The sequence below is a fragment of the Enterobacter sp. 01-M-03-SI-ECC genome, from assembly GCF_047530215.1.
Taxonomy (GTDB): domain Bacteria; phylum Pseudomonadota; class Gammaproteobacteria; order Enterobacterales; family Enterobacteriaceae; genus Enterobacter; species Enterobacter chengduensis.
This window is the reverse complement of sequence record NZ_JBLKDA010000016.1, coordinates 1-53,905: the sequence shown is the minus strand read 5'-3', so window position 1 is coordinate 53,905 and position 53,905 is coordinate 1. Positions and strand designations below refer to the sequence as shown.

Annotated in this window: 63 protein-coding genes and 2 pseudogenes (1 of these 65 cut by a window edge); 17 read left to right on the top strand and 48 right to left on the bottom strand. The window is 56.4% G+C overall.

Annotation, left to right across the window (positions count from 1 at the left end; translation table 11 throughout):
• The 35 genes from ACMWKK_RS15425 to ACMWKK_RS15255 all read right to left on the bottom strand — a co-directional run.
• Positions 1–632, bottom strand: partial view of a DUF1834 family protein gene (locus tag ACMWKK_RS15425; RefSeq protein ID WP_021567601.1) — the 5' portion only. 28 nt of this gene lie to the left of the window's left edge; only the first 632 of its 660 coding nucleotides appear in the window; the start codon lies at positions 630–632; its stop codon lies off the left edge, out of view.
• Complete coding sequence (locus tag ACMWKK_RS15420) at positions 632–1,060, bottom strand: gp436 family protein (protein ID WP_060570688.1); 429 nt, start codon at positions 1,058–1,060, stop codon at positions 632–634. Before ACMWKK_RS15420 ends, ACMWKK_RS15425 begins: the two co-directional genes overlap by 1 nt.
• A gap of 3 nt (positions 1,061–1,063) precedes the next feature.
• Positions 1,064–1,471 carry an HI1506-related protein gene (locus tag ACMWKK_RS15415; RefSeq protein ID WP_021567603.1) on the bottom strand — a complete coding sequence of 136 codons (408 nt, stop codon included), beginning with the start codon at positions 1,469–1,471 and terminating at the stop codon, positions 1,064–1,066.
• On the bottom strand, positions 1,471–2,379 hold the full coding sequence (locus ACMWKK_RS15410; protein WP_021567604.1) for a Mu-like prophage major head subunit gpT family protein: 909 nt from the start codon (positions 2,377–2,379) through the stop codon (positions 1,471–1,473). Before ACMWKK_RS15410 ends, ACMWKK_RS15415 begins: the two co-directional genes overlap by 1 nt.
• A 13-nt stretch (positions 2,380–2,392) precedes the next feature.
• Positions 2,393–2,785, bottom strand: coding sequence for a hypothetical protein (locus ACMWKK_RS15405; protein ID WP_000373840.1), 393 nt, complete (start codon positions 2,783–2,785; stop codon positions 2,393–2,395).
• Between the two features lie 11 nt (positions 2,786–2,796).
• Entirely contained in the window at positions 2,797–3,912 is a 1,116-nt protein-coding gene (locus tag ACMWKK_RS15400) for a phage protease (protein ID WP_096889601.1), read from the bottom strand.
• Positions 3,913–3,967: 55 nt separating this feature from the next.
• Complete coding sequence (locus tag ACMWKK_RS15395) at positions 3,968–4,177, bottom strand: phage holin (RefSeq protein WP_096889599.1); 210 nt, start codon at positions 4,175–4,177, stop codon at positions 3,968–3,970.
• Between the two features lie 116 nt (positions 4,178–4,293).
• The gene (locus ACMWKK_RS15390; protein WP_047063499.1) at positions 4,294–4,836 is read right to left on the bottom strand and encodes a phage virion morphogenesis protein; all 543 of its coding nucleotides are present in this window, start codon (positions 4,834–4,836) and stop codon (positions 4,294–4,296) included.
• Positions 4,833–6,092 (bottom strand): phage minor head protein, encoded by a 1,260-nt coding sequence (locus tag ACMWKK_RS15385; protein WP_065944685.1) that lies wholly within the window; start codon positions 6,090–6,092, stop codon positions 4,833–4,835. Before ACMWKK_RS15385 ends, ACMWKK_RS15390 begins: the two co-directional genes overlap by 4 nt.
• A complete protein-coding gene (locus ACMWKK_RS15380) occupies positions 6,079–7,647 on the bottom strand; it encodes a DUF935 domain-containing protein (protein WP_060570694.1) in 1,569 nt (522 codons plus the stop codon). The genes ACMWKK_RS15385 and ACMWKK_RS15380 overlap by 14 nt, the downstream gene beginning before the upstream one ends.
• A gap of 2 nt (positions 7,648–7,649) precedes the next feature.
• Complete coding sequence (terL, locus tag ACMWKK_RS15375; protein ID WP_065944687.1) at positions 7,650–9,299, bottom strand: phage terminase large subunit; 1,650 nt, start codon at positions 9,297–9,299, stop codon at positions 7,650–7,652.
• A gap of 24 nt (positions 9,300–9,323) precedes the next feature.
• Positions 9,324–9,530, bottom strand: coding sequence for a hypothetical protein (locus ACMWKK_RS15370; RefSeq protein ID WP_063930090.1), 207 nt, complete (start codon positions 9,528–9,530; stop codon positions 9,324–9,326).
• Positions 9,523–10,023: a DUF1804 family protein gene (locus ACMWKK_RS15365; protein WP_000941096.1), complete on the bottom strand. Its 501-nt coding sequence runs from the start codon at positions 10,021–10,023 to the stop codon at positions 9,523–9,525. Before ACMWKK_RS15365 ends, ACMWKK_RS15370 begins: the two co-directional genes overlap by 8 nt.
• A 1-nt stretch (position 10,024) precedes the next feature.
• A complete protein-coding gene (locus ACMWKK_RS15360) occupies positions 10,025–10,309 on the bottom strand; it encodes a hypothetical protein (RefSeq protein ID WP_048977996.1) in 285 nt (94 codons plus the stop codon).
• Positions 10,306–10,548, bottom strand: a complete 243-nt coding sequence (locus ACMWKK_RS15355; protein WP_000171281.1) for a hypothetical protein — start codon at positions 10,546–10,548, stop codon at positions 10,306–10,308. The genes ACMWKK_RS15360 and ACMWKK_RS15355 overlap by 4 nt, the downstream gene beginning before the upstream one ends.
• A gap of 8 nt (positions 10,549–10,556) precedes the next feature.
• Positions 10,557–11,189: a hypothetical protein gene (locus ACMWKK_RS15350; RefSeq protein ID WP_406542855.1), complete on the bottom strand. Its 633-nt coding sequence runs from the start codon at positions 11,187–11,189 to the stop codon at positions 10,557–10,559.
• Positions 11,155–11,418 carry a DUF2644 domain-containing protein gene (locus tag ACMWKK_RS15345; RefSeq protein WP_023063181.1) on the bottom strand — a complete coding sequence of 88 codons (264 nt, stop codon included), beginning with the start codon at positions 11,416–11,418 and terminating at the stop codon, positions 11,155–11,157. The genes ACMWKK_RS15350 and ACMWKK_RS15345 overlap by 35 nt, the downstream gene beginning before the upstream one ends.
• Complete coding sequence (locus tag ACMWKK_RS15340) at positions 11,415–12,059, bottom strand: glycoside hydrolase family 19 protein (protein WP_063924410.1); 645 nt, start codon at positions 12,057–12,059, stop codon at positions 11,415–11,417. Before ACMWKK_RS15340 ends, ACMWKK_RS15345 begins: the two co-directional genes overlap by 4 nt.
• A gap of 78 nt (positions 12,060–12,137) precedes the next feature.
• Positions 12,138–12,644: a hypothetical protein gene (locus tag ACMWKK_RS15335; protein WP_032663808.1), complete on the bottom strand. Its 507-nt coding sequence runs from the start codon at positions 12,642–12,644 to the stop codon at positions 12,138–12,140.
• On the bottom strand, positions 12,644–13,078 hold the full coding sequence (locus ACMWKK_RS15330; RefSeq protein WP_023311913.1) for a Mor transcription activator family protein: 435 nt from the start codon (positions 13,076–13,078) through the stop codon (positions 12,644–12,646). Before ACMWKK_RS15330 ends, ACMWKK_RS15335 begins: the two co-directional genes overlap by 1 nt.
• A complete protein-coding gene (locus tag ACMWKK_RS15325) occupies positions 13,023–13,499 on the bottom strand; it encodes a gp16 family protein (RefSeq protein ID WP_049111791.1) in 477 nt (158 codons plus the stop codon). Before ACMWKK_RS15325 ends, ACMWKK_RS15330 begins: the two co-directional genes overlap by 56 nt.
• 61 nt (positions 13,500–13,560) lie before the next feature.
• A complete protein-coding gene (locus ACMWKK_RS15320) occupies positions 13,561–13,776 on the bottom strand; it encodes a hypothetical protein (RefSeq protein WP_023063184.1) in 216 nt (71 codons plus the stop codon).
• Positions 13,777–13,953: 177 nt separating this feature from the next.
• The gene (locus tag ACMWKK_RS15315) at positions 13,954–14,169 is read right to left on the bottom strand and encodes a hypothetical protein (RefSeq protein ID WP_049111788.1); all 216 of its coding nucleotides are present in this window, start codon (positions 14,167–14,169) and stop codon (positions 13,954–13,956) included.
• Positions 14,162–14,635, bottom strand: coding sequence for a DUF4406 domain-containing protein (locus ACMWKK_RS15310; protein ID WP_406542854.1), 474 nt, complete (start codon positions 14,633–14,635; stop codon positions 14,162–14,164). Before ACMWKK_RS15310 ends, ACMWKK_RS15315 begins: the two co-directional genes overlap by 8 nt.
• A gap of 67 nt (positions 14,636–14,702) precedes the next feature.
• Complete coding sequence (locus ACMWKK_RS15305) at positions 14,703–14,963, bottom strand: DUF4752 family protein (protein ID WP_023311919.1); 261 nt, start codon at positions 14,961–14,963, stop codon at positions 14,703–14,705.
• 4 nt (positions 14,964–14,967) lie between these two features.
• Complete coding sequence (locus ACMWKK_RS15300) at positions 14,968–15,213, bottom strand: hypothetical protein (RefSeq protein WP_000224583.1); 246 nt, start codon at positions 15,211–15,213, stop codon at positions 14,968–14,970.
• A gap of 4 nt (positions 15,214–15,217) precedes the next feature.
• Entirely contained in the window at positions 15,218–15,556 is a 339-nt protein-coding gene (locus ACMWKK_RS15295; protein ID WP_023311920.1) for a hypothetical protein, read from the bottom strand.
• Positions 15,553–16,272, bottom strand: a complete 720-nt coding sequence (locus tag ACMWKK_RS15290) for a DUF2786 domain-containing protein (protein WP_121909005.1) — start codon at positions 16,270–16,272, stop codon at positions 15,553–15,555. Before ACMWKK_RS15290 ends, ACMWKK_RS15295 begins: the two co-directional genes overlap by 4 nt.
• Positions 16,273–16,352: 80 nt before the next feature.
• Positions 16,353–16,544, bottom strand: coding sequence for a hypothetical protein (locus tag ACMWKK_RS15285; protein ID WP_049111784.1), 192 nt, complete (start codon positions 16,542–16,544; stop codon positions 16,353–16,355).
• Between the two features lie 223 nt (positions 16,545–16,767).
• A complete protein-coding gene (locus tag ACMWKK_RS15280; protein ID WP_023311923.1) occupies positions 16,768–17,412 on the bottom strand; it encodes a DUF3164 family protein in 645 nt (214 codons plus the stop codon).
• On the bottom strand, positions 17,402–17,608 hold the full coding sequence (locus tag ACMWKK_RS15275) for a hypothetical protein (RefSeq protein WP_058653834.1): 207 nt from the start codon (positions 17,606–17,608) through the stop codon (positions 17,402–17,404). Before ACMWKK_RS15275 ends, ACMWKK_RS15280 begins: the two co-directional genes overlap by 11 nt.
• A 12-nt stretch (positions 17,609–17,620) precedes the next feature.
• The gene (locus ACMWKK_RS15270) at positions 17,621–17,911 is read right to left on the bottom strand and encodes a hypothetical protein (RefSeq protein ID WP_023311925.1); all 291 of its coding nucleotides are present in this window, start codon (positions 17,909–17,911) and stop codon (positions 17,621–17,623) included.
• 10 nt (positions 17,912–17,921) lie between these two features.
• Positions 17,922–18,815 (bottom strand): AAA family ATPase, encoded by an 894-nt coding sequence (locus tag ACMWKK_RS15265; protein WP_038637759.1) that lies wholly within the window; start codon positions 18,813–18,815, stop codon positions 17,922–17,924.
• An 11-nt stretch (positions 18,816–18,826) separates the two neighbouring features.
• Positions 18,827–20,872: a Mu transposase C-terminal domain-containing protein gene (locus ACMWKK_RS15260; protein WP_063617272.1), complete on the bottom strand. Its 2,046-nt coding sequence runs from the start codon at positions 20,870–20,872 to the stop codon at positions 18,827–18,829.
• Complete coding sequence (locus ACMWKK_RS15255; protein ID WP_023311692.1) at positions 20,872–21,129, bottom strand: helix-turn-helix domain-containing protein; 258 nt, start codon at positions 21,127–21,129, stop codon at positions 20,872–20,874. Before ACMWKK_RS15255 ends, ACMWKK_RS15260 begins: the two co-directional genes overlap by 1 nt.
• Before the next feature lie 134 nt (positions 21,130–21,263).
• On the opposite strand from ACMWKK_RS15255, the gene ACMWKK_RS15250 reads away from it, so the two are divergent.
• Positions 21,264–22,034, top strand: a complete 771-nt coding sequence (locus ACMWKK_RS15250; protein ID WP_080472297.1) for an XRE family transcriptional regulator — start codon at positions 21,264–21,266, stop codon at positions 22,032–22,034.
• A 197-nt stretch (positions 22,035–22,231) separates the two neighbouring features.
• Here ACMWKK_RS15250 and ACMWKK_RS15245 read toward each other — a convergent pair.
• The 5 genes and pseudogenes from ACMWKK_RS15245 to zupT form a co-directional block, all read right to left on the bottom strand.
• Positions 22,232–22,618, bottom strand: a pseudogene (locus tag ACMWKK_RS15245) (type 1 fimbrial protein); the annotation flags it as partial.
• Complete coding sequence (locus ACMWKK_RS15240) at positions 22,602–23,363, bottom strand: molecular chaperone (protein WP_045330067.1); 762 nt, start codon at positions 23,361–23,363, stop codon at positions 22,602–22,604. The pseudogene ACMWKK_RS15245 and the gene ACMWKK_RS15240, both read right to left, overlap by 17 nt.
• 6 nt (positions 23,364–23,369) lie before the next feature.
• Complete coding sequence (locus tag ACMWKK_RS15235; RefSeq protein ID WP_112781529.1) at positions 23,370–25,808, bottom strand: fimbria/pilus outer membrane usher protein; 2,439 nt, start codon at positions 25,806–25,808, stop codon at positions 23,370–23,372.
• Positions 25,809–25,882: 74 nt separating this feature from the next.
• Positions 25,883–26,443: a fimbrial protein gene (locus ACMWKK_RS15230; protein WP_112781493.1), complete on the bottom strand. Its 561-nt coding sequence runs from the start codon at positions 26,441–26,443 to the stop codon at positions 25,883–25,885.
• Between the two features lie 361 nt (positions 26,444–26,804).
• Complete coding sequence (gene zupT, locus ACMWKK_RS15225) at positions 26,805–27,578, bottom strand: zinc transporter ZupT (RefSeq protein ID WP_045330071.1); 774 nt, start codon at positions 27,576–27,578, stop codon at positions 26,805–26,807.
• 196 nt (positions 27,579–27,774) lie between these two features.
• Here zupT and ygiD point away from each other — a divergent pair, with 196 nt between their 5' ends.
• The gene (ygiD, locus tag ACMWKK_RS15220) at positions 27,775–28,563 is read left to right on the top strand and encodes a 4,5-DOPA dioxygenase extradiol (RefSeq protein ID WP_112781494.1); all 789 of its coding nucleotides are present in this window, start codon (positions 27,775–27,777) and stop codon (positions 28,561–28,563) included.
• A gap of 79 nt (positions 28,564–28,642) precedes the next feature.
• Here ygiD and ACMWKK_RS15215 read toward each other — a convergent pair whose 3' ends face one another.
• The 3 genes from ACMWKK_RS15215 to tolC form a co-directional block, all read right to left on the bottom strand.
• Positions 28,643–29,803 (bottom strand): glutathionylspermidine synthase family protein, encoded by a 1,161-nt coding sequence (locus ACMWKK_RS15215; protein ID WP_045330074.1) that lies wholly within the window; start codon positions 29,801–29,803, stop codon positions 28,643–28,645.
• A gap of 2 nt (positions 29,804–29,805) precedes the next feature.
• Positions 29,806–30,474 carry a DUF1190 family protein gene (locus tag ACMWKK_RS15210; RefSeq protein WP_045330076.1) on the bottom strand — a complete coding sequence of 223 codons (669 nt, stop codon included), beginning with the start codon at positions 30,472–30,474 and terminating at the stop codon, positions 29,806–29,808.
• 193 nt (positions 30,475–30,667) lie between these two features.
• Positions 30,668–32,146, bottom strand: a complete 1,479-nt coding sequence (tolC, locus tag ACMWKK_RS15205) for an outer membrane channel protein TolC (RefSeq protein WP_112781495.1) — start codon at positions 32,144–32,146, stop codon at positions 30,668–30,670.
• Between the two features lie 205 nt (positions 32,147–32,351).
• Between tolC and nudF the strand changes: the two genes are divergently transcribed.
• From nudF to parE, 5 genes are read left to right on the top strand one after another with little or no spacing between them, the layout of a single operon-like run.
• Positions 32,352–32,984 (top strand): ADP-ribose diphosphatase, encoded by a 633-nt coding sequence (nudF, locus tag ACMWKK_RS15200; RefSeq protein ID WP_045330080.1) that lies wholly within the window; start codon positions 32,352–32,354, stop codon positions 32,982–32,984.
• Positions 32,981–33,403: a DUF1249 family protein gene (locus tag ACMWKK_RS15195; RefSeq protein ID WP_003862516.1), complete on the top strand. Its 423-nt coding sequence runs from the start codon at positions 32,981–32,983 to the stop codon at positions 33,401–33,403. Before nudF ends, ACMWKK_RS15195 begins: the two co-directional genes overlap by 4 nt.
• Positions 33,404–33,430: 27 nt before the next feature.
• Positions 33,431–34,258 carry a 3',5'-cyclic-AMP phosphodiesterase gene (gene cpdA / locus ACMWKK_RS15190; RefSeq protein ID WP_045330083.1) on the top strand — a complete coding sequence of 276 codons (828 nt, stop codon included), beginning with the start codon at positions 33,431–33,433 and terminating at the stop codon, positions 34,256–34,258.
• Complete coding sequence (gene yqiA, locus ACMWKK_RS15185; protein ID WP_045330084.1) at positions 34,258–34,839, top strand: esterase YqiA; 582 nt, start codon at positions 34,258–34,260, stop codon at positions 34,837–34,839. The genes cpdA and yqiA overlap by 1 nt, the downstream gene beginning before the upstream one ends.
• Positions 34,840–34,867: 28 nt before the next feature.
• On the top strand, positions 34,868–36,760 hold the full coding sequence (parE, locus tag ACMWKK_RS15180) for a DNA topoisomerase IV subunit B (RefSeq protein ID WP_032642071.1): 1,893 nt from the start codon (positions 34,868–34,870) through the stop codon (positions 36,758–36,760).
• 114 nt (positions 36,761–36,874) lie between these two features.
• Here parE and ACMWKK_RS15175 read toward each other — a convergent pair whose 3' ends face one another.
• Positions 36,875–39,016 carry a TonB-dependent siderophore receptor gene (locus ACMWKK_RS15175; protein WP_112781496.1) on the bottom strand — a complete coding sequence of 714 codons (2,142 nt, stop codon included), beginning with the start codon at positions 39,014–39,016 and terminating at the stop codon, positions 36,875–36,877.
• Positions 39,017–39,400: 384 nt separating this feature from the next.
• Between ACMWKK_RS15175 and ACMWKK_RS15170 the strand changes: the two genes are divergently transcribed.
• From ACMWKK_RS15170 to ACMWKK_RS15150, 5 genes are read left to right on the top strand one after another with little or no spacing between them, the layout of a single operon-like run.
• Positions 39,401–40,213: an ABC transporter ATP-binding protein gene (locus ACMWKK_RS15170; protein ID WP_112781497.1), complete on the top strand. Its 813-nt coding sequence runs from the start codon at positions 39,401–39,403 to the stop codon at positions 40,211–40,213.
• Positions 40,210–41,193 carry a FecCD family ABC transporter permease gene (locus ACMWKK_RS15165; protein WP_045330089.1) on the top strand — a complete coding sequence of 328 codons (984 nt, stop codon included), beginning with the start codon at positions 40,210–40,212 and terminating at the stop codon, positions 41,191–41,193. Before ACMWKK_RS15170 ends, ACMWKK_RS15165 begins: the two co-directional genes overlap by 4 nt.
• Positions 41,190–42,230 (top strand): FecCD family ABC transporter permease, encoded by a 1,041-nt coding sequence (locus tag ACMWKK_RS15160; protein WP_112781498.1) that lies wholly within the window; start codon positions 41,190–41,192, stop codon positions 42,228–42,230. The genes ACMWKK_RS15165 and ACMWKK_RS15160 overlap by 4 nt, the downstream gene beginning before the upstream one ends.
• A gap of 9 nt (positions 42,231–42,239) precedes the next feature.
• Entirely contained in the window at positions 42,240–43,190 is a 951-nt protein-coding gene (locus ACMWKK_RS15155) for an iron-siderophore ABC transporter substrate-binding protein (protein WP_112781530.1), read from the top strand.
• Positions 43,187–44,062 (top strand): MurR/RpiR family transcriptional regulator, encoded by an 876-nt coding sequence (locus ACMWKK_RS15150; protein WP_045330092.1) that lies wholly within the window; start codon positions 43,187–43,189, stop codon positions 44,060–44,062. Before ACMWKK_RS15155 ends, ACMWKK_RS15150 begins: the two co-directional genes overlap by 4 nt.
• A gap of 92 nt (positions 44,063–44,154) precedes the next feature.
• Here the strand turns inward: ACMWKK_RS15150 and ACMWKK_RS15145 are convergent, their stop codons facing one another.
• The 4 genes from ACMWKK_RS15145 to qseB form a co-directional block, all read right to left on the bottom strand.
• A complete protein-coding gene (locus tag ACMWKK_RS15145; RefSeq protein WP_032642059.1) occupies positions 44,155–44,469 on the bottom strand; it encodes a putative quinol monooxygenase in 315 nt (104 codons plus the stop codon).
• Between the two features lie 31 nt (positions 44,470–44,500).
• On the bottom strand, positions 44,501–45,082 hold the full coding sequence (locus ACMWKK_RS15140) for an NAD(P)H-dependent oxidoreductase (protein WP_406542853.1): 582 nt from the start codon (positions 45,080–45,082) through the stop codon (positions 44,501–44,503).
• Positions 45,083–45,187: 105 nt separating this feature from the next.
• Positions 45,188–46,525, bottom strand: coding sequence for a quorum sensing histidine kinase QseC (gene qseC, locus ACMWKK_RS15135; RefSeq protein WP_112781499.1), 1,338 nt, complete (start codon positions 46,523–46,525; stop codon positions 45,188–45,190).
• The gene (qseB, locus tag ACMWKK_RS15130) at positions 46,522–47,181 is read right to left on the bottom strand and encodes a quorum sensing response regulator transcription factor QseB (RefSeq protein WP_045330096.1); all 660 of its coding nucleotides are present in this window, start codon (positions 47,179–47,181) and stop codon (positions 46,522–46,524) included. Before qseB ends, qseC begins: the two co-directional genes overlap by 4 nt.
• Positions 47,182–47,319: 138 nt before the next feature.
• Here qseB and ACMWKK_RS15125 point away from each other — a divergent pair, with 138 nt between their 5' ends.
• The 5 genes and pseudogenes from ACMWKK_RS15125 to ACMWKK_RS15105 all read left to right on the top strand — a co-directional run.
• Positions 47,320–47,721 carry a YgiW/YdeI family stress tolerance OB fold protein gene (locus ACMWKK_RS15125; protein ID WP_112781500.1) on the top strand — a complete coding sequence of 134 codons (402 nt, stop codon included), beginning with the start codon at positions 47,320–47,322 and terminating at the stop codon, positions 47,719–47,721.
• Positions 47,722–47,839: 118 nt separating this feature from the next.
• Positions 47,840–50,098: a DNA topoisomerase IV subunit A gene (gene parC, locus ACMWKK_RS15120; RefSeq protein ID WP_112781501.1), complete on the top strand. Its 2,259-nt coding sequence runs from the start codon at positions 47,840–47,842 to the stop codon at positions 50,096–50,098.
• Positions 50,099–50,260: 162 nt separating this feature from the next.
• Positions 50,261–50,998, top strand: a complete 738-nt coding sequence (plsC, locus tag ACMWKK_RS15115) for a 1-acylglycerol-3-phosphate O-acyltransferase (RefSeq protein WP_024906505.1) — start codon at positions 50,261–50,263, stop codon at positions 50,996–50,998.
• Between the two features lie 58 nt (positions 50,999–51,056).
• Complete coding sequence (ftsP, locus tag ACMWKK_RS15110) at positions 51,057–52,469, top strand: cell division protein FtsP (protein ID WP_045330101.1); 1,413 nt, start codon at positions 51,057–51,059, stop codon at positions 52,467–52,469.
• A gap of 151 nt (positions 52,470–52,620) precedes the next feature.
• A pseudogene (locus ACMWKK_RS15105) lies at positions 52,621–53,796 on the top strand (YgiQ family radical SAM protein); the annotation flags it as partial.
• Between the last annotated feature and the right edge of the window lie 109 nt (positions 53,797–53,905).

Genomic DNA, 53,905 nt, shown 5'->3' with positions numbered 1-53,905 from the left:
TCTGCTGCATTGTCTTTATCAGGCTGCTTAAGATCGTAACTGAGTCGGGTTTTCAGCCATGCCGGGTCATCGTCGGTGGTGGCACCGCCATAAATCTGGAACATATGATCAACATGGCCTTCCGGCGCATCCGTAAGCGGGTAACGCCCGTTCTCCAGCGCTGACTCAATCCATTTCGTGTCGAACTCGCAGGCAAAAACGGAAAATGCCTGAGTCTCTATCTGGGTGTTGAAGAGCGTGCGCACGCGACCGGGGCTGAGCGGGTCAATTTTAATACCCGTATCCGCCATATCCTGACCGGACAGCAGACGACGAACGGCAGCAACAAGAATGTACGTACCGACCTCCTGTACGTGCGGCCCACCCATACGGGCCGCTTCTTCACTGCGCAGGCTGCGCTCGCCTACCACCACGACAAAGCGACCGTGCGTGACAAACCGTTGCCGTGCTGTGCTGTATGGCTCGGTTTTTTGGACCCCGCCAAACGTCACCCAGACGGCAGGCAGCTGGCGCAGTACCTCCGCAGGCTCGCCGTCCAGCTCGCCGCCGTAGGAGCGCACGTTCTTAGCCATACGGCCCATACCTTTGCGAAGCCGCTCCACGATGGCTTTTTCAATATCCGTAATCACCATCAGAAACTTCCTCCGCCAGTCTGGTCACGTCCGAAGACGCGACCACCCGACACCATCCGCGCACCGGTTCCGCTTTTCACCACTTCCCCCGTCGTCGTGCGGCCCAGATTGATTCGCCCGGATGCAACTTTTTCCAGGTAACGAACGGTGTCCTCATACCGCTCGCGGATTTCCGCTGTCATCTGGGTCTCAGAGCCGCACAGAAGATAGCGGGCAATGTTGCAGCAGCGACCGACGAGAACACGGGGCTCATCAGCCCAGGGCACCGGATAGCGACCGCAGAGATATCCGTCGATTTCAGCGCTGGCCTGAACGAGTGCGCCGTTCAGCACATCATCGTCAATCTGCCCGGTGTAGCTGCGGTCGGTGAGCGACACGCATTCGCGCTCACCAAACGCCCTGACCATGTCCTCCCGGTTCGCGTACATGGCTTACCCCTTGGCCTTTTTGTCCGTGTTTTCCGAACCGGCCTGCAGCGCATCCAGCTTCTGACTCAGTGCATCACGTACTGTCTCCAGCTCCGTGATGGTGCCGTTTGCACTGGCAAGCTGCTGCTTAAGCGCGTCGCCATCCTGGTTGAGCTGCAGAACCGTCGCCTCCAGCTCGCTGACGCGTGCCCTGAGGCCGTCACGCTCGGTGGTCAGGGCGGAAACAGCATCGCCGTCGCCAGCGTTTTCAGGCACATCCTGCAAACGAACCACAATCAGATTGGGATCGTTTTCCAGAATCTGGAGTTCGCTGTCGCTGAAATGGTCATCCGGCCAGGTGACAGTATTCGCGCTGTGGGCGATGCCGAGACGGCGAAAGCCATCGCGGCGGGCAGTGATTTGAATCGGCATTATGCGTCCTCCCCGGTGGAGCCATACGCCATCTGCCAGAAGCCGTAGCCACCATTTGCACGGGCTTCAGCACCGAAGATGAACTTCTTGCGCATAAAGACGTTGTCAGCGTTGTAGTCGGTCTGCTCGACAAAGACCGGTTTTTTACGCTCCTGATAAATCAGGGGCTTCACGGGTTTTGACGTGTCCAGCAGGAACCAGGCGGTATCTGACGTCAGCTCCGGCACAACCAGAACTTCAGCCGTCCCCTTGTATGGGTTTGGCGTATTGTCAGGGAAGCGGTCAGCCGTCATCAGATAGTTGGCATCGTCTTCAAGAGCCGGAGGCACAACCAGGATGGTCGGGCGAATTTTCAGGGACGCGCCTTCATCATCCTTCAGGCTGCGCATGGCCGTTCGTGCAGCCCCGTAACTTGCTTTTGCGGCGGCAAGCGAGGTAACGGCAAGCTTTTTCGTGCCTTTGTTAGAGACCGACTTGCCCCCCGAAAGGTGGTCGGTATCAAAGAAGGGCTGACCGTCGTAGCAAAGATTGGTGAAACCTTTGCTCAGGAGCGCGAAGACGATATCGGCAGGCAGTTCTGCAGCGGACTGGCCCGCACCTTTCGCCTGCAGGGCATAGCCCATGATCTGATCGTCTTCGATATCGTTACGCTCAACTTCTACCGTCGCTTCCCAGTCTTTGTTGCGGATGGTGTAGTTGAACGCGGCGAGCGCTTTAACCACCTTGTCGCCAATCCACTCACGCATTTTCGGGAAACGGCTCAGCCAGCTGTAGTCGTTTTCTTTCCCGGTCGACGGCACCACCATGGCAATCTTCTGCCAGTCGGACGGAGCCTGATCAAAGGCGTTCTGGAAGGTCGCTTTCAGATTAATGAAAATCTGACGTACATTTTTTACGTTAATTAACACGGTTCTCTCCTTATTAAATCAGAACCCAGACGCCATCATTCTCAAGGCCCAGCACCTTTCCTGCGACCGGGCGGGCGTTGGTATCACTGGTTTTGGCCACGGTCTGGCTGTCCACCACGTAGCAATCCTTACCAATCTGCGTCTGCGTGACCGCATCAGCAGTGCTGTTGGCAAGGAACCAGGCTTTACCGCGACGAACCAGCACGCTCGCATCACCGGCTGCACCGGCAGAGTTATCCACCCAGCCATCACAGATGCCGAGGGTGGTATTGGCCGCCGTGGCGCTGCCTGGTACAGCAAAGCCCGCTGCGTTGGCCGCAATAATATGGCCGCCAAAGAGTTCAGTGGCTGCCGCAACCGGGACGGCAAACAGCTGGCCGTCGCGATAAGGGGTATGACGATCCATTTCGCTCTCCTTTATTTGAGGTATTTCGCGACGCTTTCCGGGTCATTGCCCATCATGGAGCAGATGGCCGGGTCAATCGCATCATCTTCAGCACCCTGTGACGGGCGTGGCGGAAGGCCCGCTGGAGGTTGCCCCTGCGTCTGACTGGTAGTCAGTGCGGCAATCTTTGGCGCTTTTTCGATAAAGGCGGTAAGACTGGCCGGATCGGATTTCGCCAGTGACGCAGCCCATGCCTGCTGCGCCGGAAGCAGACGACCGTCGCTGAGGGCAACCGTAATCAGCGCCTCAGCCTGCTGTGTGGCAAGTGCGGCGGTATTACCCGCACCGGCACGCTCTGTTGCCTGCTGAACGGCTGAATGCATGACCTCCACCGAAACCCACTTAGCCGGGTCAGGCGTGTCGAGTTTCGCTGTCAGGTCGGCGATGCTCTGCGCGTTCTGGTTCAGGATATCCAGCAGACTGACCGAAGCCGCTGCAGTCCCCTGGCCACCGGAAATCATGGTGATGATTTTTTGCAGCTCAGCCAGGATATCTTCTTTCGTTGAAGCGGTTGGCAGATTGAGCATCCAGCGCAGGTTGCTCAGTAGCTCGTTGAGAAATTCTTCATCCATTTCGGTCTGACCCTCTGTGGTTAAATGCGCGGCCATCAGGGAGGCGGCAGCAAGTAACACTTCCTCCATCCCGTCGACCGCTGGTGTATTGGTCAGACCGGCGTTGAGCAACTCCAGCACCTGACCGGTTTTGTCGTAAGAAAATACGGGGGAAATAAAGCGATATGCTTTTGCTGCCACCATGTCTGCAGCGGCAGTGGTCCACTCAACATCGACAGCAAAGAGGCCTTCACCTTCCCGCCACTCCAGCTTTTTGAAAAAGGCCGCAGCGGGAGCTGGCAGACCATTTTTGGCTGAGCGTAATGTCTGATGTTCATAGTCCAGGACATACGGCGTCTCGCGTGCATCGGCTGCGGCAATCAACCGCTCGGCGATTTCACGCGTCATCAGCCAGGCGGCACATTCGTTCGGACGGCCATCTCGGGCGCGGAATTCACCAGCCGGGAAGAGCTGGATGACACCGGGAGTGGCGGTGTTAATTTCCTGGGTGAGTGAAGCGATGAGTGTCTTTTTCATGGTGCCGACGATACGGCACCACTGCGGGGAGGTTCAGATGAAGAGGTTCAGTGGATTATTGCTGAGGATCGTTTTCTTTGGTTGTCGGCTTATCGGGTTTAGCAGACTGACGCTTCTGATGCCGGCGGGCAAAGTATCGGTCAGTGAGCCACTCAGCAACCTTTATAACCAGGCCCCCAAAGATGCCAATGAAAACCCACTGCTGCGGGGTGAAATAATCAAGGAAAGCTTTGAATGTGTCCAGTTGCTCGCTCCAGTAATGCATTTATGAGCCCAGACCTTTTTAAACCGCTTTTAAAAACGTCTGAATACCTTCTGGCCGAATCACTCTAGCACAATCAGACTGAACGCGTCACAGCGCCTTACAGGACGAATTTGCCCTCAGTCTAAAATACGTTTCAGATATTGCTCAGCCGTACTCTCCATCTTCTCCACGTCATCTTCGGTGAGATGCAGGAAAGGACGCGCGGGCATCTTAATTTTATACGCCCCGATAGTGTTCCACTGTTCAAAGTTGGAGCGGGATTTTTTAACGAACCGGTTACCCACTGAACCATCCTTGTTCTGGCGGTAGTAGGCTTTCTGGCTGCGGGCCGGAATGCTGATTTCCCCGCCTTCCTGATGGATGCGGGCGTATTTCACATTGGTCCCGACCGTCGCCTCATCATTCGTGCTGTACTGCGTGATACTCGCCGCCAGTCGACCGCTCTTCTGGAGAATTTTACCGCCCCGGCGCTGACGGGCATATGCCGGACTCCAGCCCATCCACGCGGGCCGCCCCTGTTGCGCGAAGTTTTCTTCAACCGCATCCCCCATGGCAGCGGCCATCTCACGCATCAGGGGGGCGCGGTTTTCCAGCTTTTTAATGAGTTCACCGAGTGAGCGCTCAAAGTCACCAATGTCATACCTGATGGCGTAGCTCATGATTTCAGCTCCAGCAGCTGCGCCGCGCGTTCAGATAACACATCGCCAGGGGTGACGGTGGCACCGGCGTTTACAAGCGACAGACGCCAGCCATCGTCAGACTGCACACCACGCACGGCGCGGGTGCCGTTCTGCCCGGAGAGGAGCCACACCAGAGCGTCATCATCAAGCCAGACACCAGCTGGCTGACGGAGCAGAACGGGAAGCTCTGACCACATCGGGCCCGGAGCCAGCCGGACATCCTCTTCGTGAATGCTTAATGTGATCGCACCGTTAACACCACGCTCTTCGAGGCGATTCAGCAGCTCAGGCTGGATACCGCCGACGCGCCTCAGGTCGCCACGGGTCTTCTGCCGCACGCTGACGGTGTCGACCCAGCGACGCACATCATCGCTGACGGCATCCAGCACAGCAGGTTCAGACAGGGTTTCATGGATGGCCTGAGAAGCAATCCGGGGCGTGGTGGTTACAGATTTATCCATAAGGCGCTGTCCAAGAGAAGAGAGCCAGCCCTGACCCGGATTGTGCCCGAATCCGGCATCAGGCGTGTAAAGCTCGCCGTTGAAGCGTAACGCCTTAACGTCACGGGTTTCTTTTGGTCCCCATGCCTGCTGTACCGTGACAATGTCCTGCTCCCACGATTTGACCTCAATCCCCATGCGGTCTGCATCCGCCTGAGTTCGGGCACGAATGCGGCAGCGGCAGTGGTATCCGTCAGGCGGGTACATAAACTGCCACACTGGATCGTCATAGCGGGCAGTAAAACCATTGAGTCTGGCGTGAAGTGGCCGGGTGTGCATGTCCATGACGGCCACGCGTTCCCATATGGGGCGAAATTCCGCGTTGGCCATCTGCTCCACATAGCGCCCGGCACCATAGGCCGCCTGCATATTGGTTTCAAAGATGGTGCGCAGACGGCGTGGCGTGAGTTGCTTACCCTCCAGAACGCCATCTTCATCAGCGACCAGCCTGGCACGGTCGGCGAGCCAGCCCTTACGGATCAACGTTGGGGTAATCTGCCGTTCGAAGTCACGAAGCGTGCCGCCGTTAACAATATGCTCGCGCAACGATTTATGAATATCCTCAAGCACATCCTGTTTAAGGACGCCCGCCACGGTGAAACTGGTGGCATGGGCGCGGGCCTCAATATCGTGCCAGTTAAAACCGGTGGCGTAGCCCTTCGACTCGAAGTAGGCAATCGCTTCTTCGGGCTTTAACCCGATGGCGTACCCCAGATCAACATCAGCTTTCGGCATTGAGTCGCCCCCAGACCTCGCTGACAAACAGCGCCTGCTTTATCAGCTGTTGCAGCTGCGTGTCATCCAGCTGAGGGTAACTCGCAGCAATGATATCCAGAGCTTCATCAGGGCTTTGCCCCTTGCTCAGGGCCGAGACCAGCGGAGCAATCAGCTTATCCATGGCCACCGCGATGCTCTCCCCAGGCGACGTGGCGCTGTCCAGCGCATCCTGAGCAGGGTCAACAACCTCGCCCGTGGTGCTCAGTGCCGCGAAATGACGGAATACCGGCGTGGTGCTCAGCCCCACCGGAGAGGGAGTTGCGGGCGGCGTCAGCACAGCCTCGTTCTCTTTTGGCACCGGAATCCCGACCTTTTTGTGTATCCATGAGGTCGGGATAGTGTCCATCCCGGCGCGTACCAGTGCGGAAACACCATTGGCGAAGGTTTCAATACTCTCCAGCTCACGGGTATCAAATACCAGGCGCGGCTGACGGCGCGGGCTGACGTTATAACCATTAATGGCCAGTAACATACGAATGAAGCCACGGTAAAACCCTTCCAGCTGGCGGGCATCAGCGGTCAGCAGATCGTGGCGGACTTCGTTATGCACATTACCAAGGGCATTTGTTGAGGACTTGCCGTCTGCCTGTGACGTCAGCGTGCCGCCGAGAATGACCTTTGATTCGGTACGTTCGCACCAGTTAATCATCGCCATGAAAGGATCAGACTGCCCCTCAGCGGCATCCTTAAATTCGATTTTGGTGTTATCAGGGATGATCCCCGAGGCGTTATGACCGATGCTGACCAGCGCTTCCATGAGTTTATCCTGCTCATCCTGGCTGGCCCCGGACATATACGACCCGATACGCGGTGGCAGCCCGTAGATTTCCAGGAACTCAGCGAGATCGCGCACGCTGTAGTTTTTAAACAGATATGGCCAGACCAGTACGCGGTATAACCCTGACTGCGCGATATAGCCTGACTTGGCGTTATGCGTATGCACCAGCCAGCCAAATGGCCAGAGTTCTTCTCCACCCAGCGTGCCGGTGTTAAGACGCACCTCGTCCCCGGCTTCCGGCGTGGTACAGAACCAGCGATGCGGACGCAGTTTGATTTTGACAGGCAGCCACAGATTGCCGTCAAGCTCCCACTTTTCAATCTCCTGAGCGGAAAAGCCATGCCCGATAGCTTCAGCCGCATTCAGGGTAATATCTTCCATCTCCTGAAGGTCCGCGAACCAGCTGGCCACCATCGCGGCGATCTGCTTTTCTTCCGCCGTCGCGTTCGGCGGTGGCTCGATGCTCCAGTCCAGAGTAAGCAGCGCATTCTTGCGCTTGGCCATTTCAGAAAAGATATGCCCGTCCCGCTCAACCATATCTTCAAAAAGGTCAGCCTGAGCCGCCAGGTCGCCGCGCTCAGCCGCTTCCAGAAGGCGAGGAAGCCGGGCAATGGTCATTCCCCGTGAGGGGTGAGTTGGCCAGTCACGCTGCAGCTCGAACGTGCGGGAGGTCTGGGGGGCTTTAAGCACCTCTTTATTAAGCGGGCGACCATACTGGTCAAGAATCTGAACCATTATCAAAATCCTCCTGAAGGACCGAACCTGTCCCCGCTATGGCCACGGCGGGGAACAGCTTTAAATTCGAAATTGCCAGCGCCGGAAACGGCCAGCATCCAGAGCATATGCAGGGCATCAGGCCCGTCATCATGGTCAGCTTTGGGGAAGTGCCGGAGCTGGTCGATAAGAGTGGTCTGCGAAGGGTGCAGGCGTATCAGGCCGTTGGCCATATGTGGCTGCAGTGACTCGATGCGCAGGAGCTTATCAACCGAAGGTGTGACGGCTCTGGCAGGAACGGGGATACCCATCGCAGCGGAGCGCTTCACCAGTTCGGTGCGCAGGAACTCCTGGAACTGGACGGACTCGACCGCCCAGACGAGGCAGTTATATTCCCGCTGCAGCTCGATAACGTCAGAGATAATTTTGTCCGGCACACGCTTTCGGATACGCGCTTCAACAACGTCCAGAATGCCGGTAAAGCGGTTGAAACCGCCAACCAGTAACGCAGAAGGGTCACGGCTGTTGCCGTGTTTACCCAGACTCGGGTCACATGCGCCATAGAAGCGCCACTCGTTAAGGCGGTTGACCCAGAAGTTAATGCAGCCGGTAAATGGCGCATCTTCGCCGCTGACGGGATCGTTCTGATATTCCGCATCAAAGGTACTGTGGCCATCACGGGCACGGATGAGCATCAGGGCATAAAGCGGACGCGCAGCCCATGACACAACTGCACCTTCATCCATCTCAGCCTGATGCTCACGGTAGTATGCCTGCGCCAGCATCTGACCATCTTCGTCGTTGTTGCGCAGGATTTCTTCCCACTTATCCCACAGCGACATATTGTGCGGCCAGCTGATAAGCGCCTTGAACCGGGCCCGCGTCCATAGCGGATTTTTAAGGGTACGGGAAAGCACGGAATCGTAGTGCAGGATTGTCCCGATATACACCACATCAAACTTGGCCCCTGCGCCGCCAAGCGGCAGGACGGTTTTTTTGAGCCAGTTATCGAGCTTGTCACGCTGCTCAGGGTTACGCACCAGTTCATCGTTCTCGATATCATCGAGCACAGCCAGGTCAGGACGATACGGGCCATGGCGCAGACCACGCAGCTTTTTGCCACTACCGGCGACCTGAACCTTAATGTCGTTGCGGGTGAGGATGGTCCCGGCCTGCCAGACGCGGCCACCGCCCGTCGCTTCCGGGAAATCCATAAGCAGGCGGGGGTTAAACTGCAGTTCCGCCTTTATCGCCTCCAGCATCGGATAGGCCTGGTCGATGGAGTCCATAATGATGACCGGGTAATGCTTGAGCGCCAGCACAATGCACCAGATGACAAAAAGCTGACTCACGATGGTGGATTTGGCTTCACCACGCGGAGCCGCTATCGCATCGTTCTGGCTTCCCGTAGCCTGGATGATTTCAGGCAGGCGCTTATAGAGATAGTTATGCAATTCACTGCGGGCGGCATGGCGGACATAGTGCGGAAAATAATGCTGCACAAAGTATTCAAACCCCGTTACAGGGTCAGCAACGAGGCCACGACGTTCAGCAATTGCAGCTGCGGAGGGGTCAAAGCCCACATCTTCCGCTTCAATGGTGCGACGAAGACTGGCGGAGAGTTCCGCCAGTTCGGCAAGAAAATCTTTGCTGGATAACTTAGTTCTGGCCATGATTAATTTGCCCTTAACAGCCTGTTAATGGTGATTGCGGAGGGCTTTATTAACCTCGCTGATGAAGCGGTTCATCGACTCGATGCCGGTTTTATCTCGTTCAACATCGAGGCTGTAGCAGCCTGTCGACGTCGCGACGGTTACGTTTTTGCCGCCCGCGAACCGGACGCCCAGCACGTCACTGGCCATCACATAGTTTTCACTGTTAACCCGGATTAACTGGTCAGCCATAGTGTTGCTCCATCTCCTTGCCGAAGGGTTCAAGGATTTCCACGAACGCGGCCAGATGCTTTGGATAGTGCTCGGCGACAAATGCGCTGAGCTTCTGGATAACATCCAGCGCCACCGCCAGCTGGCTTACCTCCGGCAGTATTTTCTTGTTTGCTGCGACGGCTTTGTTAAATGCATCGGCAAGGCTTGCCAGAAGCTCGACGCGTTCCCCCGGAGGGAGCTGAGACTCGGTTGTCAGCAGCTCCAGCGTGGTCTGATACTGGGTCATTAACCCGGTGAGAATGGCGCGGCCAATCTCCTCAAGACCGTTCCCGGCCATAAGGTGAGCGGCGCGTAACTTGTCCCAGTCATCGCCTGCGTCCTGTGCTTCCTTCTTCCAGCGGCGAGCTGTCGCAAATGCCACGCCAGCCTGAGCGGAGGCTATTTCAAGCGACATCTGGCCGAAGATATAAGATCGTCGCAGTTTTTCCCGTGTTTCCTGCGGATGCGCCATATCACAGCTCCAGTTTTGCGCGAATGAGCAGAATGGCTACCGTGATGACGCCGCCCGCGATGCCACCTGTAATCGCACCGGCAGAGGCACCACGTCGAGCGGCATCGTCGCTGATGGTAGTGAGACGAACATCAATCCGGCTCAGCTTGTCATTAATCCCGCCCAGAATGTCCGGGCTGACGGGAGCCTGCAGGCGGTCGAGCTGAGCTGAAATCCGGCTCAGCGTTTCCTGTTCGCTCTGGCTGATTGTCACGCGGCGGGTTCGGCGCTTGTGTCTGGCTTTCATTTGTCCTGTTTCCTGTCCAGTTTGTTATCAATGCGCTCGATAGCCGCTCGCAGCTCCCTCATCGCATCCATCATTGCGGTGTAGTTACTTTTGGCATCCTCACGGCGCTGGTATTCATCCCGGATGCGATCAACCGCCTTTTCCAGGTCGGTGATGTCTTTTTGCAGACGACGTATCCAGATGGTGCCGAAGGTTGCAGCCAGCGCCAGCGCAATCTGAAAGGCCATATCAAGAGTCATAATATTTTTCACTTCCTGTAATACTCGTTTATTGCCTGCAGCCTGCCCTCAAGGAGCTGGCACCATGCGCCGTATTCCGCTGAAAACGACACTATTCCCGTGGGGGAGAGTCCGCCACCGGTGCCTGTGGCCTGGCCGGAATGACCAGAAGTGCCGCTGGCGGTGGCTGGCAGATGCTGACCAACGGGGAGGCTTTCGGTTCCGGGGTAGCCGAAGGCTTCACGGAAGAGCTGCAGGCCGCCAGGACCAATGCCGGTATAACCAGGACCATCTTTATCAAGTGCATCTTTAAGCCTCTTTTTAAGATCGCGAACAGTCTCGTCATGTGCCTTTTGTTTTTCAGCCAGCTCGCGGGTCAGCGCATCCGCTTTCTGCTGCCAGGCGTTCTGCTTATCAAGTGCAGCCTTCAGGTCAGTTGCATATTGATTCGCAGCACTGAGCCGCTCCTGATCCCACTGCCGTTCTTTTTCACTGAAACCATCAGTCAGGCTTTGCTTCTCCTTGCTGAAGGCCAGCGCCTGAGCGTCCAGCCTGTTGCCTGTGATGAAGGTGCCGAACCATATCCCGCAGCCTGTCAGCACCACGACGACGAGCAGCGGTTTCCAGCTAACCTTCAGGATTTTCAGGGCTGCTTCCCACATCGCGCACCTCTCTGGCTCGTTTGATGGACATGTGTTTTGATGCCTGGCTCTGTGCCACCCATGCGCCCAGATAGGTGAAATACAGCTCACCAGGTGTTTCGGGACGGGTTACGGTGATCCAGACCAGCACGAAGGAACTGACCAGGAAGGCCAGAAAAACGATGGTATCTGACGTTGAGAGACGACCGGTGGCCGGGTTCGTCACCAGATCGCGCAGAGAGATCGTCATAGCGCCGCCTTAGCGACATTCAGCCGCGCCACACGGTCGGCCTGACCTTCAGCCGGAGGGTTGATACGGCGGGTGACAGCCAGAAAATCGCCTTTGTCCGCCAGCTCGTTGCAGCCATTAGCCTTCCAGTACCAGGCCGCGCTGCGGGCTGCGTTGACATACTCCAGTAGCAAATCGGGGTTAGCGATGAGATCGAGACCCAGCGCCTTACCACAAAGCAGGTAATTATTGCGCAGGGTAATCTGAATCAGGCCACGCCCGCGAAAGCGCCAGCCATCGCCTGATGCTTCATTACCGTTACCACCCTGATTTGCGTAAACATAATTCGCCATTTTTTCAGGGTTACGGGTATAGCGGCGGGCAAATTCAATCTCGCCGGGCTCGATAATACGATTCTTATTGAGATCGAAGTCGCTGCGGAAAATACGCGCCACGCGCTCAGCATCTGAATAATAGAGATTTTCACTGAGCCGACTGAAGCCCGCGCTCTCGTGGCCGGTTTGAGCAATAAAGGCGGCAAGCCGGGCTGGTGTATTAATCTGGAATTCAGCGGTGGCTTTACTGAATGGTTCAAACCAGCGTTGCGCCATCACTGGCGAAAGGCCCGCTGCTCGCTGAAATTGTGGGAGTGTTAAAAGCATAACGCCATCCGGTTAAAAAGGGATGGCGTCAGTATTTCATCGGGTTAGGTGAATAATCAGGTGAAGGGGTTCAGTGGCTTATTGACTAACATCAATTATCTCTACATCGTCACTTTCTTCAATATGCGCAGGAGGTGGGTTGTTAATTGCAAATTTACATTCCTTACCCTGTTTTATGTATGATTCACCCTGCGCATTCACAGCCTTAACATTATCAGTTTTTAATGAAGATAGCCTTGCTATCCAATATGAGTAAGCTGCTGCTGGTAACGTAGCGCAAGAGCTAAAAGGTGTAGGGTTTAAAAGAAGATTCTCCCCATACAATTTTTTCGCATCCTCATCAAGGAGGAGGAAATGACGACTCACTGCAACAACTTCAGGTGTAAGATATCCCAGACTCTTGTACATATCAAAAACAGCAGTTGCACCCATTAAAGTGCTCTGCGTTTCATTAAATATTCTCTTAGTTTCCTCAAGTTGATTTTTATAAGTCTCAACTGCTTTTGTATTGGGTACTGTTTTTGCTACTGCAGTAGTACTAAATACCACCAAGAAAAATGCCACATATCTCATTGCATTGCCCATTAGAATAATTTTCCTTGACTGTTACAATCTTTGTTTTTCTGCTGTGCAAGAAGTTCCCACGCAAAGCGATCACTAAAACCATACTTAGGGCAAAGAAAGGTCATGGCCATAAGAGAGGATGAACCTTGTCCACGCACTTCGGCGAACTCGGCTAGAAAGCGACGGTTACGTAATTCACGAAGGGCACGATCACAGCGGGGTAAATAGAGAACTTCGCCGCCAAAATTCTTGATGAGTAATTGGGTTTTCTCATCGCCGATAGTATCGCGCAGGAGGGCCGCGCGGCTGGCCCCCATAGCGCGGAGGCCTTTGCCTATCGGGAACGTGGTGCCACCAAAGGCAGAAAGAAGCTGCTCGGTCGCCGGGAAGCCTATCAGGTCAGCTATTTGTATCACTGCTGATGGCAGCAGCTCCGTCACCTGTTCCAGATTCATTATTACGCTCCCGCTTTTTTCGCCGACTCGCATCAATGCTGAGAGCCTGCATGAGTTTGGTTAACTGTTCTGTCGTCAACCACTCGATGTATTTGACGTGGAACATATGATCGCACATTTTCTCGGCATAATTCCACGGACGTTTTGCATCTGCAAGTAATGCATGAATTTTAGCAAGAATTGACTCGCGCGTATTGGCAACCTTTGGACGTCGACCGTGCTTTACCGAGTAGCGAGGAAAGCCCTTATCATGCATATATTCCCTGACAGCCTGCAGTTCGTCGAGAGTGCATTTAGTGGATGATGTTTTACCGTTGCATAAGCGAGACAGGACACTACGGTAGGTTACATCATCCCACCCAAGATATGCCTGACCGGCTTTAATTGCCCCTATAAGACCTCGTTTTGCTGGCGTGGACATAATATTTCTCCTGTTGGTTGCCATTATCGCAGGCACTTTGTGAAGTGCCTGCTGTAATGACTTACTTTAAAGGTTCCATTTTGCTGACGGATATACCACCGATTTTCCCTTCAACCCTGACAACCAGACGACCATTGCGCATATGCCAGGCTTCTGAGCGGGTTATTACGGTCTCCCGTTCGGGCATACCTGGTGTCGGGTGATACAGGAAACTGGAGCCGACAGGAAAACGCTGGTTAAATGTCTTCGCCGTCAGGTTTCTGAGCAGACTTTTCATCGTTCTCCTCCATATGTGCATCGGTTGCAATAATGCTTAATGGCCATAAGAGAAATGCGAACCAGCAATTCTGGCAGGATAAATTAGCCAATCCCACCAATCGGACCAGGATGCATGCCCAACACCAGCCAAGTGTCAAATACATCGCCAGAAATATGAGGATGAAAGCTATATCCATCACTGTATTCCCCGAAGTTTCTTGAAAGACTCAATCGCCTTTCTCATATCAGCCTGAATCGCCTTATTAAGAACGTTGCGGTTACTCGCGTCGTAATAGTTGAACCGCAACTTAAGAGGAACCGACAACAACTCAACAACCTGGCTGTTATCACGGAAGAACCAGACACGGCGGTTGCCGTTATCCTGGAACTGGCAACCCATTACGCTATGCATAACTCACCTCCGTTAATGGGTGACGTTTACGGTGGATCGCAATCGACACGCTTTCCCAGTCCTGGTAAAGAAACAACAGACCAAGCTCACAGGCGCGATCAAACTCCCTGGTTGCGCCTGTGCTCTTTTCCCAGCCGTTCAGGAGGAAAACAGCATCAGCCTGCTCAAGCATGGACAATGTAATTTGCAGATACTGCTCATGCTGCAGGCCGTCAGGAAGAATGGCCGGATTGAGGACGGTGAAGCCGCGCTCTTCCAGGATGCGAGCCTCAGCGTTGAATTCATCGCGGTTAAAGTTGTGATACCCGGTCATTGGACCTGCAATGAAAACCACCGGCTTACGCTCAGAATGTTTGTTTAAATTCATCAGAGATACCTCACATGATTTTTCCAGCGGTTCTGTGCAGCGCTGCGTTTCTTTTTGTCGCACCACTCGTTGCCAGGCTGGGGTATCGTTGCCGGCCATCCTGTCATCGCTTTACGGTTACTGAATTTGAAAGGCATGCGCAGCAGTCTTCTTGCTTTGCGGTTTGTCATTTGGCAGCCTCCTCAGAGCGAAACATCATGATTGTCAGAGCGCCCTTTGTGGCAAGACGAACGGTTGTACCAGGCTCAATGCTCTGCAGTTCGAAAGCGTCGTATAACTCATCAATAGCCTTCTGACGACGTGATGACTTGCGGTGTTTATCCCACGATTTCAGAACAGCAGAGGTAAACCACTTACCGGTCTGGACCATGATGAATAGCCAACCCATGAAGGCGAGCCCGGTATTCAAAATTTCGGTGATTGTCATTTCTCTATTCATCTCCCTGGTCGAACAAGATTCGCGAGTAACCCGCATTGGTAGATACTTCCAGCCATCCATCACACCGTTCACCGGTTCTGAGATTTATCACGCGAGAATGCTGGTATTGAGAGCCTCGGATATCTTCCAGTTCATCATCGCTGAAAAACATCGGCTCTCCGCAGTGAGGGCAGTAGCATCCGTAATCACCATCAGCGCGCCCAATTTTGTTAACTATGAGAATTTCGTTGGTAGCCATGTCACTATCCTTTACCGGCAACGCGTTCTGCGTCATACAGCCATGCATCAATCGGATTCAATGAGTTTTCGATTGGTGCCCCTCCTGATTGATACATCAGCTGCCTTGCACGTAAAAACAGCTCGTTCACAGCTTCCAGCTCATCCAGCTGCGCCAGCACATTAGGGTCACAAACATCAACAACCGTTAGCGCGTTGGCACGAGCAAACTGGACATCAAGCGCTGTAGCCAGATTGCGAACCAGCGCGGCAGACTCAGCGCAATGTAGTTCTTTCGCCAGCGCATGCCCGGCTGCTACGAGTTCTTTGACTGGCGTAGTTTCCAGTTGAGGCGAGGTTTTCATTTTGTCACTCCGATCTGTTCGCATTTATTAGCTGAACTGCTTACCGCGTGATGTAGCTGCGCATTACGTCCAGCCAGATATCCCTCGCTTTCCGCCTTATCCTTTCCTCTGGCTTTGCCGGGTTTGCGCGGTTCCAGCCTTTTCATGCCTTCGCTTAATTTCCTGCTGCGGTAGCACTCCATCAGAGTTGTCTCCGCCTCCGTGACGGCGAAATCACTGACAACGGCATAAGCACCGTTGACCCATGCGGAGCAGAAGGTATCGGCGCGGGCAACTTTTGTGGCCTGTTTGATGTTCTTGCGTAATGTGGATAGGTAATCACGGCGGGCTTTCACCAGTTGCTTACCCAGAACTTCGAATGAGTATGCCGCTATCTGAGGGCGTTCGTCGGGGCCGTAATAGTGTATGGTGCGTTTTGCTGGCTTGCCCCACTGCTCAGTGCCATGGCTGGTGTAAAACTTCACGCCAAAAACGCGGGCGACCATCTCTGCCAGTATTGCCATATATTCCGGCATCTTCTCAGCATGAGAGGGGGCCTTCTGGGTAGAAGCTTCATTGATATCAATCAAATCAGCACCAGCCTCAGTCAGCTTGTGGGTTTCCATCAGACGCTGAGCACGGCGCAGGGCAAGTGCAGCTTCTTCAGCGCTGGAGTTATTACGCGCCATCGCGAGCAGCTTTTTAATTCTCTGGATATATTTCTCTTTATTTTCCATTGTTCAACTCCTGAATTTGGCGTAAGCCAGCCCCTGCGGGTTTACGCCATTTTTAAAAGTGATTTAAATTACGGTTAAAATCAGTTGACGGGTTTCAGCGATTTAATATTCGCGAAATAAGGCTCCTGATTTATTTCCACGACCGTGACCTTATAAAGGTCATTTGCCACATCTATCGTTCTGACTACACGGCCACCGCGTAAACCTGTGGCTGGCTGATAGATAAATGAACTGCCTTTAGGGTAAAGGGCATTGAATTCTTTAGCTTTCATCTGGAACACCCCAGCCACGATGTGCGGCATGACGACAGAACTCCATACGCGAAGCCGCATAAATAGAGTTCACCTCCATTTTTGCCAGACTGAAGCCTGTTTCCATGAATCCGCCGCCCGCTGAAACTCGCCGTTCTGTTCGGCAATGACAGCGCTGGTTGCATACGACATGAAAGGGCTGCATGGTTTGTCCGATTTAGCACGATCAAACAGAATGGCCATCTCACACCCCCACGCCAGCGATATCGAGAGGAATGGCGCGATACTGATCGCTTTCACCAACGCGCTCATAAACACGGATATAAGAACGGCTGCCGACAACCTGAACAGCCTCGCCGATGGCCTCCATCGCCTTAACCCAGCGAGCGTCTGTAATATCGAGGCGGCGCAATGCCAGAACCGCGCCGGTATTCACTTCACCTTCTTTTTCCGTCTGGAATGCACGGGTGATGATGGCGCGAATCTCCGGGCGGGCATTCTCGGTCCAGTCTGCCAGACATTCATCAATCAGTGATTTAGCAGCCTGCAGGCGCTCGTCAAATGCGATACGGTCCTGCATGGCACGCTGAACCTTATAGCGGCCATCATAGCTGTAGAGCGTGACGTTACCTTTTTTGCCGCCCAGGCTGACGCCGTACTGACTGGCGGAGATATCAACAAAGGCTCCGATATCGGAAAAGCCGCTAAGCTTGAACTCTGCCAGTGCAGCACTCAGGGCCGTCGCTTTTTCGACGATGCTACGCACCAGATCGTCACGCATCTGGTCGGTATCTTTGATCAGACTGACAGGGGTCAGTACGCCCTTGGCGTCAATCCAGTAACCCTCTGGCGCTTTTTTTTCAGTGAATTGCTTGTTTTCAGTGGACATTTTTACTCTCCTTAAATTGACGCGTTACTTTCTTAACGACTTCGTTAACCTTTGCCAGCACATGACCAGCCAGACCTTTACCCACTTTGTCAGCCACTTTGCTGACGATATCGCTGTCGCCGTCATCAGGGATAACCCTGCAACCGACTTCAAAACCGCGAGATTTGTCCTTTATTTCAATAACAATCTTTGCCATATATCCCTCTGCTTAATGAAGTGATTCAGACCAGACCACCCGACACCCGCTTTCATCCTGATAGACGCCCTGGCGAAAGCGCCCGTGGCGGTCATTGCCTGTGATATCAAACCGAGCCAGACCCTCTTTTTTCATCCGCTCGCACCATGCATGGCGCACGATACGAATGACCGGCTGTGTGTTGCGCAGGGATACACTTTTCACCTGAACTCCCTGTGCTGACAGAAATAAAATCAGCGTTTCTGCCCGGATCAACGCAGAGATAACGCCTGCGTTGTCGGTGTTTCCTGATGTTCTGGTCATGGTTAAATCCTCAGTTAATGAGCATTTCTGCGAACTTGCGGACAGCGCCTGCGCTGACTGCATGGCCACTGATATCGCTGTGACGGCTGACACCGCGCACCAGTTTGAAAAGACGTCTGGCGTTTCCGTTGCTCGCCCGGAATAGCGCCTCAGATACGTCAGGGTTCTCAGCATCCGGCAGCATACTGATCGCGATATCGCTGATATCGGCCTGCGGCAGGGATTCGCCGATGTTGAGCGCCAGACCCACGCGGCTGAAAAGCTGCTGATACTCACCGCGCTTGCCTTTAAGGTTGATAATGAGGCGAGGCATCCCGGCCAGAACGACACCGATACCGGCTTTGTCGTGGATGCGGCGCAGTGTTTCCAGCGCACGGTATGGAAGGTTCTCAGCCTCATCGACCATCAGGAGGCGACCTGAATCACGCAGGGCAGCAATACAGGCTTCGCTGAGTTCATGCATGTTGCCGCGTTTGCTGAGGCCAAGCAGCCCACACAGCTCTTCGAGCACAACACGGGCGGTATAGCCGGGGTCGGCCTCTATCAGCAGCGCATCACGATGTCTGGATGCGTATTCGCGCAAAATCATGGTTTTACCCAGGCCAGCAGCACCATAGAGAACGTTGATCTCACCATCCAGGTGCGCCAGGCGAATGACCTCAATACCCTTGCGGGAGGTCACTGTTGGGATATAACGCGGCGTGATACGACGCGACTTTTCCTTGTCGGCTTCGCGGGCAATGAAGCTGCGGGCCAGTTCGTCGATGCTTCCCACATCCCCCTGATATTTTCCCTGCAGGTACTGATTAACCACTGCCGGGCTTTTACCAAAAGCGCGGGCTACCTGTGTCTGGCTGTAACCCTTGCGGGACATAAGTTCATTCAGTTCTGTTTGTAGGCTCATATGTCTCTCACTTACCGGGTATTACCGGTTTTTTTCAGATATTCATCGCGGTCGGTTTCGAGGAAGAAATAATGCTCTTCTTCCGTAATCCGGCTGAATTCAGCCGGGATAAAACTCCCCAGATCGTCGAAGCGCTGGCCCGGTAATACAGAGCGGCCCTCTGCTTCAATTTCCTGGCGTTTGTCTTCAATACGGTTGAGGCGGCGCTGGCGGCGTTTCTCAACAGCCACATCCATTGCACTCACCGGTATTGCGGCACGTTTATTACCGTTCCAGATCGCAGTACAGACGTAGGTACCATCCATCCGGCGAACGATAACGGAAGAGGGATCGTGAATATCGAAAGCCACCCGCACCTCTTCGCTATCCACCTGGATCAATTCTTCAGAGAAGTAGTCGTTGTTAAACAGACGCAACCAGCCACGCTGCGCGGTACGCACCATCTCCGGCATAAAGGCTTCGCGCAGCTCTACATCAGTCAGATATTCAATATCGTCACCTTCAGCTTCGAGAACGGCACGACGATAGGCAGCCGGAGTCATGTGACGCCCGTTACGTTTTGGAAGCTCACGATGTTCATGCGTGTTGTTGTATGCATCAACTTCGCTGGCGATTGCGTCAAGCAGCTGCTGCCAGGAGGGCAATTTACCCAGGGCATTACGCTGTACTGGCGTCAGCTCCCGTCCGTTCTCCTGCGCCTTAATGGCTGACTGGATGGCACGCGACGTGATGCGGGCATGCTCCCGGTCAGCACTGTCGCCGCTGAACGTATCGAACTGCATGGCCACGCGGCGGGGAACCCCCTTGTTAAGCCGTTCGATGATGCCGCGAGACTGAGGACGCCCCGGAATGCTGGTCGGGTGCTCAATACCAAGGCGGCTGAAAATACCCGTAACATCGGCATCAAGCGTTTTGTTTGTTTCACCGCCGCCGTTATCGGAATACACAAATAACGGTTTGCCGAAATGACGCATGGCGTAACGGTAGGCATCAGCAACAGCAATAACGCTTTCTGAAAGTGCCAGGCTCCAGCCCGTAATAAAGCGTGTCCGGCCATCAATAATTAACGTCAGCTCTGGAGTGAACGGGCGTCCATGGTCAGGGTGTGCCACTTTCATCTCAAGGGATTTACCATCCGCAATCCAGCAGCCATTAACCGGCATAAGGGACCAGTCACGTTTCTGGAAGCACTCATAAGCCAGCGCAGCAGAACCACTTACACGGCCACGGGCTTTCTCACGGCGTGGCAGCTTTTCCATGGCACGACGAACGGCATCATAAGAAGGGCATGCAACAGCCATTGCAGGCTGGTCAGCATAGATAACGGACCACTCTTCCTGAAAATCCCGGTATGCCTCGCGCAGGCTTGGGCCTTTGCGGTTACGCCAGTGAGCAAGGAACGCCGGGAGCCAGGTAATCTGCTCAGGCTTCTTCGCTTTAAGATGGCCAGGGGCCAGCATGGCCATACGCTCAACGCCTGGCTTTGTGGATTCAAAAATGGTCAGCCATTCCTGGAGGCTACGGGTACCAACACCGGCACGGCTGGAGCCTTTGCGGGCATTGGCCATCTCAGCAGCCTTAAGCAGATGTGCAGGCAGTGTACCTTTACGAGACTCGATAGAGATGTAGTTAACCGCTGCGGTACGGGACATCCCGGCATCGCGCAGTTTCTCCACTTCCATTGCCAGAACAGCACGAGCATCGGCGATCTCTTTCTGTTTATCAGTCAGAGAGCCCACTTCACGCTCAAGAAGAGCCGGGCACTGGCGAATCAGAGCAAGTTTACCGTTATCAGATGAACCTATATTCGAACTGGTTTTGGTTTCTTTTTTACTTACCTGTTGAGTTGATAATATTTCTTTGTAATAACGGTTCTTTAATTCTTCCTGAGTCACAATCGGTAACGAATCAATGTGGTATTCAAACGCTTTTGTACCAGTGCGTTTTCTTCTCATTGATGGATTCTTGGATGCAAGGTTGTCCAAAAATTTCCGACAACCTCTCTCTGTTGCTGGTACACCAGCACATCCAGCTAACTCAGATACCGTCGACCACATCACAGCACCTCACAATATCTTGAAGGCCAGATAACCGACGGTTCAACGCCTATTGCGGAAGCGATAATGCGCTCACCCTTAGGGTATTTACGGTCTAAAGCGTTATTGAGAGTGCGGGCATTTAAACCAGCGTTACGGGATAAACCAGCCAGGGTGGTCCCTTTCTTACGTAACTCGGCAATGATGTCAGCACGATGCCAATCACAAGAAGTGATTCCATTTGTTGATGTTTTCTGAGATTCTACTCGTTTATACATAGTAATAACTCATCTGTCTTACACACTGTAATAGTAGTGTTGATCACTAAAAGGAAAATTACAAGCTTTTATTGGTTCCTTTTGTGACTCAAATGACAACTATCGCGAACACGCATCTAACACTGGAGGAATCAATGAGTTATACAGAAAAGGATCCACAGAGCGAAAACGGCCCAAAAGTTCCTTTAAGTGATAATCAAAAAGGAACCACTTTTAGCGACAGGTTGCGGAAAGCGATAGACGGCAAGAGCATCCGTCAATTTGCGGCTGATTGCGGAATTAGTTATGGGGCGATGCATAAGTACTTTGCTGGCCACACACAACCGACACTGGACAACTTAGTTGTGCTGGCCCGTACAGCTGGAGTGAGTATCGAATGGCTTGCTACGGGTGAGCAGAGCAGTACTGGTACCAATTTAATTTCAAGGCCAGCAACTCCACCAAGTACAGCCATAAATGATGTGCATGGAAATGAAGTTGATTTAGAAGAGTTCATTTTTGTGCCGCGCTATAACGTGACTGCGTCTGCGGGCTACGGTGCTTGGAATGATGATGAAACGCCTATGTTCACGGTATCATTTAGACGTTATTGGGTGGTTAATCATTTGAAGGCTGATCCCAAACAGCTGTCTGTTATCAGCGTGCAAGGCGACTCGATGGAAGGCGTCCTGAACGACAAAGATATCATCCTTGTAAATCATGGTGATCGGGAACCTAGAGAGGGAATCTATGTATTGCGACTCGATGGACAATTAATCGTAAAACGAGTGCAGCGCTTGCCAGGAGCACAACTCATTGTTACGAGCACAAACCCGGTTTACAAGCCGTTCAACATTGACCTTAACAATGTCCCATCGGATTTTTGTATTGTTGGCAAAGTGGTCTGGTATGGTCGGGTCATTTAACAGTTTTTAAAACATGTTTAATACCGATCTCATTGCTCTCAAACCAGTGCAAAAGTTAGCGCATTATTTCTCATAATCTATCATTTTCTGTCGAGCTGTGCGGAATCCTCACCGCGCCTCGCAACCCCCGTCATTCATGGCCTCAGCGCCTTTCTTTCCCCACATAACCACCATGCAGAAACGATCACCTCCCCACACATGGTGATGCTGTTATTATCAAGGCACTGGTGGGTATCTACGCCGTTTGGCTGCCCCGTCGCGTCATAATCCATGCCTTCATAGGAGACGCCCAGTTCGTAGTAAGGATCGGAAGCGGACGGATAGGGGTTGACCCAGGCATAGACGTCCTCTTTTTCGAAACTGCCCGCCACGTCGTGGTTACAGGTGACCGGGATTTTAATGTCGTCGGATTCCCAGATCTTTGCCCCCACCTGTGCGTTGCTGGGGATGGCGAACGGACTGATCGTTTTTGTCTGTTCCACCGGGCCGCCCTGAGCACCCAGGTAGCAGTCGAGCGCCAGCGCGGCTTTTAAGGGCAGCAGCACCAGCAGCGTGGCGATCAAAACGTTAGTGAGCTTTCGCATCGCTTTTGGCCTTCGCATCTTTCAGTTGGCAGATAGACGTGCCATGACAAGTTGCGTCAAGCTTTCTCAGCGCGCCGTAATCGTCAATGTAGCCAATGCTGTAATAGCTACCGTGATACCCGCCCGTGGCGACAGAAGAGGTAGCAAAAGGTGCCAGCATCAGGCTGTCAAAGCCGGGCAGCATGGTTTTACCGTTTTTGCTCAGCCACGCGAGAGTGAGGTAATAGGGCGTAGGGTTGTGAATGGTCAGCCCGGTTGCCGTTGCCGTCACCTCCATGCGCATTTCAGAACGGTCGCCCGCTTTTTTCACGATGGCCTTCGGACGCCAGAACAGCTTGATGCGGCTCTGCATGGCGACCTGCATAACGCTGCGGTCATCGTTGAGGCTGGCGCTTTTTGGCGGCACTTCGCGAAGGTTGAAGTAGAAAAGCGATTCCCGATCTTTAGGCAGCGCGCTGGTGGCCGCCTGCTTAACGATCCTGACCTGGGATGACGATCCGGGCTCAATGCGCTGGATAGGAGGAAGCGCCATAAAGTGGTTGTCTTCCTTATGGCCATTTTCGTCTTCGATCCAGGAGAGCGCAAGATAGGGCAGCGCCTTGCTCTGGTTATCGACCTTCAGGCTGCTGGCCTTGTCGGTTTCGGGAAAGACGATGCGGGTGCGATCCAGGTTGATGGCGGCCTGGGTGGTGAATGCTGTGCCGATCAACATCAGGCACAGGCTTTTCAACGGAGTGAGTTTCATCATGATTTACTGACACGGCAGCATAAGCTGCGAAAGGTTAGTGAGGTGTGAAGGCAGCGTGAAGCGACACTGGCTGGCGTCGCCCCAGGTTACCAGGAATTGCTGCCCGGGCTGTACGGCGCCCAGCCAGATATGACCTTCGTCGGCGACGATGCCCACGTCTTTCCCGCTCTCCGCCAGCTGGACGCGTGCGCCCAGCGGCGGCGTGCCCGATGCGGTGCGCAGGATACCCGCGACATCATTTCCCGCCCGGGTGGCGATCTGACGGTAGCCAATAGCCCCTTCCGTCCAGGTTGAGGTCATGACGCGGTTATCCACGTCAACGCCTTCGGGGAGATCGTTCAGGTTGACCTGCACGCTCGACGGCGAGTAGCTGGAGAAGGACGGCAGCACCCCGATCCCGAACGCGTTGGTCTGGTCGCGCGACATGTTGAGCGGAATATTGCCGATGCCGTCCGTGCTCACCATGACCCGCGGCTCGTTGCCGTAGCTGCGACGATGCAGGGCCATGCCTTTTGCCGTGCCGGTGAACGATCCATTCCAGCTGGCGCTGAGGGAGCTGTACTCATTCGCCTTATAACTCCCTGAAACGTTGAGATCGCCAAGCGAGGAGTAGTGCTGGTAGTTTCCGCTGAACTGGGCGCCCGCGTCGCTCTGCTCGCTTTCGGTACCGGCAGAGACGCCCCAGGTGTTGTTTCTGTCGGCGGTGTCGTACCACGAAACGCTCTGGCTCAGGTTGTCGCTGTTGCGCAGGTCGTAGCTGAGGCGATGGTCAGGATCCAGCGGCACGCTGAGGGACAGGTAGAACTGATTGTCGTCCTGGCGATCTTCATAGTGGGTTTTGCTGTACGACACCGAAACGCCGAGATTTTTCCAGCGGCCCAGATCGAAGTTATACCCCGCGGTCAGGCTTCCGGTGTTGGACGGCGCGTCATCCCACCAGGTCTGGCGGAGCAGGCTAAGGTAGAGATTGAGCGACAGCGCGGGAATGTACTGGCTGGCCGTGATGCTAAACGTCTGTTTTTCCGTCTGACTGTCATTATTGTCGCGGTCCACGTAGCGCGCGTAGCTCAGGAACTGCGGATCGGAGTAGCGGTAGCTGGCCAGGGTGAGCTGGCTTCCCGTGGTATCAAAGCGTTTGCTGTAGTTTAAGCGGTAGCTGTACCCCGTCTGAGAAGCCTTGTCCGGGAGCTGGCTGGTCGCCTGGGTCACGTCGAAGGAGATGGCCCCGAGCAGGGCGAGGTTCTGCCCAATACCCGCTGCGACAGAGCGATAGTTATCCCCATCGGCGAGCGTGCCGCCGTACAGCGAGGTGTTGGAGAGTAATCCCCACGAGAACTCGCCGCTCATAAAGGCGCTGTCTTCAACGGCATGCGACGCATTTTGCCGGGGTTTTCCTGCGGCAAGCTTGTAGCGAACCTGGCCCTGCCGCGTCAGGAAGGGTACGGAGGCAGCAGAGACCTGAAACGTGCTCACGCGGCCGTCTTCTTCGGTAATTTTCACGTCCAGCGTGCCCTGAACGGACTGGTTCAAATCCTGAATCACAAACGGACCGGGCGGCACCTTGGTTTGATAAATCACGCGGTCAGAAAGGCTAACCGTGACCGTGGCGTTGGTTTGCGCAATCCCGGCGATTTGCGGCGCATAGCCGCGAAGAGACCAGGGCAGCATGCGCTCGTCGCTGATCAGCGAAGCCCCGGTATAGGTAAAGGCATCAAAGATGGCGGACTGAAAGTCCGTCTCACCCAGCGTTAGCTTCGCGCCGAGCGTCGGCAGCGGACGGAACATGTACACGCGCGTGAAGCGGCCGTCATGGGTTGAACCACCGTCAGCGTGCGTCTGGGTGTACTGATAATCGCTGCGCAGCCGCCACGCGCCGAGGTTGGCGCCTGCCGTGCCGTAGGCATTGGCGTTGTCCGTGCTGCTGCCCTCCTGCGGCTGATAATGGCTGGCAAAGAGGTTATAGTCCAGCAGGACGCCGGCCACGCCGTTGTCCCAGGTGGAGGGCGGCATCCAGTCGTTCGGACGAAATTGCAGCATAGCCTGCGGCACCGTCACGTTCAGCGTTTGGGTGGACTGCTCGAAGCGAAATTTGATATCCGGTAGCGGCGTAAAATCAACGCAGCCCTGATTGAGCGTTAACGTCTGACGAATGTTGTCCTGCAGGCCAAAGGTATCGGCCAGTTCTGCGGGAATACAGACTTCTGCTTTACTGTTGACCTCTTTCCACGTCAGCTCCCAGCCGTTTGCCAGGGGCGTATTATTGATTGCGACGGTGACAAAATAACGCCCCGGCGTGACGGATGCTTCTTCTTTAAAGCGTGAGAGATCGATGCCCGATCGTAAGTCTTTATCGATAGCATTGATATTAAACTCAGTGCCCGAGGCGGCATGCGAAAGCATGAAGGCAGCAATGATGATTATTGATTGTGATTTATTTTTCATCATTCTGTTACTCGAAGAAATAAAAAGCCGACTGGCAGCCATCACCAGTCGGTCTAACGGTTCATGTTTAAAACTTATTTATACTGCAGCACATAGTTGGCGTTAGCTTCGACCTTGCCCGCGGTGGCCTTGGTGCCGGTCGGAACTTCCATACGTGCTTTAAAGTGCAGCGTCTGGGTGGCAGAACCCGCCAGCAGATCCACGGATTTTGCAGTACCGAGGGTGATGTTTGCTTCGGCGTTGTCCAGCAGGCGGACGCCGACGTTCTGCGCACCGTTTGCATAGGTGTTGCTCAGCAGGCTGGTATCTGTGGCGTTGGTGGCGGTGCTGGAGAAGGTCACTTCTACCTTAGTAATCGGATCCGCGGTTTCATCCTCCGGGTCTTGCAGCTGACAGTTCTCCAGGTTGATGTCTACCGCAACGGGGGTGGACTTCTTGTTCGCATTGATAACGGAGGTGGTTACTTCGCCGAGATCGACTTCTTTATCAACACTGTCTGGCGCAATGCTGCAAGGTGCGTCAATAACAACGCCCTTAAATTTAATTTTTCCGGAACCCTGATCGGCTGCAAATGCCGAACCAGAGACAATTGTCGCCATTGCAATGGCTAACAGTGCTTTTTTACCTGCATGCATGAAAATATCCTTTTCCAATGAATTCATAATCTGAATGATATATTTCAGAAAATTACCCTGAGATTATATCTTTGGAAAAAGAGGTAATGCGATTAGCTGCTCTTAAAAATAAATGTAGGTATTTTTAAAATATATGCCGAGGTGATCTTTAATGCGTGATTTTAAGCGAAAAATCGATTTTTCGTCCATTTGATGAAACAATAATATTGTTATAATAATATCTTATTTAAATATTGACTTTATGAAAATAAATAGATGTAAAAATACGTAAAAAAAACGAAGCAATAAAGGCGTAAATTTCTTTTACCGGATTTATTAATTTTTGGTATGTTTGCCACCGCCACGCGGTGGCAGCATGATGTTAGCCGATACCCGCCGCCTGGAGCAGGACCAGGCTGAGGCCCATCACCGACATTCCGCACAGCACGCCGTAGCTTGGGTTGTTGTTCGGGTCGATCTCTTTCGCCAGCGGCATTAATTCATCCACGGAGAGCGCCACCATAATTCCGGCTACTGCAGCCATAATGGCTGCCATGACGACCGGTGAGACCAGGCTACCGAGTATCAGCCATGCCAGGACGCCTCCCAAAATTTCCGCCATCCCGGAAATCCCGGCCCAGAACACTGCGGTGCGTTTCGAGCCCGTGGCGGCATACACCGGACCGGCGACGGCCAGGCCTTCAGGTATATTGTGTAGGGCGACCGCTAGCGCGATGCCGAAGCCCATTTCAAGATTGCTGCTGGCCGTGACGTAAGTGGCGACCCCTTCCGGGAAGTTGTGCAGGCTGATGCCTAGCGTTAACAGCACGGCGGTACGCTTGATATTGCGCGGTATGGGCGTCACGTTTTTCTGCATTAAATCCTGCGGATGCGCGTGGGGTAGCATTCGATCGAGAGCAAAGTATCCCAGCAGGCCCAGGACAAACATGCCGTAGCCCAGCAGCGGAGACATGCCTTCCGTGCCCAGCGCGGCAGGCAGCATCTCCATCAGGGAGATGAGCAGCATGATCCCGGCCGCAAAGCCCAGCGAGAAGGCCAGCACGCGGTTAGAGGGCTTTTGGCCGAGCACGCCGAGGATCGCACCGATAAAGGTCGCGGCACCCGCCAGTATGGTCAGGATCAGGGGGACTGACATGCATTGCTCCTTATGATAATGATTCTCATTAATATAAATGATTCATTTCTGGCAAAGCGAGGGGCAAACCCCGGCTTTACACATTCCTTACATTCAAATTTCCTGATGATGATCTTCACGCTTATCTGCGTTCATCTTCGCCAGATTGCGCGTAATCTGGCACCATTAAATTGACACCTTCTGTAAGGATATCACCATGACTTCTTCCCGTATGCCAGCCCTGTTTTTAGGCCACGGTAGCCCCATGAACGTTCTGGAAGACAACGTCTATACCCGTGCCTGGCGCCATCTGGGCGAGACGCTGCCGCGTCCGAAAGCGATCGTGGTGGTGTCTGCGCACTGGTTCACCCGCGGCACGGGCGTGACCGCCATGGAAGCGCCAAAAACCATTCATGATTTTGGCGGCTTCCCCCAGGCGCTGTATGACACGCACTATCCGGCTCCCGGCTCGCCTGAGCTGGCTCAGAGGCTGGTGGAGCTGCTGGCACCCGTGCCGGTTGCGCTCGATAAAGAAGCCTGGGGTTTTGACCATGGCTCGTGGGGCGTGCTGATTAAGATGTATCCTGATGCGGATATCCCGATGGTGCAGCTCAGCATCGACAGCACCAAACCGGCCGCCTGGCATCTGGAGATGGGCCGCAAGCTGGCGGCGCTGCGTGATGAAGGCATTATGGTGATTGCCAGCGGCAACGTGGTGCACAACCTGCGTACCGCACGCTGGCACGGTGAGAACACGCCGTACCCGTGGGCGACCTCTTTTAACGACTACGTTAAGGCAAACCTGACCTGGCAAGGCCCGGTTGAAGCGCATCCGCTGGTGAACTACCTGGATCACGAAGGCGGATCGCTCTCTAACCCGACGCCGGAACACTTCCTGCCGCTGCTGTACGTGCTTGGCGCGTGGGACGGCCAGGAGCCGGTGACGATCCCGGTTGATGGTATTGAGATGGGCAGTCTGAGTATGCTGTCGGTGCAGGTTGGGTGAAAACATGCCCGGTGGCGCTACGCTTACCGGGCCTACAAAACCGTAGGCCGGGTCAGGCGAAGCCGCCACCCGGCAGATCTTACTCCACAAAAATATGCGGATAGAACCGTGACAGATCCTGTGTGATCAGCGCGCGATCTTCGCGAATTCCGATCCCGGCCGGCTGGTCGTTGATGAGCCAGCTGCCAATCAGCGTATAGCTGTCGCCAAACTTCGGCAGCTGCCAGAACGCCTGGACGATCATCCCCTCTTCGCCGTACGGCCCTTCGACCGCTTCCAGCGTCTTACCGTTTTCGATAATCGACACGTTCGCGCCTTCGCGGGAGAAGATCGGCTTAACGACGTATTTCTCCATTTGCGGATAATCGTCTTCCGCAAAGTAGGCGGGCAGCAGGTTCGGATGATTCGGGAACATCTCCCAGAGCATCGGCAGCAGGGCTTTATTGGAGATGATGCTCTTCCAGGCCGGTTCCAGCCAGCGCACGCCAGCGTCTTCCAGCTTGGTGGAGAACATCTCGCGCAGCATGTATTCCCATGGATAGAGCTTGAACAGGTTGCTGATAACCTGGTCCTGCATATCCGTAAACTGGCCTTTTTCACCCAGGCCGATGTCCTCGATATAGAGGAACTCGGTCGCCACTTCCGCTTCGGCGGCGCAGTCCTGGAGATACTGAACCGTGCCACGGTCTTCTTCCGTATCGCGGCAGCAGGCGAGATGCAGCAGGTTGAAGCCAAACTGTTCGCGCAGCTCGGCAAAGCGCGCAATCAGCTTTTCCTGCAGGCTGTTGAACTGGTCGCTGCCTTCCGGCAGGTTTCCGGCATTAGCCTGGTCTTCCAGCCAAATCCACTGGAAGAACGCCGCTTCGTACAGCGAGGTTGGCGTATCCGCGTTGTTTTCCAGAAGCTTTGGTTCACCTTTACCGTCCCACGCCAGATCGAGGCGGGAGTAAAGCGAAGGCTGATTCGTTTTCCACGACTGGCGGACGAAGCTCCAGGTGTGCTTCGGAATGCGGAATTTGGTCATCAGCTCGTCGCTGTCGATGACTTTTTCCACCACTTTCAGGCACATCTGATGCAGCTCGGCCGTCACCTCTTCCAGTTTTTCAACCTGGGCGAGCGTGAGCTTGTAATAGGCGTCTTCACACCAGTACGGCTCGCCGTACATGGTGTGGAAGTTAAAACCGTACTCGGTGGCTTTTTCGCGCCAGTCCGGACGCTCGGTGATACTCACTCGTTCCATGATCAGCCGCCCATTGAGCGCGAAGAGGAGGTGCCTGTTGCACTGCGCTGCATGCTGGTCTGCTTCGCTACCGATTCACCAAACCCGCCGCGGGTAATGGTGCTGGTGGTCGCAGGCTTCGGCGCCATCGCCGTTTTCGGTACCGTTACGGTGCGGCCTGGCGTCGCTGCGCCGTAGCCTTTACCGCTGGCATCGGTGTATTGACCGTAAGCCGGGCTGGCCGGATTTTTCGAGCTAAACAGCGGCTGCTGCTGGTAGCCCGCACCGCCGCCCATCAGGCGACCCATCATGTAGCCTGCCATTAATGGCATCCAGAAGCTGCCGCTGGACTGTGCCTGGGCCTGATTTTCAGGCGCAGTGCCGGCCTGAGCCGGTGCCTGCTGGCACTGACCTTCACCGAACTCCGCCACGCAGTCTTCGCGCGAGGCATACTTCGGCGCGGTACGTTCCGCTTCTTTCAGCGCGCTCGTGTAGGCCGTTTTACATTCAGCGGCTTTACCGGTTGCGGCAGAGCAGTCGTCTGCGTTTTGATACAGGGAAACCGTTTCGTCATTTTTCTCACAGCCTGCGAGCATAAAAACGGCCGTAACGGCCAGCGCGACAGGGGTGAGGTGACGCGCATTCCAGCTCTTGCGGAACGACGCGTGATTAATCGTTTTTGTCCGTTTCATATTTGTCTTCCAGGACCCAGTGGTAATAACGCTCAGGATAGAGGATGAGTGGTTGAAAATGAAGCGAAGAGGGGCGGAATCAGGGGGATCTTTACGTTGGCTTACGTTCGAGGCGGATTTTTCGCCGGGTGGCGCTGTGCTTACCCGGCCTACGGTAAAGTAGGCCCGAGAAGCATAGCGCCATCGGCAATGCTTAGTTACGGAAAGGATTGTTGCCTTTGCTGGCCGGCGCGGTGGTGCGCGCGGCGGCTGGCTGTGCCGCAGGGGCGCTGCCGTTAGCGTTGAAGTTATCAACGGCGGCAACCTGCTGCGGGTTCTCCGGCGCAACGCTGTCCGGAGAGGTGGAGACCGGTTTGCCCAGCGCGCTGTTCAGCATCTGCAGATCCTGCTCGTTCAGCGTACCCAGAGCCTGCTTAATGTTCAGCTGGTTAATCAGGTACTGGTAGCGCGCGCTGGAGAGCTGCTGTTTCGCGTTGTACAGCGTGGTGGTTGCGTCGAGCACGTCAACAATCGTACGTGTACCGACCGAGTAGCCCGCTTCCATCGCGTCCAGAGAGCTCTGTGCAGACACAACGGCCTGTTTATAGGCGTTGATGCTGCTGATAGAGGCGTTCACGTTGTTGAAGGAAGAACGCACGGTCTGCACCACGTTGCGGTGGGCGCTTTCCAGCTTCTCGCTCGCGCCAACAAAGTTGTACTGCGCCTGTTTCACCTGAGAGTTGACCTGACCGCCCTGATACAGCGGCAGGGAGAAGCTCAGGCCCACTTTGTTCTGGCCCATATTGCTGTCGTCATACTGGGACGAATGGGTTTTAGAGCCGCTGTAGGAGGTGTCAGAGATACCGGTAGAGGCGCTCAGGCTAAGGGTTGGCAGGTGGCCGTCCTGCGCCTGGCGAATTTGCTCGCGGGCCAGGTCCTGGCTCAGACGCGCCTGCAGCAACGTCAGGTTGCGGTTTTCCGCTTCTTTCAGCAGGGCGTTAACGGCCTGCGGCTTATCCGTTTTGAAGCTGTCGACGTTCAGGGAGGCCAGCTCAGGGTAGTAGTTACCGGTGACCTGACGCAGGGATTCCAGCGCGTTGTCGAGGTTGTTACGCGCGGTCACTTCGTTGGCCAGCACGGTGTCGTACTGTGAACGGGCGTTCTGCACGTCGGTGATCGCCACCAGGCCCACGTTGAAGCGCTGGGTGGTTTGATCTAACTGACGGTAAATCGCCTGTTTCTGCGCTTCGGTGTAGGAGAGCGCGTCAATGGCGCTCAGCACGTTGAAGTACGCGGTGGCCGTGTTCAGGATCAGCGTCTGCTGATCGGTCTGATAGGTTACATCCTGGATACCCGCGCTCTTTTCCTGCAGGGTCAGGGCACGCCATTTGGACATATCAAACAGCGTCTGTGTTAATTGCAGTGACGCGCTGGTAGCATTGGAGTTTACGCCGTTAGCGTCGCGGAAGCCGTTGCTGTAGGTATAATCTGCACCTAAACCTAACTGCGGCAGCAGTGGGCTACGCGCTTCGTTAATCTTTTCAAACGCAGCATCACGATCGGCCGCTGATTTACGTAAATCAGGGTTGCCCAGACGTGCCTGCTGATAGACCTGTAACAGGTTTTCCGCCTGGCTCATTGCGCTGAAGCCCGTCAGGCTCAGGCCGATAAGGATGGGGAGCAATTTCTTCATTTGCATTCCTTGTTGTGAAGCAGTATTAGCGCTGATCAAATTAAAAAAATAATTGCCGATTCTAACAGAATCTTCCATACCAAAAGGTTGGCGTTACGTGCCATCTGGCGGTAATTTGCACCAATCTACCATATAGCCTTACAAACGGCAGCCAAACAGCCTTGAAATTCACAATTTCATCACCATTGCTACCAGGACTTGACTCATGCAAAAACCAGAAAAGTTGCCCGTGACATTCGCCAAAAACGATGTAGAAATTATTGCACGAGAAACGCTTTATAGCGGTTTTTTTTCAATGGATCTTTACCGTTTCAGGCATCGCCTGTTTAACGGGGAAATGAGCGGCGAAATCAGACGCGAAATTTTTGAGCGCGGGCATGCGGCAGTCTTGCTACCCTTTGACCCAGTGCGTGATGAAGTTGTGCTGGTGGAGCAGATCCGCATCGCTGCGTATGACGTCAGCGAGAGCCCGTGGCTGCTGGAGATGGTCGCCGGGATGATTGAAGAAGGCGAGACGGTTGAAGACGTCGTCCGGCGCGAGGCGCTGGAAGAGGCGGGGCTGGTGGTTGGCCGCGCCAAACCGGTGCTGAGCTATCTGGCAAGCCCGGGAGGCACCAGCGAACGCTTATCCATTATGGTGGGCGAAGTGGACGCCACGACCGCAGAAGGCATTCACGGTCTGGCTGATGAAAACGAAGATATTCGGGTTCATGTGGTAAGCCGGGAACAGGCTTATCAGTGGGTAGAAGAGGGGAAAATCGACAACGCAGCGTCTGTCATCGCCCTGCAATGGCTGCAGCTGCATTATCAGACATTACGAAACGAGTGGAAAAAATGAAGCGCTATACGCCTGACTTCCCAGAAATGATGCGCCTGTGCGAAACCAATTTCGCACAGCTGCGCCGCCTGCTGCCGCGAAACGACGCACCCGGCGAAACGGTAAGCTATCAGGTGAGCAACGCGCAGTATCGATTAACGATAACAGAATCAACGCGCTACACTACGCTGGTGGAGATTGAGCAAACGGCACCCAGCATTAGCTACTGGAGCCTGCCGTCGATGACGGTGCGTCTCTATCATGACGCGATGGTCGCTGAAGTGTGTTCAAGCCAGCAGATCTTTCGCTTCAAGGCGCGGTATGATTACCCGAATAAAAAGTTGCATCAACGCGACGAAAAGCATCAAATTAACCAGTTTTTAGCCGACTGGCTAAGATATTGTTTAGCACATGGAGCAATGGCGATTCCGGTTTGTTAGCGTCATAAACCTACCTAAGGACACCATTTGGAAAGCCTGTTGAACCTGACTGTTGCTGGTGGGGCGCCAGTCAGGATATTACAAATCACCGATACCCACCTTTTTGCCGAAAAGCATGAAACGCTGCTGGGGGTCAATACCTGGGAGAGTTATCAGGCGGTACTGAGCGCCATTCACGCTGAACATCGTGCATGCGATCTGATTGTCGCAACCGGCGATCTGGCGCAGGACCAGTCTTCCGCGGCCTACCAGCATTTTGCTGAAGGCATCGCGAGCTTTAGCGCGCCCTGCGTCTGGCTGCCGGGCAACCACGATTTCCAGCCCGCGATGTACGGTTCTCTGCATGATGCGGGTATTTCTCCGGCGAAATGTGTTTTTGCGGGTGAACAGTGGCAGATCCTGCTGCTGGACAGCCAGGTATTTGGCGTTCCGCACGGTGAGTTAAGCGAGTTTCAGCTCGACTGGCTGGAGACAAAACTGGCTGCTGAACCTGAACGTCACACGCTGCTGCTGCTCCATCATCATCCTCTGCCGGCGGGCTGCAGCTGGCTCGATCAGCACAGCCTGCGCAACTCCGCGGCGCTGGATCGCGTGCTGGCGAAATTCCCGCGGGTGAACAACCTGCTGTGTGGACACATTCATCAGGAACAGGATCTGGACTGGAACGGGCGCCGCATGCTGGCGACGCCGTCGACCTGCGTGCAGTTTAAGCCGCACTGCGCCAACTTTACGCTGGACACCATCGCGCCTGGCTGGCGCTGGCTGGAACTGCATGCCGACGGCACGCTGACCACGGAAGTCTGCCGTTTGACCGGTGCACAGTTCCGCCCGGACACCGCTTCAGAAGGCTATTGATGTCTACGCTCCTTTATCTGCACGGATTCAACAGCTCGCCGCGCTCCGCAAAAGCGACACAGTTTCGCCAGTGGCTGAGCGAGCATCACCCCGACGTTGAGATGATTATCCCGCAGCTGCCGCCTTACCCGGCGGAGGCCGCGGAAATGCTCGAATCCATCGTGCTTGCGCACGGCGGCGAAGCGTTCGGCGTGGTTGGTTCATCGCTTGGCGGGTATTACGCCACCTGGCTTTCGCAATGCTTCATGCTGCCCGCCGTGGTGGTGAATCCGGCGGTACGGCCATTTGAGCTGCTGCGGGACTTTCTTGGCGAAAACGAGAACCCCTACACCGGCCAGCAATATGTGCTAGAGTCACGCCATATTTACGATCTCAAAGTTATGCAGGTCGACCCGCTTGAGGCGCCGGATCTCATCTGGCTGCTGCAGCAGACGGGTGATGAAGTGCTGGATTACCGCCAGGCAGTGGCGTATTACGCCTCCTGCCGCCAGACTATAGAAGAGGGCGGAAACCATGCTTTCACGGGCTTTGAGAATCATTTCACCCAGATTGTCGATTTTCTTGGACTGCACAGCCACTGACAATCAATGCGAATTGCTAGTTTAAATCATGACGCAAACCTATAACGCTGATGCCATTGAGGTCCTCACCGGGCTTGAGCCGGTTCGCCGCCGCCCGGGGATGTACACCGATACGACACGCCCAAACCATCTGGGCCAGGAAGTTATTGATAACAGTGTGGACGAAGCGCTGGCGGGACACGCCAAACGCGTCGACGTTATCCTGCACGCCGATCAGTCGCTGGAAGTCATCGACGACGGGCGCGGCATGCCGGTGGATATTCACCCGGAAGAGGGCGTCCCGGCCGTTGAGCTGATCCTCTGTCGTCTGCACGCGGGCGGTAAGTTCTCTAACAAGAACTACCAGTTCTCCGGGGGTCTGCACGGTGTGGGCATTTCCGTGGTGAATGCCCTGTCCAAACGCGTGGAAGTGAACGTCCGTCGCGACGGTCAGATCTATAACATCGCGTTTGAAAACGGCGAGAAGGTTCAGGATCTGCAGGTTGTCGGCACGTGCGGCAAACGCAACACCGGCACCAGCGTCCACTTCTGGCCAGACGAAAGCTTCTTCGACAGCCCGCGTTTTTCCGTTTCTCGTCTGACGCACCTGCTGAAGGCGAAAGCGGTGCTCTGTCCGGGCGTGGAAATCACCTTTAAAGACCACGTAAATAACACTGAACAAAGCTGGTGCTACGCCGATGGTCTGAACGACTACCTGTGTGAAGCGGTCAACGGCCTGCCGACGCTGCCGGAAAAACCGTTCGTGGGTAACTTTAGCGGCGACACCGAAGCGGTAGACTGGGCGCTGCTGTGGCTGCCGGAGGGCGGCGAGCTGCTGACCGAAAGCTACGTCAACCTAATCCCCACCATGCTCGGCGGTACTCACGTCAACGGCCTGCGTCAGGGCCTGCTGGACGCGATGCGCGAGTTCTGTGAATACCGTAACATCCTGCCTCGCGGCGTGAAGCTGTCGGCGGAAGATATCTGGGACCGCTGTGCCTACGTGCTCTCCGTGAAGATGCAGGATCCGCAGTTTGCCGGTCAGACCAAAGAGCGCCTGTCGTCACGCCAGTGCGCGGCATTCGTCTCCGGCGTGGTGAAAGATGCCTTTACCCTCTGGCTGAACCAGAACGTTCAGGCGGCAGAGATGCTGGCCGAAATGGCGATCTCCAGCGCCCAGCGTCGTCTGCGTGCCGCCAAGAAAGTGGTGCGTAAAAAGCTGACCAGCGGCCCCGCGCTGCCGGGCAAGCTGGCGGACTGTACCGCGCAGGATCTCAACCGTACCGAGCTGTTCCTCGTGGAAGGGGACTCGGCGGGCGGATCGGCCAAGCAGGCGCGCGATCGTGAATATCAGGCGATCATGCCGCTCAAGGGTAAGATCCTGAACACCTGGGAAGTCTCTTCTGATGAAGTGTTGGCCTCGCAGGAAGTGCACGATATCTCTGTCGCGATCGGCATCGATCCGGACAGCGACGATCTCAGCCAGCTGCGCTACGGCAAGATCTGTATCCTCGCGGATGCGGACTCCGACGGTCTGCACATCGCCACGCTGCTGTGCGCGCTGTTCGTGAAGCACTTCCGCACGCTGGTGAAAAACGGTCACGTCCACGTGGCGCTGCCGCCGCTGTACCGTATCGACCTCGGCAAAGAGGTTTACTACGCGCTGACGGAAGAAGAGAAAGCGGGCGTGCTGGAGCAGCTCAAGCGTAAGAAGGGCAAGCCTAACGTGCAGCGCTTTAAAGGGCTGGGCGAGATGAACCCGATGCAGCTGCGCGAAACGACGCTGGATCCGAATACCCGCCGTCTGGTGCAGCTGACCATCAGCGACGAAGATGAACAGCAGACCAACGCCATGATGGATATGCTCCTTGCCAAGAAACGTTCGGAAGACCGACGTAACTGGCTGCAGGAGAAGGGCGATATGGCGGATATTGAGGCCTGATGCTGAAAAAGCCCTGCGATGCAGGGCTTTTTTTTTGCCCGGTGGCGCTGCGCTTACCGGGCCTACGATCGATCCCCTCGCCCCTATGGGGAGAGGGGAACATCCCGCACTGAATCAAAACTCCATCTTCACCGTAAACTGCACTTCGCGCGGGTCGCCAATCTGGTTGCCCAGGTTGTTGGTCGCAATGGAAGACGTGTAGTAGGTTTTATCAAACAGGTTCTTCACGTTCACCTGCAGCGTCACCGGATATTGCAGCTTCATCTTGTACGCCGCAAACGCATCCGCCACGAAATAGCCCGGCAGATAATAATCCGCGCCGTTGGTCGCTGAGCGACGGCTCACGCCGTGCCCGCCGCCGCCCAGCGTCAGGGTATTCCCGGCAAACGCATTATGAATATCGTAGGTGAGGAACAGCGAGCCGGTATGGCGCGGCACGTTCGGCAGCGGTTTGCCCGCGTAGTCCGGGTCTTCCAGCACCTTCGCGTCGGTATAGCCGTAGCTGGCGATAATGTTGGTGTTCTCCGTCAACGACCCGGCAAGATCCACCTCCACGCCCTGAGAGCGCACGCGGCCCGCGGTTTTAGCAACGGTTTCATCGCCGACGCTCTCGGTGTACAGCACGTTGCGCTTGTGGATATCAAACAGCGCGATGTTTGCGGTAATGCCGTCGAACAGGTCGAACTTTGCGCCGATTTCATAGGCGTTCGACGTTTCCGGCGGCAGATCACCAATGTAGCTCGCAATAGACGACTGCGGCATAAACGTCTGGGAATAGTTGGCAAACAGCGAGACCGCCGGGGTGAGCTTATAGACAAGACCCAGCTTCGGCGTCCACTGGTCGTCGCGGCTGTCGGTGTTCACGTTAAACGGACGTCCTTTCCCCGCGTACTGGGTGTAATACTGGTAGCGCAGCCCGGCGACGGCGATCCACTTATCGGTCAGGTACAGCGCGTCCTGCGCGTAGGCAGAGTAGCTCTCCTGCCTGATGGTTTGATCGCTGTCGGATGCCGAGACGGTAGTGCACTTGCCGAGGCTGCCGTAGCTCGGGTTGTAAATATTGAAGTCCTTCACGTTCTTGCAGCGGATCATGTCCGTGCGCAGCAGATCGTAATTCTCATACGACACGCCGGTGAGGATCTCATTGTAAAAGCCCGCGATGTCCACGTTCCCCTGCAGATCCGCTCGCGTCGAGTGCATGCGCTGGGTCGACCCCTGGGTGGCGTCCACGCGGCGGGTCAGGTTGCCGGTTTTTGAATCATAGGCCATCACGCGGGCCTGATTATCGCTGTACTTGTCCTGGCTGTAGCTGTAGTCGAACTTCGCGGTCCACTGGCTGTTAAGGCGGTATTCCGCGTTCAGCTGGGCGAGATCGGACTGGCCGTCGGTGATATTAAACGGCTCGTCAAAGCGGGTCTTGCGATCGACGTTCACCGGCTGTTTGGTGTTGAGGTCGAAGATCGTGCCGCGATCGAACGGCGTTTTATAGTCTCGGTGCGAGTAGAGCACGGTCACGGTGGCATCGTCGCCAAGCCAGGTGAGCGACGGGGCGATAAAGGTGCTGCGCTCGTTGCCAAAATTACGCCAGTAATCCTCGTCCTGATACTCGCCCGTCAGGCGATACGCCAGGCGCGTGCCGTCAATCGGGCCGGTCACGTCAACCTGTCCGGTGCCGCCGCCAAAGCTGGAGGAGGTGGCGGAAATCGAGCCGCCGAAGGTCTTCTCCGGGCGTTTGGTGACGACGTTAATCAGGCCACCCGGGTCTAAAATGCCGTACAGCGTTGAGGCCGGGCCTTTCAGCACCTCCACGCGCTCGGTGGCGGCGTTAAAGCTGCGCGGCAGGACGGTGCGTAGACCGTTGGTCATGATCGAGCCGTCCCGGTTCGCGCCAAACCCGCGGCGCACGAAGGCATCCTGCGTGCCGCCCAGGGTGTTGGTCTGCACCACGTTGCTGACGTTATAGAGCGCTTCATCCAGCGTGGTGGCGTGCTGATCCTCCAGCACTTTATCGCTGACGGTATTCACCACCTGCGGGATATCCAGCATCGGCATGTTGGTTAACGTCGCGGTGGAGGTATTCAGCGGCTGATAGCCGTTGGTGGCCTCCGCCGTGGTATTTGGATCGGCGGTGACGGTAAGCGTTTCGCCGTCTTTCGCCGCACTGGTGTCTGCTGCATGCGCCAGCGGCGCCATAAACAGCAGTGAAAAGAGCGCGCGCCCTTTTACGCCAGAGAGTGAAGGTGTGAACGTAGCCATTACATCTGTTATCCCGAAATATCCCGCGAATGCGCTCGCGGCAAACTGTATGAGTCATTGCCCTTTATGGTCTGCTCGTTAGCCAGAACCGGCATCGAACATGTAATTGAGAATCATTCAATCATGCGCGAATGTAGTAGTAAATGGAAAAAAGAAAAATTTGGCTACAGCAGATAGCTATGGAGGTAAGCGCAGCGGATATGTTTTTAAGTTATTAAAATTGATGGTTTTTTAAACCTTCTTGCTTTTGTCTTTCCTCTGGCTTACCCCTGGTTTTTTCAGGGTGTTTCTTCTCTTGACTACTACAGGGCGCGGCGTCAAACTCTCAAAAGAGAATGATTTTTATTTATATTTATTGCTGTTTTTTATTACGTTGGCATACACGTGGCTCACAACACCCAAAAACCGGGACTGGTTCTGGAGAACCTCTCTGCGGGCTATCAGAAAAAAATCATCGTTGATGATATCTCCCTTACGATCCCTCAGCAGAAAATGACGGTGCTGGTAGGGGCGAACGGCTGTGGGAAATCCACGCTGCTGAGCACGATTGCGCGCTTGCTCCAGCCGCTTGGCGGCGGGGCCGTTCTCGACGGCAAGGCGATTCACGAGCAGCCGACTAAAGCGGTCGCCCGTCAGCTTGGCATTCTCCCGCAGTCTCCGCTGCTGCCGGAAGGGTTAACCGTTTTTGAACTGGTCTCGCGCGGGCGTTTTCCCTGGCAAAATTTCATGCGCCAGTGGAGCGACGAGGACGAGCGGGCGGTGGAAGAGGCGCTTCGCCTTACCGGTACGGCGGAGTTTGCCCATATGCCGGTGGAGAGCCTGTCCGGCGGGCAGCGTCAGCGCTGCTGGATCGCCATGGCGCTGGCGCAGCAAACGCCGTATATCCTGCTTGACGAGCCCACGACGTTTCTCGATCTCCGCTACCAGGTGGAGATCCTGGAACTGCTGCACGCCCTGACCCGCCGGCACGGGCGTACCGTCGTGGTGGTGCTGCACGACCTCAACTTCGCCGTGAACTACGGCGACTCGCTGGTCTTTTTACGCCAGGGGAAAGTGGAAGGCGTCTTGCATGAGGGCGACGTCTGCACGCCAGCGCTGATCAAAGCGGTGTTTGATGTGGACGTGCATATGTCCATTAACCCGTTGACCGGCAAGCCGTTCTTCATGCCATTTCGCCAGGGCACCGTTCAGCCATGATGCGCTCATCTCTGGCCTTCCTGCTCTTCGCCTTACTGCTGGCACTGGGTGCGATTCTGCACCTTGGGATCGGCGCGCGCTTTATCGCCCCGCAGACGGTGGTAGAGGCATTCATCCATTTCGATCCGCGCAATTTCGACCATAACGTCATTATCAAATTAAGGCTGCTGCGCCTCTGCGCCGCGATGGTGACGGGCGCCGCGCTCGGCGTCGCGGGCGTGCTGCTGCAGTCCGTAATCCGCAACCCGCTCGGCGAGCCGCATATTCTGGGGCTTAACGCCGGGGCGGCACTGGCGGTGGTGCTGACGAGCGCGCTTGGGCTCTCGCTGCCGTTTGGTCGTCCGCTGATTGCCGCCGCCGGTGCCGCCGCGCTGTTTCTGCTGGTGCTGACGTTCTCCTCGTCCGGCCGCACCGGGCTTACGCCAATGAAAATCACCCTGTGCGGCGTGGCGATGTCGGCGTTTGCCTCGTCGATTACCGCCGCGGTATTAATCCTTGATGAGCAGACGCTGCTCGCCATGCGCACCTGGCTGGCGGGGGATCTGGCCGGGGTCAGCGTGCAGACGCTTCAGGGGGCGCTTTGGTCTGCAGCCGCCGGTTTTGTTCTCGCTATCGGGCTGTCGCCTTCGCTCAACATGCTGGCGCTGGGAGACCGAATGGCGCAGGGGCTCGGCGTGTCGCTGCTGAAAACCCGCCTGCTGGCCCTGCTGGCCATCGCGCTGCTCTGCGGCGCGGCCGTCTCAATCGCCGGGCCGATTGGCTTTATCGGGCTGGTCGTGCCGCAGCTTATTCGCCGTCTGGCGTCGGTCGATTTACGCGTGATGGTGCCGCTGTCCGCCCTGTGCGGTGCGCTGGTTCTGCTGCTGGCGGATATCGCCGCCCGCACGCTGTTTACGCCCTGGGAACTGGCAACCGGCATCATGACGGCTCTGGTTGGCGCGCCCGTGTTTATCCTGATGGCCGCGAGGATGTTCAAATGAACCGGGCCGGACTGCGTGCGTTACGCGTGGGTGCCTTCTCGACGCTGGTTCGTCCAAAAGCGCTGGCGTGTCTGGCCGTGCTGACGCTGGCGGCCTGCGTGCTGACCGCTTTTGGCCTGACGCACGGCTCATTACCCATTCCCGCCTCCGCCATCGGGCGCGCGCTGTTTTCGCCTGAAAGTCTGACGGCGGAGACGCGCTACATCGTGATGGATATCCGCCTGCCGCGCCTGCTGATGGCGGTGCTGTGCGGCGCGATGCTCGGCATGGCGGGGGCGGCAATGCAGTCTGTCACCCGCAATGGCCTTGCTGACCCGGGGCTTATCGGCGTGAAGGAGGGCTGCAGCGCGGCGGTACTGCTGCTGATTTTCCAGTTCCCGGCGCTTGGCCTGGCCTGGCGACCGCTGGTCGGCATGGCCGGTGGGCTACTCACCGCGCTGCTGGTGATTGCCCTGGCGCGCGACATCTCGCGCCCGCGGTTCATCCCGATCGGCATCGGCGTGTCGTGGGCCTTCGCTGCGGCAATGGGCGTTTTTATGACCACCGCCGACGTGCGCGACGTGCAGACGGCAATGCTGTGGCTGGCGGGAAGCCTTCATGCGGCAAACTGGACGCTGGTGGGATTGGCCGCGCTCTGGGCCGCCCCCGCGTTTGCGCTGCTGCTCTTTACCGCGCGGTCAGCGGACGTGGCGCTGCTCGGCAACCACGCCGCGACGGGACTTGGCGTGCGCATAACCCGGCTGGCGCTGCTGCGGGTTCTTGCCCCGGTGGTGCTGACGGCGGCCTGCGTCTCCTGCGTGGGCAGTATTGGATTCGTGGGGCTGATTGCCCCGCACATGGCGCGCCTGCTGCTGCGAGGCGGGCAAACCGCGCTCCTGACGGGAAGCGCCGTGCTGGGCGCGCTGCTGGTGCTGCTGGCGGATAACGTCGGACGCCTGGCTTTCCTCCCGCTGCAGCTGCCGGCGGGGATTGTGATTTCACTGATTGGCGGACCGTTTTTCCTGCTGCTGCTCTGGCAGCGTCGGGACAGATTTTAGGGGACTATGATGCGCATACTGTTTTCGATGCTGTTGCTGGTGGGCTTCGCGGTGAGCGCGGCGGAGCCGACGCAGATATTTACCGACGATTTGGGACGCAAGGTTGCTGTGCCGGTTCACCCGAAGCGGATCGTCTCCTTACACGATCTTGATATCACCATTCCGCTGATAGAGCTTGGCGTGCCGCCGGTGGCGAGCCATGGACGCACGCGGCCTGACGGCAGCCACTTTCTGCGTTCCAGCGGCATGCTGACCGGCGTCGACTTCGATAATTCCGACATCAAATTTATCGGTACGGCGGATATCAACATAGAGGCCATTGCCGCCGCAAAGCCTGACCTGATTATCACCGAGCCGACGCGTAACACCCCGGTGGAACAGCTGGCGAAAATTGCCCCTACGGTGAGCATCGATCATCTCGACGGCGGGGCGCCGGAAATCTACCGCAAGCTGGCGCAGCTCACGGGCACGCAGGCAAGGCTAAACATTCTGGAACGCCGCTATCGGGAACAAATCAGGGCGCTGAAGGCGGCCATCGACACGCGCAAAATCACCGTGTCGGTGATTCAGGCCAATCAGGGGAAAATCAACGCCATGCACAGCTACCACTCGCTGGGCCGCGTGCTGCGTGATGCCGGTTTTACCTTCCCACCGCTGATTGAGTCCATCCCGGAAGGGGGACGGATAGACGTCAGCGCCGAGCGACTGCCGGAGCTGGACGCCGATTTCGTCTTCGCCACCTGGCGCGGGGATACGGGCGGTAAACCGCAGGACGAGCTGGCGGCAATGGATGCGGTCATGCCGGGCTGGTGCCAGTTCCTGAACGCCTGCCGAACCGGGCACTACGTGCTGATCTCGCGTGAAGAGGCCATCTCAAATTCGTTTGCGTCTTTAGGGCTGATGGCCGCGCAGGTGCAGTCGCAGATTGCCGGGCGTCCGCTGCCGGAGGCATCGCGGTGAGCCGAAAAGTCGACGTCTTTGGCGACCGCCTCCGCTCGCGGGCGCACCAGCTGACGCCGCGCCTGCTGCAGGTGGCGCGCTACATCAACGAGAATCGTGAAGCGGTGATGGAACAGACGGCGATGGAGATCGCGACGTTGCTGAAAACGTCCGATGCCACCGTCGTTCGCGCCATTCAGGCGCTGGGCTTCGCCGGGCTGCGCGATCTCAAGCAGACGCTGGAGCAGTGGTTTGGTCCGGTGGTCACCTCCAGCGAAAAGATCTCCACTACGGTGAACACGCTCGCCAGCGACGTTAACGCAAGCATTGATTTTGTGCTGGAGGGGCATCAACACACCTGCGAGGTGTTATCGGAGCCCCACAACCGCTTCGCGATGGCGCAGGCGGTCTCTCTGCTGGCTCAGGCGAGGCAGGTTGCCATCTTTGGCATTGGCGCCTCCGGCATTCTGGCCGAGTACACCGCCAGGCTGTTCAGCCGTATGGGGTTACCGGCCACGCCCCTAAACCGGACCGGAATAGGGCTTGCCGAGCAGCTGATTGCGCTTCAGCGCGGCGACGTGCTGGTGATGATGGCGCAGAAATCCGCGCACCGGGAAGGGCAAACCACGCTCCGTGAAGCAAAACGTCTCGGTATTCCCACCATCCTGCTGACCAATGCCCTCGATTCGCGATTCAGCAAGGAGGCCAGCGTGGTGATCCACGTTCCGCGCGGCGGCGAAAAGGGCAAAATCCCGCTCCACGGCACGGTGCTGCTGTGTCTGGAGATGATTATTTTATCCGTCGCCTCCACCGAGCCGCAGCGCTCCATCAAGTCGATGAAGCGCATCAACGAGTTACATCGCGGGTTAAAGCCGGGGAAGAAAAGCAGCTAAAACAAAGCCCGGTGGCGCTAGCGCTTACCGGGCCTACGGTGCAGTTTTAGTAGGCCGGGTAAACGCATTGCCACCCGGCAAATACCACGAACTTACGCCCCTTGCTCCAGGATGCGGATGTGGGTTTCCAGCACGTCGCCTTTCACCGCGTCGCTCCACGCTTTCATGTGCGCGGTCTGCAGGTGCGCTTCAAGATGCGCGACGGTTTCCCACTGCTCAACCATGATGATCGAGTCCGGCGCGGTGGCCTGGAAGCTTGCGTCAGTGGCGGCATCCACCATCGGCGCGTAGCCGTGGCAGCCTTCTTCTTTCAGTACGGTCGGGATAATTTTCGCGAACTGATCCAGCACCGCCTGACGGTGATGTTGACCTGGACGAGTACGGATTTCTGCGATTACGGTAAGCATGTTGACTACTCCTTTAATTCCAGGCTACCAGTTAAGCAAAAATTTCCGCGAGATGCTTGCGATATTCTGCGATATAGCGCGGGACATCAGGCATTTTAATCACGTCGTTGACGATAAAGGTCGGCAGCGGATCCATGCCCAGGAACTGATTCGCCTTGTGGAACGGCAGGTATGCGCCGTCCACGCCCACGCCTTCGAAGAACTGATCTTTCTCGGTGAAGGCTTCCAGCGGGGCGTTCCAGGTCCGCGACAGCATATATTTTTTGCCCTGAATCAGGCCGCCGGAACCGTATTTTTTGGACGCGTCAGAACGGGTACGACCGTCGCTGGCATACAGTGAGCCATGACCTTCGGTGAACACGTCGTCCATGTATTTTTTCACGGTCCACGGCGCGCCCATCCACCAGCCGGGCATCTGCCAGATCACGACGTCAGCCCACAGGAAATTCTGCACTTCGGCCTTCACGTCGTAGTTACTGTCCGCGCGTACGACCTTAACATCATGCCCGGCGTCGCGCAGGAAACCGTCCGCGACCTCGGTCAGGGTGTCATTCAGCTGGCCTTTAGAGTGCGCAAATTCTTTTGCACCGTTGATAATCAGAATGTTGCTCATTACTTGTCCTCGATGATGAGAGTATGGCGGGTATTCTACGCGCGAGCACGGAGCGGAAAAATGAGCAAAATGTGCAAAGTCTTTTGCTCCAGATGCAATAATCCCTCACCAGCTGACCTTCACTTCAAAACCGCCTTCAGGGGCATTGCCCGGCGCGACGCGCATTTCGTGCAGGGAGGCGATGCGCTTCACAATGGATAACCCCAGCCCGCTGCCCGTGGCATCCTGACCCGGCGGACGGTAAAAGCGTTCGCCGATGCGCGCCAGCGCGTCGGGCGAAATGCCCGGGCCGTTGTCGCGTACGGTAAAGCGATGCGCGTCCAGCGTCACGTCCACCACGCTGCCGCGCGGGCTGTAGCGAATCGCGTTATCCAGCAGGTTGCGTACCAGCAGGCTCAGGAGCAGCTGCTGTCCCGTGCGCGTCACCTCGGGCGCGTTGATGTTGAGACGGATATCAATGCCCGCCTGCTGCGCCGCAGGGTAAATATCCATTACCGCGGACTGCAGCAAATCGGCCATCGCGATCTGTTCTACACCGTCGAGGCTGTCCAGCGAGTCCAGACGCGACAGGGTGAGGAGCTGATCCACCAGCCGGGAAGCGCGGTCGATGCCCGCATGCAGCTGCATCAGCGCCTTTTCCCGCGCCTGCGGATCGTCCTGCGAGAGCTGCGCCACGTCGGTTTGCACCTTCAGGGCCGCCAGCGGGCTGCGCAGCTCGTGGGCGGCATCAGAGGTAAAGCGGCGCTCGCGGGTCATCATCTCCTGGGTACGCGCGAAGAGATGATTCAGCGCGTCGAGCAGGGGGCGCACCTCCAGGGGGACGCCCTCAAGGGGCAGCGCATCGGTGGCGTCCGGCGAGCGGGAGCGCAGGGTCTGCGCCAGCTTTTTCAGCGGCTTCAGCTCCCGGCTGAGGAGGAGAATCAGCAGAAGCAACATCACGGGCAGCGCCACCAGCCACGGCGTGAGCTGCGAGCTGACCACGTCCAGCGCCATATCCTGGCGGTACTCCCACTCCTGGCCGACCACTACGCGGTATTTCCCGTCTGGCGAGGTCAGCCATAAAAAGCGCCATTCGTCGTTATCATCCTGAAGCCGTCCGTCGTCAAAGCCGTCACGGCGATAGTGGTACGGAATATCGCGGCCGTTTTCGCCGTCGTTCAGGAGCATCTTGCCGTCGACGGTGTAAATGGCAAAAGCCAGCGCGTCATCATCCAGACGACCGTGCTTCACTTTTTTGGGGATCTCACGCATGCGTTCGGGGGCGCGGATCTCGTTAAGATCCATCGTCAGCAGTCGTTTGGCAAACAGCATCTGCTGGGTATCGAACAGCTTATCGAGCTTGTGGGTCGTTTGCTGCCAGGCCACCAGGCTGGCGGCAAACCAGGCCGTCAGCGAGAGCAGCAGGAAGAGAAGCGTCAGGCGCAGCTTCAGGCTCAGCTTCATGCGTCACCCAGGGTGTAGCCGATGCCGTGCACGGTGCGGATAAACTCGCTGCCAAGCTTGCGGCGCAGGTGATGAACGTGGACTTCTACCGCGTTGCTGGAGACGTCGTCGTCCCAGGTATAGAGTTTTTCCTCGATCAGCTTGCGCGGCAGCACCCGACCCGCATTGCGCATTAACAGCTCCAGCAGGGCGAACTCTTTCGGCTTGAGCGTCAGCGGCTCGCCGTCCAGCGTGGCGATGAGACGGGTCGGATCGAGCGTCACCTTCCCGTGGCGCAGCTCGCTGCGCGCCTGGCCGTGGCTGCGGCGGACCAGCGCTTCGAGGCGGGCACCCACTTCGATCAGCGCGAACGGCTTACAGAGGTAATCATCCGCGCCGAGACGCAGCCCCTCGACGCGCTGGCTAAGCGCATCCCGCGCCGTCAGAATTAATACCGGCTCGCTGCGCCCGCTTTCGCGCCACGCGCGCAGGATCTCCAGACCGTCAATTTCCGGCAGCGTCAGATCCAGCACCACGGCATCATAGGGCGCAGACGAAAGCGCAGCCTGACCGGTTTTACCGTCGGTAAACCAGTCCACGCTAAAGCCCATTTTGCTTAAGCCCGCCTTGATGCCGTCGCCGATTAACCTGTCGTCTTCTACCAGTAAAATGCGCATATTCCCTCCTTGTTGCCGCCAGTAAACCTCCTGCGCCCGTGCGCTGTACAGAAAAAATAAATAAATTTTTCCCTTAAGAAGTTGTTAAGGATTACCCTGTTAAATGGACCGCGAAACCAGATTAAAGGGAGACTTAATATGAAAAAATTCGCTGCGATTGCCGCCATCATGATGATGACCACTGCCCCTGTTTTTGCCGCGCAGGGGGGCTTTAACGGCCCGTCCGCAACCGCGACCCAGACGCAAACCCAGCAGGGCGGTTTTGTGGATAACAACGCCAACCTGACGACGGCGGCAAAAGTGAAGGATCTGAAGGACGATGCCTGGGTGAAGCTGCGTGGGAATATCACCGAGCGCCTGTCCGATGACCGCTATACCTTCCGCGATGAAACCGGCACGGTAGTGGTTGAGATTGACCACAAGCGCTGGAACGGCGTGACCGTCAGCCCGCAGGATAAGGTCGAACTCCAGGGTAAAGTCGATAAAGAGTGGAACGAGTTTGAAATCGACGTGAAGCAGGTCATCAAGCTGAACAACTAACCCGAAAAGGGCCGCTTAAGCGGCCCTTTTTCTTTGTGACTCAACTCGTCAGATAAGGTAGTATCTGCGGCAATATTGCCTGAAACCCTTCGGTTTCTGAGTTGAGGAATCACACGTAATGAGCGATATGGCAGAGCGCCTCGCGCTACATGAATTCACGGAAAACGCCTACCTGAACTACTCCATGTACGTCATCATGGACAGGGCGTTGCCGTTTATCGGAGATGGCCTGAAGCCCGTTCAGCGCCGCATCGTGTATGCGATGTCCGAACTGGGGCTGAACGCCACCGCCAAGTTCAAGAAATCCGCCCGTACCGTCGGTGACGTGCTGGGTAAATATCATCCGCACGGCGACAGCGCCTGTTATGAAGCGATGGTGCTGATGGCGCAGCCGTTCTCCTACCGCTACCCGCTGGTGGACGGGCAGGGGAACTGGGGCGCGCCGGACGATCCTAAATCCTTCGCGGCGATGCGTTATACCGAATCACGCCTGTCTAAATATGCCGAAGTGCTGCTGGGCGAGCTGGGTCAGGGAACCGTTGACTGGGTGCCAAACTTCGACGGCACGCTGCAGGAGCCGAAGATGCTGCCTGCGCGCCTGCCGAACATCCTGCTGAACGGCACCACCGGGATTGCGGTCGGCATGGCGACGGACATTCCGCCGCACAACCTGCGTGAAGTGGCGAAAGCCGCCATCACCCTGATTGAGCAGCCGAAAGCCTCGCTCGACGATCTGCTGGATATCGTCCAGGGGCCGGACTACCCGACCGAAGCCGAGATCATCACCTCGCGCGCGGAAATCCGCAAAATCTACCAGAACGGCCGCGGCTCCGTGCGCATGCGCGCGGTGTGGAATAAAGAGGACGGCGCCGTAGTCATTACCGCGCTGCCGCACCAGGTTTCCGGTGCCAAAGTGCTGGAGCAGATCGCCGCCCAGATGCGCAATAAAAAGCTGCCGATGGTGGACGACCTGCGCGACGAATCCGACCACGAGAACCCGACCCGTCTGGTGATTGTGCCGCGATCCAACCGCGTGGACATGGAGCAGGTGATGAACCACCTGTTCGCCACTACCGATCTGGAAAAAAGCTACCGCATCAACCTGAACATGATCGGCCTCGACGGGCGCCCGGCGGTGAAAAACCTGCTGGAGATCCTCAGCGAATGGCTGACGTTCCGCCGCGATACGGTCCGCCGTCGTCTGAACCATCGTCTGGAGAAAGTGCTTAAGCGCCTGCATATCCTCGAAGGTTTGCTGGTGGCGTTCCTCAATATCGACGAGGTGATTGAGATCATCCGTACCGAGGACGAGCCGAAGCCGGCCCTGATGTCGCGTTTTGGCATCAGCGAAACCCAGGCCGAAGCGATCCTCGAGCTGAAGCTGCGCCATCTCGCCAAACTGGAAGAGATGAAAATCCGCGGCGAGCAGAACGAGCTGGAAAAAGAGCGCGATCAGCTGCAGGCGATCCTCGCCTCCGAGCGCAAGATGAACACCCTGCTGAAGAAAGAGCTGCAGGCCGATGCCGACGCGTTTGGCGACGACCGTCGTTCTCCGCTGCACGAGCGCGAAGAAGCGAAGGCGATGAACGAGCACGACATGCAGCCGTCCGAGCCGGTGACTATTGTCCTGTCGCAAAGCGGCTGGGTGCGCAGCGCTAAAGGCCACGATATCGACGCGCCGGGGCTCAGCTACAAGGCGGGGGACAGCTTTAAAGCGGCGGTGAAAGGCAAGAGCAACCAGCCGGTGGCGTTCATTGACTCTACCGGCCGCAGCTACGCCATTGACCCGATCACGCTGCCTTCCGCGCGCGGGCAGGGCGAACCGCTCACCGGCAAGCTGACGCTGCCGCCGGGCGCGACGGTCGACCATATGCTGATGGAAGCCGATGACCAGAAGCTGCTGCTGGCGTCCGATGCGGGCTACGGGTTTATCTGTACCTTTAACGACCTGGTTTCCCGCAACCGTGCCGGTAAGGCGCTGATTAGCCTGCCGGACAACGCCCACGTGATGGCGCCGCTGGTGATTGAGAACGAAAGCGACATGCTGCTGGCGATCACTACCGCCGGTCGTATGCTGATGTTCCCGGTCAGCGATCTGCCGGAGCTGTCGAAAGGCAAGGGTAACAAGATCATCAACATCCCGTCGGCGGAGGCCGCGAAAGGCGAAGATAGCCTTGCGCACCTCTTCCTCCTTCCGCCGCAGAGCACGCTGACCATTCACGTCGGCAAGCGCAAAATCAAGCTTCGTCCGGAAGAGCTGCAGAAGGTGGTGGGTGAGCGCGGTCGCCGCGGCTCGCTGATGCGCGGCCTGCAGCGCATTGACCGCGTGGAGATTGACTCTCCTGCACGCAGCGCGGCGGGTGACAGCGAAGAGTAATGTCGTGATATCCCCCTCTGCCCGAGGGGGAATTTCAAGAAAATTTCCCGTAAAATCGTTGTTAATTCGTGCGTTGCGATTAACAATACGCGCTCGTAATAAAGTCCTTACCTGGCCACAGGTGAAGTATAATTGTCAGCTGTTGGGGCTTCAGAGGTCGCTATGCTATACATTGTTCGTCTTATTCTTACCGTTATCTACTGTATTCTGGTCTGTATTTTCGGCTCTATTTATTGCCTGTTCAGCCCGCGCAACCCGAAGCATGTCGCCACCTTTGGCCATATGTTCGGGCGTCTTGCGCCGCTGTTTGGCCTGAAAGTTGAAAAACGTCTGCCGGAAGGGGCGGAGAACTTCGGTAACGCCATCTATATCGCCAACCATCAGAACAACTACGATATGGTCACGGCCTCCAATATCGTGCTTCCACCGACCGTGACGGTGGGCAAAAAAAGCCTGCTGTGGATCCCGTTTTTTGGCCAGCTGTACTGGCTGACCGGTAACCTGCTGATCGACCGTAACAACCGTGCAAAAGCGCACAGCACCATTGCGGAAGTGGTGAACCATTTTAAAAAGCGCAAAATCTCCATCTGGATGTTCCCGGAAGGAACCCGCAGCCGCGGTCGTGGCCTGCTGCCGTTTAAAACCGGTGCGTTTCATGCCGCAATTGCGGCAGGTGTTCCAATTATTCCTGTGTGCGTTTCGAATACTTCGAATAAGATTAATCTTAACCGCCTGAATAACGGGCTGGTGATTGTCGAAATGCTGCCGCCCGTCGATACCAGCAAATACGGTAAAGATCAGGTGCGCGAGCTGGCAGCGCACTGCCGCGATCTGATGGCTGAGCATATTGCGCTGCTCGATAAAGAAGTCGCAGAGAGAGAAGCCGCAGGTAAGATTTAACCCGGCGTTGAAGGGAAAACGAATTCCCGCGTTGTTAGTCGTTTCAGATGGAGCTTATATGTCACTCAGTCGGCGTCAGTTTATTCAGGCTTCGGGTATCGCCCTCTGTGCGGGTGCGATGCCGCTGACAGCCAGCGCCGCCGGGCAGCAACAGCCGCTGCCCATTCCGCCACTCATTGAATCCCGTCGCGGTCAGCCGCTTTTCCTGACGCTGCAGCGCAGCCACTGGTCCTTCACCCAGGGGACGCGCGCGCCGGTCTGGGGGATTAACGGACGCTATCTCGGGCCGACCATCCGCGTATGGAATGGCGATGACGTAAAGCTCATCTACAGTAACCGTACCCCTGAAAACGTCGCCATGACCATCAGCGGCTTACAGGTGCCCGGCCCGCTGATTGGCGGCGCGGCGCGAATGATGTCACCCAGCGCCGACTGGGCGCCCGTGCTGCCCATTCGCCAGAGCGCGGCCACCCTGTGGTATCACGCCAACACCCCTAATCGCACGGCGCAGCAGGTCTATAACGGCCTGGCCGGCATGTGGCTGGTGGAAGATGAGGTCAGCAAATCCCTGCCGATTCCGAACCACTACGGCGTCGATGATTTCCCGATTATCATCCAGGACAAACGTCTGGATAATTTCGGTACGCCGGAATACAGCGAGCCGGGCAGCGGCGGCTTCGTCGGCGATACGCTGCTGGTGAACGGCGCGCAGAGCCCGTATGTGGAAGTGTCTCGCGGCTGGGTGCGCCTGCGTCTGCTGAATGCCTCTAACTCGCGCCGCTATCAGCTGCAGATGAGCGACGGCCGTCCGCTGCACGTGATCTCTGGCGATCAGGGCTTTTTACCGGCGCCGGTCTCCGTCAAGCAGCTGGCGCTCTCGCCGGGTGAGCGTCGCGAAGTTCTCATTGATATGACCAACGGGGATGAAGTGTCCGTGACCTGCGGCGAAGCGGCCAGCATCGTTGACCGTATTCGCGGGTTCTTTGAACCGTCGAGCATTCTGGTCTCAACCCTGGTGCTGACCCTGCGCCCAACCGGCCTGCTGCCGCTGGTGACCGATAGCCTGCCCATGCGCCTGCTGCCGCAGGAGATCCTGAGCGGCTCGCCGGTGCGCAGCCGTGATATCAGCCTGGGCGACGATCCGGGCATCAACGGCGCGCTGTGGGACGTCAACCGCATCGACATTACCGCCCAGCAGGGCACCTGGGAGCGCTGGACGGTGCGTTCAGATATGCCGCAGTCGTTCCATATTGAAGGGGTGTCGTTCCTGATCCGCAACGTTAACGGCGCGATGCCGTTCCCGGAAGATCGCGGCTGGAAAGATACCGTCTGGGTGGACGGCCAGGTTGAGCTGCTTGTCTACTACGGCCAGCCTTCGTGGCCGCACTTCCCGTTCCTGTTCCACAGCCAGACGCTGGAGATGATGGACAGGGGCTCCGTGGGGCAGATGCTGGTGAATCCGGCACCGTAAAACGAGTCGGGTGGCGGCTTCGCCTTACCCGACCTACAGTCCCGTAGGCCCGGTAAGCGTAGCGCCACCGGGTAATAAATACCCCTTCATTTCCCACAATGTTCCAGCGTATAATCCCCGCCCTTTTGTCTATTTTTTCTTCGGAAGCATTATGAGCGCAATTTCCCTGATCCAGCCGGATCGTGACCTCTTCTCCTGGCCCCAGTACTGGGCGGCCTGCTTTGGACCGGCACCGTTCCTGCCGATGTCCCGGGAAGAGATGGACCAGCTGGGCTGGGACAGCTGCGACATCATTCTGGTTACGGGCGACGCCTACGTTGACCATCCGAGCTTCGGCATGGCCATCTGCGGCCGTATGCTTGAGGCCCAGGGCTTCCGCGTGGGGATCATCTCCCAGCCTGACTGGAACAGCAAAGACGACTTTATGCGTCTGGGGAAACCGAACCTGTTCTTCGGCGTGACCGCAGGCAACATGGACTCGATGATCAACCGCTACACCGCCGACCGTAAGCTGCGTCATGACGATGCCTACACGCCGGATAACGTGGCGGGTAAACGCCCTGACCGCGCGACCCTGGTGTATACCCAACGCTGCAAAGAAGCCTGGAAGGACGTGCCGGTGATCCTGGGCGGCATCGAGGCGAGCCTGCGCCGTACCGCGCACTACGACTACTGGTCAGATACCGTGCGCCGCTCGGTGCTGGTGGATTCTAAAGCCGACATGCTGATTTACGGCAACGGCGAGCGTCCGCTGGTGGAAGTAGCGCATCGTCTGTCGCAGGGCGAGCCGGTGAGCAGCATCCGCGACGTGCGCAATACCGCCATCATGGTGAAAGAGGCGCTGCCGGGCTGGCGCGGCGTGGATTCCCGCATCATCGATATGCCGGGCAAGATAGACCCGATCCCGCACCCGTACGGCGACGATCTGCCGTGTGCCGATAACAAGCCGGTTGAGCCAAAGAAAGCGGAAGCGAAGGCTATCGTCGTGCAGCCGCCGCGGCCGAAGCCGTGGGAAAAGACCTACGTGCTGCTGCCGTCCTACGAGAAGGTGAAAGCCGACAAGGTGCTCTACGCCCATGCCTCCCGTATTCTGCACCATGAAACGAACCCGGGCTGCGCCCGCGCGCTGATGCAGAAGCACGGCGAGCGCTTTATCTGGATCAACCCGCCGGCCATCCCGCTCTCCACCGAAGAGATGGACAGCGTCTTCGCGCTGCCGTATAAGCGCGTGCCGCACCCGGCGTACGGCAACGCCCGTATTCCGGCGTATGAGATGATCCGCTTCTCGATCAACATCATGCGCGGCTGCTTCGGCGGGTGCTCGTTTACTCTTGTTTTTATGTATTTAGAGTTAAACTCTACTTTTCTATTTTTAGAATTCAAGCTATTCATCGTAATTGAGAGATATCCTTTTAATGTTCAGCAAGCCTGTTAAA

Coding starts and splice junctions, on each gene's coding strand:
- ACMWKK_RS15395 (WP_096889599.1), bottom strand. CDS start 4,177: ATGCATTACTGGAGCGAGCAACTGGACACATTCAAAGCTTTCCTTGAT.
- ACMWKK_RS15320 (WP_023063184.1), bottom strand. CDS start 13,776: ATGAAAAGTCTGCTCAGAAACCTGACGGCGAAGACATTTAACCAGCGT.
- ACMWKK_RS15295 (WP_023311920.1), bottom strand. CDS start 15,556: ATGAAAACCTCGCCTCAACTGGAAACTACGCCAGTCAAAGAACTCGTA.
- ACMWKK_RS15270 (WP_023311925.1), bottom strand. CDS start 17,911: ATGACCAGAACATCAGGAAACACCGACAACGCAGGCGTTATCTCTGCG.
- ACMWKK_RS15300 (WP_000224583.1), bottom strand. CDS start 15,213: ATGGCTACCAACGAAATTCTCATAGTTAACAAAATTGGGCGCGCTGAT.
- ACMWKK_RS15380 (WP_060570694.1), bottom strand. CDS start 7,647: ATGGTTCAGATTCTTGACCAGTATGGTCGCCCGCTTAATAAAGAGGTG.
- ACMWKK_RS15340 (WP_063924410.1), bottom strand. CDS start 12,059: ATGCTTTTAACACTCCCACAATTTCAGCGAGCAGCGGGCCTTTCGCCA.
- tolC (WP_112781495.1), bottom strand. CDS start 32,146: ATGAAGAAATTGCTCCCCATCCTTATCGGCCTGAGCCTGACGGGCTTC.
- ACMWKK_RS15360 (WP_048977996.1), bottom strand. CDS start 10,309: ATGAAAGCCAGACACAAGCGCCGAACCCGCCGCGTGACAATCAGCCAG.
- ACMWKK_RS15195 (WP_003862516.1), top strand. CDS start 32,981: ATGAAGCGCTATACGCCTGACTTCCCAGAAATGATGCGCCTGTGCGAA.
- ACMWKK_RS15390 (WP_047063499.1), bottom strand. CDS start 4,836: ATGAGCTACGCCATCAGGTATGACATTGGTGACTTTGAGCGCTCACTC.
- plsC (WP_024906505.1), top strand. CDS start 50,261: ATGCTATACATTGTTCGTCTTATTCTTACCGTTATCTACTGTATTCTG.
- ACMWKK_RS15325 (WP_049111791.1), bottom strand. CDS start 13,499: ATGTCCACGCCAGCAAAACGAGGTCTTATAGGGGCAATTAAAGCCGGT.
- ACMWKK_RS15420 (WP_060570688.1), bottom strand. CDS start 1,060: ATGTACGCGAACCGGGAGGACATGGTCAGGGCGTTTGGTGAGCGCGAA.
- nudF (WP_045330080.1), top strand. CDS start 32,352: ATGCAAAAACCAGAAAAGTTGCCCGTGACATTCGCCAAAAACGATGTA.
- ACMWKK_RS15255 (WP_023311692.1), bottom strand. CDS start 21,129: ATGTATAAACGAGTAGAATCTCAGAAAACATCAACAAATGGAATCACT.
- ACMWKK_RS15335 (WP_032663808.1), bottom strand. CDS start 12,644: ATGGGCAATGCAATGAGATATGTGGCATTTTTCTTGGTGGTATTTAGT.
- ACMWKK_RS15240 (WP_045330067.1), bottom strand. CDS start 23,363: ATGAAACTCACTCCGTTGAAAAGCCTGTGCCTGATGTTGATCGGCACA.
- ACMWKK_RS15145 (WP_032642059.1), bottom strand. CDS start 44,469: ATGCTTACCGTAATCGCAGAAATCCGTACTCGTCCAGGTCAACATCAC.
- ACMWKK_RS15355 (WP_000171281.1), bottom strand. CDS start 10,548: ATGACTCTTGATATGGCCTTTCAGATTGCGCTGGCGCTGGCTGCAACC.
- ACMWKK_RS15175 (WP_112781496.1), bottom strand. CDS start 39,016: ATGGCTACGTTCACACCTTCACTCTCTGGCGTAAAAGGGCGCGCGCTC.
- ygiD (WP_112781494.1), top strand. CDS start 27,775: ATGACTTCTTCCCGTATGCCAGCCCTGTTTTTAGGCCACGGTAGCCCC.
- ACMWKK_RS15315 (WP_049111788.1), bottom strand. CDS start 14,169: ATGCATAGCGTAATGGGTTGCCAGTTCCAGGATAACGGCAACCGCCGT.
- ACMWKK_RS15160 (WP_112781498.1), top strand. CDS start 41,190: ATGAACCGGGCCGGACTGCGTGCGTTACGCGTGGGTGCCTTCTCGACG.
- ACMWKK_RS15265 (WP_038637759.1), bottom strand. CDS start 18,815: ATGAGCCTACAAACAGAACTGAATGAACTTATGTCCCGCAAGGGTTAC.
- ACMWKK_RS15310 (WP_406542854.1), bottom strand. CDS start 14,635: ATGGCCGGCAACGATACCCCAGCCTGGCAACGAGTGGTGCGACAAAAA.
- ACMWKK_RS15305 (WP_023311919.1), bottom strand. CDS start 14,963: ATGACAATCACCGAAATTTTGAATACCGGGCTCGCCTTCATGGGTTGG.
- ACMWKK_RS15345 (WP_023063181.1), bottom strand. CDS start 11,418: ATGACGATCTCTCTGCGCGATCTGGTGACGAACCCGGCCACCGGTCGT.
- ACMWKK_RS15370 (WP_063930090.1), bottom strand. CDS start 9,530: ATGGCTGACCAGTTAATCCGGGTTAACAGTGAAAACTATGTGATGGCC.
- ACMWKK_RS15385 (WP_065944685.1), bottom strand. CDS start 6,092: ATGCCGAAAGCTGATGTTGATCTGGGGTACGCCATCGGGTTAAAGCCC.
- ACMWKK_RS15230 (WP_112781493.1), bottom strand. CDS start 26,443: ATGCATGCAGGTAAAAAAGCACTGTTAGCCATTGCAATGGCGACAATT.
- ACMWKK_RS15350 (WP_406542855.1), bottom strand. CDS start 11,189: ATGTGGGAAGCAGCCCTGAAAATCCTGAAGGTTAGCTGGAAACCGCTG.
- terL (WP_065944687.1), bottom strand. CDS start 9,299: ATGGCCAGAACTAAGTTATCCAGCAAAGATTTTCTTGCCGAACTGGCG.
- ACMWKK_RS15290 (WP_121909005.1), bottom strand. CDS start 16,272: ATGGAAAATAAAGAGAAATATATCCAGAGAATTAAAAAGCTGCTCGCG.
- ACMWKK_RS15415 (WP_021567603.1), bottom strand. CDS start 1,471: ATGCCGATTCAAATCACTGCCCGCCGCGATGGCTTTCGCCGTCTCGGC.
- ACMWKK_RS15400 (WP_096889601.1), bottom strand. CDS start 3,912: ATGAAAAAGACACTCATCGCTTCACTCACCCAGGAAATTAACACCGCC.
- ACMWKK_RS15250 (WP_080472297.1), top strand. CDS start 21,264: ATGAGTTATACAGAAAAGGATCCACAGAGCGAAAACGGCCCAAAAGTT.
- ACMWKK_RS15280 (WP_023311923.1), bottom strand. CDS start 17,412: ATGTCCACTGAAAACAAGCAATTCACTGAAAAAAAAGCGCCAGAGGGT.
- qseC (WP_112781499.1), bottom strand. CDS start 46,525: ATGAAGCTGAGCCTGAAGCTGCGCCTGACGCTTCTCTTCCTGCTGCTC.
- ACMWKK_RS15235 (WP_112781529.1), bottom strand. CDS start 25,808: ATGAAAAATAAATCACAATCAATAATCATCATTGCTGCCTTCATGCTT.
- ACMWKK_RS15210 (WP_045330076.1), bottom strand. CDS start 30,474: ATGAAACGGACAAAAACGATTAATCACGCGTCGTTCCGCAAGAGCTGG.
- ACMWKK_RS15125 (WP_112781500.1), top strand. CDS start 47,320: ATGAAAAAATTCGCTGCGATTGCCGCCATCATGATGATGACCACTGCC.
- yqiA (WP_045330084.1), top strand. CDS start 34,258: ATGTCTACGCTCCTTTATCTGCACGGATTCAACAGCTCGCCGCGCTCC.
- zupT (WP_045330071.1), bottom strand. CDS start 27,578: ATGTCAGTCCCCCTGATCCTGACCATACTGGCGGGTGCCGCGACCTTT.
- ftsP (WP_045330101.1), top strand. CDS start 51,057: ATGTCACTCAGTCGGCGTCAGTTTATTCAGGCTTCGGGTATCGCCCTC.
- ACMWKK_RS15260 (WP_063617272.1), bottom strand. CDS start 20,872: ATGTGGTCGACGGTATCTGAGTTAGCTGGATGTGCTGGTGTACCAGCA.
- ACMWKK_RS15155 (WP_112781530.1), top strand. CDS start 42,240: ATGCGCATACTGTTTTCGATGCTGTTGCTGGTGGGCTTCGCGGTGAGC.
- ACMWKK_RS15285 (WP_049111784.1), bottom strand. CDS start 16,544: ATGAAAGCTAAAGAATTCAATGCCCTTTACCCTAAAGGCAGTTCATTT.
- ACMWKK_RS15405 (WP_000373840.1), bottom strand. CDS start 2,785: ATGGATCGTCATACCCCTTATCGCGACGGCCAGCTGTTTGCCGTCCCG.
- parE (WP_032642071.1), top strand. CDS start 34,868: ATGACGCAAACCTATAACGCTGATGCCATTGAGGTCCTCACCGGGCTT.
- ACMWKK_RS15140 (WP_406542853.1), bottom strand. CDS start 45,082: ATGAGCAACATTCTGATTATCAACGGTGCAAAAGAATTTGCGCACTCT.
- ACMWKK_RS15215 (WP_045330074.1), bottom strand. CDS start 29,803: ATGGAACGAGTGAGTATCACCGAGCGTCCGGACTGGCGCGAAAAAGCC.
- ACMWKK_RS15365 (WP_000941096.1), bottom strand. CDS start 10,023: ATGGCGCATCCGCAGGAAACACGGGAAAAACTGCGACGATCTTATATC.
- ACMWKK_RS15330 (WP_023311913.1), bottom strand. CDS start 13,078: ATGAATCTGGAACAGGTGACGGAGCTGCTGCCATCAGCAGTGATACAA.
- ACMWKK_RS15275 (WP_058653834.1), bottom strand. CDS start 17,608: ATGGCAAAGATTGTTATTGAAATAAAGGACAAATCTCGCGGTTTTGAA.
- ACMWKK_RS15165 (WP_045330089.1), top strand. CDS start 40,210: ATGATGCGCTCATCTCTGGCCTTCCTGCTCTTCGCCTTACTGCTGGCA.
- qseB (WP_045330096.1), bottom strand. CDS start 47,181: ATGCGCATTTTACTGGTAGAAGACGACAGGTTAATCGGCGACGGCATC.
- parC (WP_112781501.1), top strand. CDS start 47,840: ATGAGCGATATGGCAGAGCGCCTCGCGCTACATGAATTCACGGAAAAC.